The sequence below is a fragment of the Photorhabdus australis DSM 17609 genome (genome assembly GCF_000711895.1).
Lineage (GTDB): Bacteria > Pseudomonadota > Gammaproteobacteria > Enterobacterales > Enterobacteriaceae > Photorhabdus > Photorhabdus australis.
Genome location: NZ_JONO01000011.1, coordinates 1 through 57671, shown reverse-complemented (window position 1 = coordinate 57671; position 57671 = coordinate 1). Strand labels below are relative to the sequence as shown.

General features: G+C 41.0%; 57 protein-coding genes, 6 pseudogenes and 1 riboswitch (1 of these 64 running past the window's edge). Of the genes and pseudogenes, 38 read left to right on the top strand and 25 right to left on the bottom strand.

Translation table 11 applies throughout. The annotated features are described in order from the left end of the window. The 3 genes from copD to ftnA all read right to left on the bottom strand — a co-directional run. Nucleotides 1-177 carry the 5' portion of a copper homeostasis membrane protein CopD gene (copD, locus tag BO26_RS05740; RefSeq protein WP_036769778.1) on the bottom strand. 717 nt of this gene lie to the left of the window's left edge, so 177 of the gene's 894 nt are visible here — the first part of the coding sequence; the start codon lies at nt 175-177; the stop codon falls past the left edge of the window. A 2-nt stretch (nt 178-179) separates the two neighbouring features. Then, nucleotides 180-566 carry a CopC domain-containing protein YobA gene (gene yobA, locus BO26_RS05735; protein ID WP_036769776.1) on the bottom strand — a complete coding sequence of 129 codons (387 nt, stop codon included), beginning with the start codon at nt 564-566 and terminating at the stop codon, nt 180-182. 192 nt (nt 567-758) lie between these two features. After that, on the bottom strand, nt 759-1262 hold the full coding sequence (gene ftnA / locus BO26_RS05730) for a non-heme ferritin (RefSeq protein WP_036769775.1): 504 nt from the start codon (nt 1260-1262) through the stop codon (nt 759-761). A 329-nt stretch (nt 1263-1591) separates the two neighbouring features. Here ftnA and BO26_RS05725 point away from each other — a divergent pair, with 329 nt between their 5' ends. Continuing rightward, entirely contained in the window at nt 1592-1822 is a 231-nt protein-coding gene (locus BO26_RS05725; RefSeq protein ID WP_036769773.1) for a DNA polymerase III subunit theta, read from the top strand. A 49-nt stretch (nt 1823-1871) separates the two neighbouring features. Here the strand turns inward: BO26_RS05725 and pip are convergent, their stop codons facing one another. From pip to BO26_RS21945, 3 genes are all read right to left on the bottom strand, one after another. Continuing rightward, nucleotides 1872-2825: a prolyl aminopeptidase gene (gene pip / locus BO26_RS05720; protein ID WP_036769772.1), complete on the bottom strand. Its 954-nt coding sequence runs from the start codon at nt 2823-2825 to the stop codon at nt 1872-1874. A 70-nt stretch (nt 2826-2895) separates the two neighbouring features. Beyond that, nucleotides 2896-3270 carry a protein YebF gene (yebF, locus tag BO26_RS05715; protein WP_036769769.1) on the bottom strand — a complete coding sequence of 125 codons (375 nt, stop codon included), beginning with the start codon at nt 3268-3270 and terminating at the stop codon, nt 2896-2898. 113 nt (nt 3271-3383) lie between these two features. After that, a complete protein-coding gene (locus BO26_RS21945) occupies nt 3384-3557 on the bottom strand; it encodes a YoaH family protein (RefSeq protein ID WP_071823700.1) in 174 nt (57 codons plus the stop codon). 140 nt (nt 3558-3697) lie between these two features. Here BO26_RS21945 and pabB point away from each other — a divergent pair, with 140 nt between their 5' ends. The 8 genes from pabB (at nt 3698) to mntP (ending at nt 12114) form a co-directional block, all read left to right on the top strand. Further along, a complete protein-coding gene (pabB, locus tag BO26_RS05710) occupies nt 3698-5068 on the top strand; it encodes an aminodeoxychorismate synthase component 1 (protein WP_036769767.1) in 1371 nt (456 codons plus the stop codon). Continuing rightward, nucleotides 5065-5628, top strand: coding sequence for a CoA pyrophosphatase (locus BO26_RS05705; RefSeq protein ID WP_036769766.1), 564 nt, complete (start codon nt 5065-5067; stop codon nt 5626-5628). Before pabB ends, BO26_RS05705 begins: the two co-directional genes overlap by 4 nt. Nucleotides 5629-5798: 170 nt before the next feature. Next, nucleotides 5799-7163, top strand: coding sequence for an L-serine ammonia-lyase (locus BO26_RS05700; protein WP_036769764.1), 1365 nt, complete (start codon nt 5799-5801; stop codon nt 7161-7163). 498 nt (nt 7164-7661) lie between these two features. Further along, nucleotides 7662-8630 carry a PTS mannose transporter subunit IIAB gene (gene manX / locus BO26_RS05695; protein WP_036769761.1) on the top strand — a complete coding sequence of 323 codons (969 nt, stop codon included), beginning with the start codon at nt 7662-7664 and terminating at the stop codon, nt 8628-8630. A gap of 73 nt (nt 8631-8703) precedes the next feature. After that, nucleotides 8704-9507, top strand: coding sequence for a PTS mannose/fructose/sorbose transporter subunit IIC (locus BO26_RS05690; protein ID WP_036769760.1), 804 nt, complete (start codon nt 8704-8706; stop codon nt 9505-9507). Nucleotides 9508-9521: 14 nt separating this feature from the next. Beyond that, nucleotides 9522-10388 (top strand): PTS mannose transporter subunit IID, encoded by an 867-nt coding sequence (locus tag BO26_RS05685; protein WP_036769757.1) that lies wholly within the window; start codon nt 9522-9524, stop codon nt 10386-10388. A 330-nt stretch (nt 10389-10718) separates the two neighbouring features. Next, entirely contained in the window at nt 10719-11177 is a 459-nt protein-coding gene (locus BO26_RS05680; protein ID WP_036769755.1) for a DUF986 family protein, read from the top strand. A gap of 157 nt (nt 11178-11334) precedes the next feature. Continuing rightward, nucleotides 11335-11526: riboswitch (yybP-ykoY riboswitch) on the top strand. A gap of 6 nt (nt 11527-11532) precedes the next feature. Continuing rightward, nucleotides 11533-12114 carry a manganese efflux pump MntP gene (gene mntP, locus BO26_RS05675; RefSeq protein WP_051690885.1) on the top strand — a complete coding sequence of 194 codons (582 nt, stop codon included), beginning with the start codon at nt 11533-11535 and terminating at the stop codon, nt 12112-12114. A gap of 57 nt (nt 12115-12171) precedes the next feature. On the opposite strand, the gene rlmA is transcribed toward mntP, so the two are convergent. After that, nucleotides 12172-12990: a 23S rRNA (guanine(745)-N(1))-methyltransferase gene (gene rlmA, locus BO26_RS05670; protein WP_036769882.1), complete on the bottom strand. Its 819-nt coding sequence runs from the start codon at nt 12988-12990 to the stop codon at nt 12172-12174. 339 nt (nt 12991-13329) lie between these two features. On the opposite strand from rlmA, the gene BO26_RS23670 reads away from it, so the two are divergent. From BO26_RS23670 to BO26_RS21940, 10 genes and pseudogenes are all read left to right on the top strand, one after another. Further along, nucleotides 13330-13521: a hypothetical protein gene (locus tag BO26_RS23670; RefSeq protein WP_036769880.1), complete on the top strand. Its 192-nt coding sequence runs from the start codon at nt 13330-13332 to the stop codon at nt 13519-13521. Next, nucleotides 13481-13864, top strand: a complete 384-nt coding sequence (locus BO26_RS05660; RefSeq protein WP_036769752.1) for a DUF2335 domain-containing protein — start codon at nt 13481-13483, stop codon at nt 13862-13864. The genes BO26_RS23670 and BO26_RS05660 overlap by 41 nt, the downstream gene beginning before the upstream one ends. Nucleotides 13865-14157: 293 nt before the next feature. Beyond that, nucleotides 14158-14477 (top strand): annotated as a pseudogene (locus BO26_RS22670) (helix-turn-helix domain-containing protein); the annotation flags it as partial. A gap of 90 nt (nt 14478-14567) precedes the next feature. Next, nucleotides 14568-14693, top strand: a complete 126-nt coding sequence (tnpA, locus tag BO26_RS24435) for an IS66 family insertion sequence element accessory protein TnpA (protein WP_268870606.1) — start codon at nt 14568-14570, stop codon at nt 14691-14693. A 170-nt stretch (nt 14694-14863) separates the two neighbouring features. Continuing rightward, on the top strand, nt 14864-15199 hold the full coding sequence (gene tnpB / locus BO26_RS05645; RefSeq protein ID WP_036769750.1) for an IS66 family insertion sequence element accessory protein TnpB: 336 nt from the start codon (nt 14864-14866) through the stop codon (nt 15197-15199). A 194-nt stretch (nt 15200-15393) separates the two neighbouring features. Beyond that, nucleotides 15394-15645 (top strand): YoeB-YefM toxin-antitoxin system antitoxin YefM, encoded by a 252-nt coding sequence (yefM, locus tag BO26_RS05640; RefSeq protein ID WP_036769748.1) that lies wholly within the window; start codon nt 15394-15396, stop codon nt 15643-15645. Then, the gene (locus BO26_RS05635; RefSeq protein WP_036769747.1) at nt 15642-15896 is read left to right on the top strand and encodes a Txe/YoeB family addiction module toxin; all 255 of its coding nucleotides are present in this window, start codon (nt 15642-15644) and stop codon (nt 15894-15896) included. Before yefM ends, BO26_RS05635 begins: the two co-directional genes overlap by 4 nt. A 94-nt stretch (nt 15897-15990) precedes the next feature. Next, nucleotides 15991-16869, top strand: coding sequence for an IS982 family transposase (locus BO26_RS05630; protein WP_036769746.1), 879 nt, complete (start codon nt 15991-15993; stop codon nt 16867-16869). Nucleotides 16870-16938: 69 nt separating this feature from the next. After that, nucleotides 16939-17784, top strand: coding sequence for a DUF2971 domain-containing protein (locus BO26_RS05625; RefSeq protein ID WP_051690884.1), 846 nt, complete (start codon nt 16939-16941; stop codon nt 17782-17784). A gap of 236 nt (nt 17785-18020) precedes the next feature. Continuing rightward, nucleotides 18021-18349 (top strand): annotated as a pseudogene (locus BO26_RS21940) (transposase domain-containing protein); the annotation flags it as partial. A 124-nt stretch (nt 18350-18473) separates the two neighbouring features. Here the strand turns inward: BO26_RS21940 and guaA are convergent. Beyond that, nucleotides 18474-20051, bottom strand: coding sequence for a glutamine-hydrolyzing GMP synthase (gene guaA, locus BO26_RS05615; protein ID WP_036769741.1), 1578 nt, complete (start codon nt 20049-20051; stop codon nt 18474-18476). A gap of 77 nt (nt 20052-20128) precedes the next feature. After that, nucleotides 20129-21595, bottom strand: a complete 1467-nt coding sequence (gene guaB / locus BO26_RS05610) for an IMP dehydrogenase (protein ID WP_036769874.1) — start codon at nt 21593-21595, stop codon at nt 20129-20131. Nucleotides 21596-21767: 172 nt separating this feature from the next. Between guaB and xseA the strand changes: the two genes are divergently transcribed. After that, a complete protein-coding gene (xseA, locus tag BO26_RS05605; RefSeq protein ID WP_036769740.1) occupies nt 21768-23141 on the top strand; it encodes an exodeoxyribonuclease VII large subunit in 1374 nt (457 codons plus the stop codon). 30 nt (nt 23142-23171) lie between these two features. On the opposite strand, the gene BO26_RS05600 is transcribed toward xseA, so the two are convergent. The 5 genes from BO26_RS05600 to maeB all read right to left on the bottom strand — a co-directional run bounded on the left by BO26_RS05600 (nt 23172) and on the right by maeB (nt 32123). Continuing rightward, nucleotides 23172-25451: a TonB-dependent receptor domain-containing protein gene (locus BO26_RS05600; protein ID WP_036769739.1), complete on the bottom strand. Its 2280-nt coding sequence runs from the start codon at nt 25449-25451 to the stop codon at nt 23172-23174. A gap of 127 nt (nt 25452-25578) precedes the next feature. Next, the gene (locus BO26_RS05595) at nt 25579-27636 is read right to left on the bottom strand and encodes a S9 family peptidase (RefSeq protein WP_036769873.1); all 2058 of its coding nucleotides are present in this window, start codon (nt 27634-27636) and stop codon (nt 25579-25581) included. Nucleotides 27637-27766: 130 nt separating this feature from the next. After that, nucleotides 27767-28567 (bottom strand): energy transducer TonB, encoded by an 801-nt coding sequence (locus BO26_RS05590; protein ID WP_036769737.1) that lies wholly within the window; start codon nt 28565-28567, stop codon nt 27767-27769. A gap of 152 nt (nt 28568-28719) precedes the next feature. Beyond that, a complete protein-coding gene (locus tag BO26_RS05585; RefSeq protein WP_036769736.1) occupies nt 28720-29595 on the bottom strand; it encodes a ChaN family lipoprotein in 876 nt (291 codons plus the stop codon). 248 nt (nt 29596-29843) lie between these two features. After that, entirely contained in the window at nt 29844-32123 is a 2280-nt protein-coding gene (gene maeB / locus BO26_RS05580) for an NADP-dependent oxaloacetate-decarboxylating malate dehydrogenase (RefSeq protein WP_036769735.1), read from the bottom strand. A 588-nt stretch (nt 32124-32711) separates the two neighbouring features. Here maeB and BO26_RS05575 point away from each other — a divergent pair. The 5 genes from BO26_RS05575 (at nt 32712) to BO26_RS05555 (ending at nt 35931) form a co-directional block, all read left to right on the top strand. Then, nucleotides 32712-33347: a response regulator gene (locus BO26_RS05575; RefSeq protein WP_015833959.1), complete on the top strand. Its 636-nt coding sequence runs from the start codon at nt 32712-32714 to the stop codon at nt 33345-33347. A 209-nt stretch (nt 33348-33556) separates the two neighbouring features. Continuing rightward, nucleotides 33557-33940 (top strand): ArsC family reductase, encoded by a 384-nt coding sequence (locus BO26_RS05570; RefSeq protein WP_036769870.1) that lies wholly within the window; start codon nt 33557-33559, stop codon nt 33938-33940. Nucleotide 33941: 1 nt separating this feature from the next. Continuing rightward, nucleotides 33942-35069, top strand: coding sequence for a succinyl-diaminopimelate desuccinylase (gene dapE, locus BO26_RS05565; RefSeq protein WP_036769733.1), 1128 nt, complete (start codon nt 33942-33944; stop codon nt 35067-35069). Further along, nucleotides 35066-35728, top strand: a complete 663-nt coding sequence (locus tag BO26_RS05560; RefSeq protein ID WP_036769731.1) for a M15 family metallopeptidase — start codon at nt 35066-35068, stop codon at nt 35726-35728. The genes dapE and BO26_RS05560 overlap by 4 nt, the downstream gene beginning before the upstream one ends. Nucleotides 35729-35742: 14 nt before the next feature. Continuing rightward, nucleotides 35743-35931 (top strand): YpfN family protein, encoded by a 189-nt coding sequence (locus tag BO26_RS05555; RefSeq protein WP_036769728.1) that lies wholly within the window; start codon nt 35743-35745, stop codon nt 35929-35931. Here the strand turns inward: BO26_RS05555 and BO26_RS05550 are convergent. Together BO26_RS05550 and BO26_RS05545 are read right to left on the bottom strand one after the other, a co-directional pair. Next, on the bottom strand, nt 35882-37930 hold the full coding sequence (locus BO26_RS05550) for a tRNA(Met) cytidine acetyltransferase TmcA (protein WP_036769726.1): 2049 nt from the start codon (nt 37928-37930) through the stop codon (nt 35882-35884). The genes BO26_RS05555 and BO26_RS05550 overlap by 50 nt on opposite strands. Before the next feature lie 5 nt (nt 37931-37935). Beyond that, the gene (locus BO26_RS05545) at nt 37936-38388 is read right to left on the bottom strand and encodes a DUF441 domain-containing protein (RefSeq protein WP_036769869.1); all 453 of its coding nucleotides are present in this window, start codon (nt 38386-38388) and stop codon (nt 37936-37938) included. Nucleotides 38389-38965: 577 nt separating this feature from the next. Between BO26_RS05545 and BO26_RS05540 the strand changes: the two genes are divergently transcribed. The 5 genes and pseudogenes from BO26_RS05540 to BO26_RS24805 form a co-directional block, all read left to right on the top strand. Further along, entirely contained in the window at nt 38966-40039 is a 1074-nt protein-coding gene (locus tag BO26_RS05540; RefSeq protein WP_036769723.1) for a radical SAM protein, read from the top strand. Further along, nucleotides 40039-41034 carry a hypothetical protein gene (locus BO26_RS05535; RefSeq protein WP_036769721.1) on the top strand — a complete coding sequence of 332 codons (996 nt, stop codon included), beginning with the start codon at nt 40039-40041 and terminating at the stop codon, nt 41032-41034. The genes BO26_RS05540 and BO26_RS05535 overlap by 1 nt, the downstream gene beginning before the upstream one ends. A 272-nt stretch (nt 41035-41306) precedes the next feature. Next, nucleotides 41307-41714 (top strand): hypothetical protein, encoded by a 408-nt coding sequence (locus BO26_RS05530; protein WP_236637345.1) that lies wholly within the window; start codon nt 41307-41309, stop codon nt 41712-41714. Beyond that, nucleotides 41711-42205, top strand: coding sequence for a hypothetical protein (locus tag BO26_RS05525; RefSeq protein ID WP_036769716.1), 495 nt, complete (start codon nt 41711-41713; stop codon nt 42203-42205). Before BO26_RS05530 ends, BO26_RS05525 begins: the two co-directional genes overlap by 4 nt. 145 nt (nt 42206-42350) lie before the next feature. Continuing rightward, nucleotides 42351-42683 (top strand): annotated as a pseudogene (locus BO26_RS24805) (FtsX-like permease family protein); the annotation flags it as partial. 49 nt (nt 42684-42732) lie between these two features. On the opposite strand, the pseudogene BO26_RS23405 reads toward BO26_RS24805, so the two are convergent. Then, nucleotides 42733-42819 (bottom strand): annotated as a pseudogene (locus BO26_RS23405) (IS200/IS605 family transposase); the annotation flags it as partial. Here BO26_RS23405 and BO26_RS21930 point away from each other — a divergent pair. Beyond that, nucleotides 42815-42943: pseudogene (locus tag BO26_RS21930) on the top strand (RNA-guided endonuclease TnpB family protein); the annotation flags it as partial. The pseudogenes BO26_RS23405 and BO26_RS21930 sit on opposite strands and share 5 nt — an antisense overlap. Nucleotides 42944-43090: 147 nt before the next feature. Here the strand turns inward: BO26_RS21930 and BO26_RS05515 are convergent. From BO26_RS05515 to dapA, 5 genes are all read right to left on the bottom strand, one after another. Then, nucleotides 43091-44734 (bottom strand): ATP-binding cassette domain-containing protein, encoded by a 1644-nt coding sequence (locus BO26_RS05515; protein ID WP_036769711.1) that lies wholly within the window; start codon nt 44732-44734, stop codon nt 43091-43093. Next, complete coding sequence (locus BO26_RS05510; protein WP_236637344.1) at nt 44731-46446, bottom strand: ABC transporter ATP-binding protein; 1716 nt, start codon at nt 46444-46446, stop codon at nt 44731-44733. The genes BO26_RS05515 and BO26_RS05510 overlap by 4 nt, the downstream gene beginning before the upstream one ends. Nucleotides 46447-47117: 671 nt before the next feature. Next, on the bottom strand, nt 47118-47831 hold the full coding sequence (gene purC / locus BO26_RS05505; protein WP_036769706.1) for a phosphoribosylaminoimidazolesuccinocarboxamide synthase: 714 nt from the start codon (nt 47829-47831) through the stop codon (nt 47118-47120). Between the two features lie 92 nt (nt 47832-47923). After that, nucleotides 47924-48973, bottom strand: a complete 1050-nt coding sequence (gene bamC, locus BO26_RS05500) for an outer membrane protein assembly factor BamC (protein ID WP_036769704.1) — start codon at nt 48971-48973, stop codon at nt 47924-47926. Between the two features lie 16 nt (nt 48974-48989). Next, the gene (gene dapA / locus BO26_RS05495; RefSeq protein WP_036769701.1) at nt 48990-49889 is read right to left on the bottom strand and encodes a 4-hydroxy-tetrahydrodipicolinate synthase; all 900 of its coding nucleotides are present in this window, start codon (nt 49887-49889) and stop codon (nt 48990-48992) included. Between the two features lie 255 nt (nt 49890-50144). Here dapA and BO26_RS05490 point away from each other — a divergent pair, with 255 nt between their 5' ends. Then, nucleotides 50145-50690, top strand: a complete 546-nt coding sequence (locus BO26_RS05490; protein WP_036769699.1) for a glycine cleavage system transcriptional repressor — start codon at nt 50145-50147, stop codon at nt 50688-50690. A gap of 26 nt (nt 50691-50716) precedes the next feature. Continuing rightward, a complete protein-coding gene (bcp, locus tag BO26_RS05485) occupies nt 50717-51187 on the top strand; it encodes a thioredoxin-dependent thiol peroxidase (RefSeq protein WP_036769697.1) in 471 nt (156 codons plus the stop codon). 158 nt (nt 51188-51345) lie between these two features. Here the strand turns inward: bcp and BO26_RS05480 are convergent, their stop codons facing one another. Beyond that, on the bottom strand, nt 51346-52425 hold the full coding sequence (locus BO26_RS05480; RefSeq protein WP_036769695.1) for an AI-2E family transporter: 1080 nt from the start codon (nt 52423-52425) through the stop codon (nt 51346-51348). Between the two features lie 138 nt (nt 52426-52563). Between BO26_RS05480 and bepA the strand changes: the two genes are divergently transcribed. Both bepA and arsC read left to right on the top strand, forming a co-directional pair. Beyond that, a complete protein-coding gene (bepA, locus tag BO26_RS05475) occupies nt 52564-54027 on the top strand; it encodes a beta-barrel assembly-enhancing protease (RefSeq protein WP_036769693.1) in 1464 nt (487 codons plus the stop codon). A 9-nt stretch (nt 54028-54036) separates the two neighbouring features. Next, nucleotides 54037-54393 carry an arsenate reductase (glutaredoxin) gene (gene arsC / locus BO26_RS05470; RefSeq protein ID WP_036769691.1) on the top strand — a complete coding sequence of 119 codons (357 nt, stop codon included), beginning with the start codon at nt 54037-54039 and terminating at the stop codon, nt 54391-54393. A 39-nt stretch (nt 54394-54432) separates the two neighbouring features. Here the strand turns inward: arsC and hda are convergent, their stop codons facing one another. After that, nucleotides 54433-55140 (bottom strand): DnaA inactivator Hda, encoded by a 708-nt coding sequence (gene hda / locus BO26_RS05465; RefSeq protein WP_036769868.1) that lies wholly within the window; start codon nt 55138-55140, stop codon nt 54433-54435. A gap of 437 nt (nt 55141-55577) precedes the next feature. On the opposite strand from hda, the gene BO26_RS05460 reads away from it, so the two are divergent. From BO26_RS05460 to BO26_RS05450, 3 genes and pseudogenes are all read left to right on the top strand, one after another. Continuing rightward, entirely contained in the window at nt 55578-55883 is a 306-nt protein-coding gene (locus BO26_RS05460) for a PTS sugar transporter subunit IIB (protein ID WP_036769689.1), read from the top strand. Nucleotides 55884-55913: 30 nt separating this feature from the next. Beyond that, a pseudogene (locus BO26_RS05455) lies at nt 55914-56381 on the top strand (PTS transporter subunit EIIC); the annotation flags it as partial. A 300-nt stretch (nt 56382-56681) separates the two neighbouring features. Continuing rightward, nucleotides 56682-57257 carry a recombinase family protein gene (locus BO26_RS05450; protein ID WP_036769688.1) on the top strand — a complete coding sequence of 192 codons (576 nt, stop codon included), beginning with the start codon at nt 56682-56684 and terminating at the stop codon, nt 57255-57257. Nucleotides 57258-57349: 92 nt separating this feature from the next. Here BO26_RS05450 and BO26_RS05445 read toward each other — a convergent pair. Next, on the bottom strand, nt 57350-57671 hold a 322-nt coding region (locus BO26_RS05445; RefSeq protein ID WP_036769686.1), incomplete at its 5' end, for a baseplate complex protein.

Below are 57671 nucleotides of genomic sequence, written 5' to 3'. Positions count from 1 at the left end.
CGTAGTTATGAATGCCACAATTGTACTGATAATTATCCCCAAACGAAGACGAACATCAATTAGGACAGAGAGGCGAGCAGGAACTAACATGACAGTAAACATGCTGAGACCAAACATCAACATAACTGCCACAAAATGAGCGAAGCGACAGAAGATATAAAGAGCCGCCAGAGACATAATTATTTAACTGTAAAACTGTAAACGCCTTTAGTTTTATGCCCATCAACCGAGACTACACTCCAGTCAACATGATATTTACCTGCCACCAGTTTATCTTCTACGGGAAGAATAAGTTTTGTATTAGTCGCAGGATCGAGCTTCAATTGACCAGTTTTGATAGGTTTATTTTCCGGACCCGTCACTTTTACTTTACTGAAATTCAGTTCAATGCCCTCTGAAAAGCTCAGGGTAATGACCTGTGGTGCATTTTCCACCGTGGTATCTTCTGCTGGAATTTGTTCTGTTAAATGCGCATGAGCTAAAACTTGCTGGCAAGACATACCGACAAACAGAACAACTAAAGCAGATAATTTCCGGCAAAAAGAACGAATTTTACTAATGGTCATAAATAACCTCTTAATTTTCAGATATATTTCTACAAATTAAGACTATCTTATATCAAAGAAGTTATTTTATCCGCGATAACTTACAATAGGAACTTCGTCTTGTGAACTATCGCGCAAAAAAAGGAAAACCGCGGTGCTAGCTTTAAATATCTAACGTCATTGCCAGCTACTGCGGTTGATTAATTCCATTCATTAGATAGGGTCTGAACCGGCCAAACCTTTCAAATCCTTATCCAATAGGAAGAGTGCCTTACCATCCTCGCCAACCATACTTAATTTATCAAGAATAGACTTGAACAACTTCTCTTCTTCGTGCTGTTCTGCTACATACCATTGCAGGAAGTTAAAAGTGGAATAATCCTGCGTCGTTATCGCCAAATGGGCGAGTTTATTAATTTCAGCGGTAATAGCTTTCTCGTGATCGTAGGTTTGCTGAAGTACATCAGATATGGATTTATAGTCTGCTGAAGGTGCATTAATCTGCCCTAAACGTGGCATCGCACCAGTATCGCTCAGATAATCAAATAAGCGATGCATGTGTTGCATCTCTTCCTGAGAGTGCGATTTAAAAAATGCAGCAGCACCCGCCAATCCTTTATCACTGCACCATGCACTCATTTGTAGATATAAATTTGCAGAATAGAATTCCAAATTCATCTGTTCATTTAATTTATTAACCATTTCTTGATTTAACATAATAGATCCTCCCATCATTAATTTACTTGTATTATGCCAATTAAATAAAAATAAAAAAACCCAACAAACAAAAATAATTAAAAAATATATATCACATTGAAATATAATATAATTTCCAACAAAATTAGATGGAAATGAATCTCATTTAATATATTTAAATGAAAATGAATTTTATTCGCAAAATAATATTGTCAAATAGTTCTCTATATTTAATGATAATGAATATTATTTATATTTATAAAATATTTAATTGAGTTCTTGCCAGAAAAATCAGTCTGGATTAACTTTGTCATTTTATGAATTTATAGTTTCAATTGAGCGAGACACTTATGGGACATAACCTAGCCGAACTTTCTGCAGAAGATATGGATAAAGTCAATGTTGATTTGGCAGCATCTAGTGTAGCTTTTAAGGAACGTTACAATATGCCAGTACTTCCTGATACAGTTGAGCAGGAACAACCCGCACCTCTTCGGCAGTATTTTCAACAACGTTTAGTACATTATCGCCAATTATCTAAGCAATTTTCCCGTTTACCTTACGAGCCAAAAAGCCGCTAATTATCCAGCAAGGATTGATAACCACCGGATAACCGGTGGCTATATCAGATTACTGCTCAGCAAACTTATCCGTTGCACCAATAAGCTGATGTAAAATACCTGGCTCATCAAATGAATGCCCCGCTCCTTCAATAATATGTAATTCTGCTTCTGGCCATGCCTGCGCCAGATCCCAAGCATTTTGCACCCGACAAGCCATATCATATCGACCATGAATAATAACTGCCGGAATATTCCTTATAGCGTCAATATTATTCAATAGTTGCTGATCCTCATTCATAAAACCTCCATTCATGAAATAGTGATTCTCAATTCGGGCAAATGCCAAGGCAAATTCATCTTCTGTAAAAGACTCCACACTATCCGAAGGAAGCAATGTTACCGTCTCTCCTTCCCACAAGCTCCAGAGACGAGCTGCTTCTAATTGAATTTGTCGATTATCACTAGTCAACCGCTTGTTATATGCGCTAATAACATCCTTTCGTTCCTCTTCCGATAAAATAGAGATCGTTCGTTGCCATTTATCCGGAAAGAAATTAGAAGCGCCATCCTGATAATACCAATACAGCTCTTGCTGCCTAAGCAGGAAAATTCCCCGAAGAATCAGTTCAGAAACTCGTTGAGGGTAAGTTTGTGCGTAAACCAAAGATAAAGTGGAACCCCACGAGCCACCAAATACCAGCCACTTTTCCACTCCCATTAATTGACGTAAACACTCAATGTCTTCAACTAAATGCCAAGTAGTATTATTTTCCAGGCTGGCATGAGGTTTTGAACGCCCACAACCACGCTGATCAAATAGCATGACATGATATTTTTTGGGGTCGAATAGCCGACGATGATAAGAGGCAATACCACCACCGGGTCCACCATGAATAAATACAGCGGGTTTACCTTCAGGATTGCCACATAATTCCCAATAAACTTGATGACCATCGCCTGTGTCCAAATAACCAGAGCGGTAAGCTTCACAAGCCGGATATAATTTTCTCAATTTAGACATAACATTTCCTTACTCCTCACACTAAATCTAGTATCCATCTGATGACGGGAGAGATAACCATCAGAAAATGTTATTTCAATTCGTTATAGCTAATCGTATTTTGCTGACAATCCACTACAACACGGTAATCTTTATCACGCTTAGAGCCACGAACAGTCAGTGGAACTCCCAACACATCTTTATCTGCGGTGATATTTTCTACATTTATCCACGCGACTGGTGTAGAAGTTCCCAACTGTTTTCTATCTTCTAACCAACGATTAATACGGTTTTGCAGAAAATCTCGCTTTACCTGAGCAGCAATCTGCGATTTGGTTAAATTATCGCAGGAAATAAATTTATCAACACGTTTGCTCTCTGGAACAGCGAATACGGTGAATGAAATCGTAAATAAAAGTGCAGCACTTGATAGGCCAACTCTGTTAATGATATGACATGCTTTCATACTACCTCCTGTTAATATCTCAAAAAAAGAGATTAAATATGGAGCTAACCTAACATGTCAGGTAAAAAAAATGTGTGATTATTGTTAAATAAATAATTTAATTATGTTCATTTTTAATCATCAAACACGACATTAACCTGCTCTTGTCCCCTATGCTTCTCACGAAGCTCCTGTGCGACCAACGCAATAGCCTCTCCACTGCTCATTCCTTCAGCCATCAATTGCTGAATTTTCTCCACTGCCAGTTGTTGTTCCTGATGAGATAATGTTGGCATACCTGAAAACACGAGAATAACCTCAATAAATTGATCAATGACCAAGAGTATAGCGATTTTTAACTCAGTGAGGAGTGAATTTCTATGCTAATCTCTGACGATTAATAATTAATGCCAACTCTTACGTTGCTATTGTTAAAACTGACACCATGATGAATACTTCATTGCAAAAACGACAATTACCTTATCAATCAGATATCGCTATCAACTATTTCGCGCCGATTTCAAACCAGCCTTGGGCAATGCTGCTCCATTCCGGCTCTGCAAACCATGCCCATAACCGGTTTGATATTCTGGTTGCAGATCCACTGATCACGCTTCTCTGTCACGGTAAATCAACCGAAATAAATGAACATGGTACTAACTATATTACTGAAGAAGATCCCTTTTACCTGTTAAAAACACAGCTAGAAAATTTAAATCTCACAGCAAAATTTAATCCTAATTTACCATTTCAGGGTGGTGCATTGGGCCAATGGGGATATGACCTTGGACGTCGTATTGAGAAATTACCGTCACAAGCTAAAAATGAGTTGTCATTTCCAGATATGGCAATAGGTATTTATGACTGGGCTTTGATTGTCGATCATCACAAAAAAAAGGTGACTTTATTAAGTCACAGTGATGTTAATGCACGTCTAAACTGGCTTATGTCTCATAAAAATTCGTCAGAAACAACTTTTACTCTAACCAGCGATTGGCAGTCAAATATGAGTGTGGAGCAATACAATGAAAAAATCCGCCGCATTCACAACTATCTATTAGAAGGTGATTGTTATCAAGTTAATCTGTCACAACGGTTTTGCGCTGATTATCAAGGCAATGAATGGCTGGCATTCACGAAACTTAATGAGAAAAATCGTGCCCCTTTTTCTGCCTTTATCCGTTTACCAGAAAACAGCATGATCAGTGTCTCTCCTGAGCGTTTCTTATTCCTGGAAAATAATCAAATTCAAACTCGTCCTATCAAAGGAACATTACCGCGTTTAAATGATGCTGAAAAAGATGCATTACAGGCTGAAAAACTAGCAACATCGAAAAAAGATCGAGCCGAAAACCTGATGATCGTCGATTTGTTACGTAACGATATTGGCCGGGTAGCCACACCGGGGTCAGTTAAAGTACCTGAACTATTTATTGTTGAACAATTCCCTGCCGTTCATCATCTGGTCAGCACAATTACCGCAACACTACCAAATGAACAGCATGCTACAGATTTATTAAGAGCCTGCTTTCCCGGAGGTTCTATCACTGGTGCTCCGAAAATCCGGGCAATGGAAATAATAGAAGAATTAGAGCCTCACCGCAGACATGGATATTGTGGTTCAATTGGCTATATCAGTTTCTGTGGCACAATGGATAGCAATATCACTATTCGTACCCTATTGACCGAGAAAGGAAAAATATATTGTTGGGCTGGTGGTGGAATTGTTGCGGACAGTATTGCTGAAAAAGAATATCAAGAGACATTTGATAAATTGAACTGTATTTTGCCACCATTAGGGAAAATAAAACCAATATGATACTACTCTCTGATTTCATTAACAGATTTCAGTTACAACGCCCATCTCATCCTAAACGGCCTGCAAATAACCGCCGCCATGCAGCGGTATTATTACCGATCATCCGCAAACCGAAACCAACGCTATTACTGACGCAGCGCTCTACCACTTTACGATCACATTCCGGTCAAGTGGCCTTTCCCGGTGGTGCTGCTGATCCTGAAGATAAATCAATAATTGCTACAGCACTGCGAGAGGCAGAGGAAGAAGTCAACATACCCCATCACAAAGTCCAAGTTTTGGGACAACTCATGCCCTTAGACAGCATTGGCGGTTATCTGGTGACACCCATTATCGGGTTATTACCCCCAGAATTGTCTTTTCACCGCAACCCAACAGAAGTTTCCAGTATATTCGAAGTCCCTTTATCCGAGGCACTTTCACTTTCGAGCTATCATTACCTTGATGTTAACCGCCGTGGTCAGCAACATCGCATCTATTTTTACTGGTATCAAGGGCGACTTATCTGGGGCCTGACAGCAGCTATCATTCATCAATTGGCTCAACAGGTTCAGACTTGATCTGTATCATCAGAAATAATCAATTTGTGTTTTTTTCGTCCATTTTTATCACCATTGCTATCATAATTCAAAAAAAACTGTAAACTCCCTTATCAACACTACTAAATCACAGTAAAGTAGCGTACCTCAATATATATAACTATATCTCTATCTTTTTTAAGGAGTCTGGCGTGATTAGCGTTTTCGACATGTTTAAGGTCGGTATCGGCCCATCTAGCTCTCATACGGTTGGCCCGATGAAAGCCGGCAAACAGTTTGTCGACGATCTGGTAAACCAGGGACTAATGCCTTCTATCACGCGTGTAGCCGTCGATGTTTACGGCTCACTCTCATTAACCGGTAAGGGCCACCATACGGATATAGCCATTATCATGGGACTGGCAGGCAACTTGCCAGCAACTGTTGATATTGATTCGATCCCCGGTTTTATTCGTGATGTAGAGCAAACTCAGCGTATCAAGCTGGCCAATGGCTTACATGAAGTCGATTTTCCACGCGACAGTGGCATGGTTTTCCGTAGTGATAACCTATCACTGCATGAAAATGGTATGCAAATTCATGCATTCGCGGGTGACAAAAAAGTTTATAGCAAGACCTACTACTCAATTGGTGGTGGTTTTATTGTTGATGAAGAACATTTTGGTAAACCATCTCAGGATACCAAACCCGTTTCATATCCATACAGTTCAGCAAAAGAATTGCTGATGAATTGTAATAAAACCGGACTATCGATCTCTGGTTTAATGATGAAAAACGAATTGGATCTCCACAGCCAAGAGGAAATTAATGCCTATTTCGCTGATGTTTGGGATACCATGCAGGCTTGTATTGAACGTGGCCTGAACACAGAGGGCGTTCTGCCCGGCCCACTGCGCGTACCACGCCGTGCAGCGGCACTACACCGTATGTTAACTGCATCAAACAATCTCTCTAACGATCCAATGAATGTCGTGGATTTAGTAAACATGTTTGCATTAGCAGTCAATGAAGAAAATGCTGCTGGTGGACGTGTTGTTACAGCCCCCACTAATGGCGCTTGTGGCATTGTTCCCGCCGTACTTGCTTACTACAACCATTGCATTGAACCTGTAACACCAGAGCTTTATATCCGCTATTTTCTAGCTTCGGGTGCTATTGGCATTCTGTATAAAATGAATGCCTCTATTTCTGGGGCGGAAGTGGGTTGTCAGGGAGAAGTTGGGGTTGCCTGTTCAATGGCAGCTGCTGGTCTCACTGAACTGCTTGGCGGTAGCGCAGAACAGGTCTGCATTGCAGCTGAAATCGGCATGGAACATAACCTCGGCCTCACTTGTGACCCAGTTGCTGGCCAAGTACAAGTGCCCTGTATTGAAAGAAATGCCATTGCTTCAGTAAAAGCAATCAACGCCGCGCGTATGGCTTTACGTCGTACTAGTGAACCACGCGTTTCTCTCGATAAAGTTATTGAAACCATGTACGAAACAGGTAAAGACATGAACGCTAAATATCGTGAAACATCCCGCGGTGGTTTAGCAATTAAAGTTCAGTGTGATTAACCAAATAAATAATCTGCTTTTTAAGTAGCACATTCTTCTTGATGAATATATCCCTACCTCATGGTTGGGATATTTTTTATCCAAAACTTAATGAAGTCCGTTTTTCAACCAAAAAAGATGAATATATTTTTAATTTTAAATTAATAAGATGTTACCAGGAACAAAATTAATATCCAACTTAAATTAAATTTAAGATAATTATAAATAAATTCGACAATATTTAGTTTATTAAATTATTTTCTTGCTAATATGTTCACCTATTTCATTTTTTCTGACTGATAGCAATTTTTCTATAGTAGTTCTGATGCTAATCTAACGGGGTGTTTTCTCAGTCAGTAAGAGATAAAAGTCTAAATCAAGCCAAATATTCAGGCACCCAACCAACAAAAGACTATTATTTATACAAATAAATTTTTTATTGGAGGAATGATTCATCAAAATTATTGGAGTAAATTGTAATTATTCTGCGTTTACATACAAAACAGAGGGGAAAATGAGGTGAGTATAGCCATTATGATTGGCACACACGGGGCTGCGGCTAAGCAACTGCTTCATACTGCAGAGATGTTAATTGGAGAACAAGAAAATGTTTCTTATATTGACTTTGTTCCTGGTGAAAATGCCGATACTTTATTTGAAAAATACAACAGTAAACTGGCAAAGCTTGACACAGAAAAAGGTGTACTATTTTTCGTTGATACATGGGGAGGAAGTCCATTCAATGCAGCTAATCGTATCGCTGTAGATAACGAGAATTATGAGATTATCACTGGGGTTAACGTCCCGATGCTGGTTGAAGCCTTTATGTGCCGCGATGATAACCCATCTCTAGAAGAATTGGTCTCAGTCGCCCTGGAAACAGGGAAAGAAGGTATCCGGGCTTTAAAAACAGAAGAACCGCAAAAAGTTGAACCTGCCAAACCTGTAACCCCCGTTGCTGCATTTACATCTGCACCATCAACCGGTGGTCATATGAAAATTGCACTGGCCCGCATTGATGACCGTCTTATTCATGGTCAGGTTGCTACCCGTTGGACAAAAGAAACTAACGTCAAACGGATTATTGTCGTCAGCGACGAAGTTGCTACCGATACTGTCCGCTCTACCTTATTAAAACAGGTTGCACCACCGGGGATCAGTGCTCACGTTGTTGATGTCGCAAAATGTATCCGAGTTTATAACAACCCAAAATATGCTAATGAACGTGTCATGTTGTTGTTTACAAATCCAACAGATGTTCTACGTCTAGTCGAAAATGGGGTCAATATCACTTCTGTAAACATTGGTGGAATGGCATACCGACAGGGAAAAACACAAGTTAACAACGCAATATCTGTTGACGAAACCGATATTGAAGCCTTCAAAAAATTGGATGAACGCGGCATTGAGCTTGAAGCCCGTAAAGTTGCCAGTGACACCCGTCTGCAAATGATGGATCTGATCCAGAAGGTCAAAAACGAAAATTAAACTAGAGCAATTTAACTATTACTCAATGACAAAAATTTCTCACCAAATTTAATTTGGTTACAGGAGACAAACAATGGAAATTACCGTTGTTCAAATTTCATTGATATTCATCGTGGCCTGTATCGCAGGTATGGATTCCATTCTTGATGAATTTCAATTCCATCGCCCACTTGTGGCCTGTACTTTAATCGGAATCATTCTCGGTGACATGACAACAGGTGTCATTATCGGCGGTACGCTGGAAATGATCGCACTTGGCTGGATGAATATCGGTGCCGCAATTGCTCCGGATGCAGCTTTAGCATCAATCATCTCAACTATTTTGGTCATCGCCGGCGGCCGAGATATCGGTGAAGGTATCGCTCTGGCAATTCCTTTGGCAGCCGCAGGACAAGTGCTGACTATCATTGTACGTACCATCACAGTTGCATTCCAGCATGCCGCTGACAATGCAGCAGAACATGGCAACCTTCGGGCTATCAGCTTTATCCATTTATCCGCATTACTGCTTCAGGCCATGCGTATCGCCATCCCTGCTTTGATTGTTGCCCTATCCGTTGGAACCAACGAAGTTCAGCAATTGCTCGCCTCTATCCCTGAGGTTGTAACAAACGGCCTGAATATTGCGGGTGGTATGATCGTGGTTGTGGGTTATGCAATGGTCATCAATATGATGCGTGCTGGCTACTTAATGCCATTCTTCTATCTCGGTTTTGTTACTGCGGCATTTACTGAGTTCAACCTGGTAGCATTAGGTATCATTGGTATTGTGATGGCAGTGCTATACATTCAACTCAGCCCTAAATACAACAAATCTCAGGTGGTTACTGCTGCCCCTGGACACACCAATAACGACCTTGATAACGAATTAGACTAAAGAGGATGAGCAACATGTTAGATACAACAAAAACGACTGCTCAGACAGCAGACCAGAAAAAACTGACACCAAGCGATATCCGTGGTGTATTCCTCCGTTCTAATGTATTCCAAGGTTCATGGAACTTTGAACGCATGCAAGCACTGGGTTTCTGTTTTTCTATGGTTCCAGCCCTTCGCCGTCTGTACCCAGAAAATACCGATGAGCGTAAACAAGCGATTAAACGCCATCTTGAATTCTTTAACACTCATCCTTACGTCGTCGCACCGGTATTGGGTGTCACTATGGCAATGGAAGAGCAGCGGGCTAATGGAGCGACAATTGATGATGGTGCTATCAACGGCATCAAAGTCGGTTTGATGGGGCCACTGGCGGGTGTTGGTGACCCAATTTTCTGGGGCACAGTCCGCCCGGTGTTTGCTGCTCTGGGTGCAGGTCTCGCGATGAGTGGTAGCTGGCTTGGGCCTGTACTATTCTTCTTTTTATTCAACTTAGTACGCCTGTTAGTTCTCTACTCAGGCATTTCCTACGGCTATAAGAAAGGGATTAATATCGTTCAGGATATGGGCGGTGGCTTCCTGCAAAAAATGACAGAGGGGGCATCGATCCTTGGTCTATTTGTCATGGGAGCATTGGTCAATAAATGGACGAAAGTGAATATTCCACTGGTTGTATCAGAAATTCCTAACCAACAAACAGGTGAAAAAACAATCACAACGGTTCAGAATATCCTTGATCAACTGATGCCGGGCCTTGTACCACTTTTACTGACATTTGCCTGTATGTGGCTATTGCGGCATAAAGTCAATGCCCTCTGGATTATTATCGGCTTCTTCATTCTGGGGATTATTGGCGCCAGGTTTGGTTTCCTCGGCCTATAAAACTATACCCAAATAGATTTCAAGATGCATCGCGACGGCAAGGGAGCGAATCCTCGGGAGCATATACCCAATAGATTTCAAGTTGCAGGGCGGTGGCAAGAGAACGCATCCCCAGGAGCATAGATAACTATGTGACTGGGGTAAGTGAACGCAGCCAACAAAACCGCAGCTTGAAAGATGAAGGGTATAGATAACTAGGTGACCGGGGTGAGTGAGTACAGCCAACTAAAGAAGCAACTTGAAAAATAACGGGTATATCATCCCATTAATCATACGGGGAGGAATTCCTCCCCACATTATTCTTTTTTACAACAAAACAGGGATTAAAGAATGAGCCTCAATGATATGGTATTAGTTGGATTAATCGTACTAATGCTGATTTTCGCTATCTATGATGAATTTGTGGTTAATTTGCTGAAAGGAAAAACTTATTTACAAATAAAGTTAAAAAGAAAACATAGAATTGACGCTTTCATCTTTATTATCCTGATACTTATTGTTGTTTATAATAACATCACTTCTCATGGTAGTCGTTTAACCACATACTTATTGTTATTTACTATCCTGGTGACTATTTATATTGCCTACATACGCTCACCTAAATTGTTATTTAAAAGCAATGGCTTTTTCTATGTAAATACGTTTATTTCTTACGACCAGATAAAAACCATAAATTTATCTGAAGATGGTATTCTGGTTATTGGTCTGGAAAATAAAAAATTATATATCTCTGTCTATCAACTTGATGATTTAGAAAGGATTTATAAATTCCTCATTGAAAACAGATAGATAAGAATTAATAATAGATAGAGAGATAATAAACAGTCAGCTCTATGCTGGCTTTTATTTCCCCCCATATGACAGATAATGATAATTATTATCGATATCATATTTTAACCCCAAAAAATAATATTATTTACTCTTTTTAAGTTATTATGCTATCTTTAAGAAAGTCATGGGGAGTAGCCTGTTTCAGAAAAATGATTGAGTTAATTTCTCTGAAAAACCCGTATCAACATACTCGTTTAAAAATTAAAACGTGGTACGGGTAGCCTTTAAGGTTGGCAAGACCATAGGCATATAACACATCATTGGTTGGGGATGGGTTATATGTATATGGAAACACCCAGCCGAGGCTATTTTGATGAACCTATACGCAACCCTTATCTTAGCTTTAGCACTCTCAATGGATGCTTTTGTTGTAGCAATCAGTAAAGGGGCCGCACTGCATAGACCACATTTTCGTGAAGCAATTCGTACTGGTCTGATATTTGGTGTAGTGGAAGCTTGTACTCCACTAATTGGCTGGTTTATAGGGCTTTATACCAGCCAATATATTATGGAGTGGGATCATTGGATCGCTTTCACTCTATTGTTCATTCTAGGCGGTAGAATGATTACAGATAGTTTTAAAGCAAGTCAGGAAGGAAAATGTGAACCACCTTGTCGCCACAATTCAATGGTCTTGATAACAACCGCTATTGCTACCAGTCTGGATGCAATGGCAATTGGTTTCGGACTCGCTTTTCTTCAGGTCAATATCGTACATACGGCAATGGCTATTGGTATGATGACAATGATTATGGCAACATTGGGGATGCTAATTGGCCGCTATATTGGCCCACTATTAGGCAAACGTGCTGAACTTATTGGCGGACTTACTTTGATCGCAATTGGCTTCAATATTTTATTTGAGCATCTCGAATTATTTATGTACGCGAAATAACACCACTAGCCCAAAATATTTATCTGTCAAACACTATATTTTGGGCAACAATCCTGATCATTTAAAACGTTGATAAATCCGCAATATAAAATCAGTTTCGCATTCAAACAGCGCTTTATCTGCTAATCCTTTTTTTACATCTTCTGTTGCTCGCCAGGCAAATGGTGTCATCTGTAATAAATGATATGCTTGTACTCCATCTAATTTCATTAGATAAGACAATGACTCATCAGTTATCAATTCAAACCCGGCTAATTGCTCTGTCTTCAATGGATGAAGATGAATATCTTGATAAATTAACTCCTTTAGTTGATAAAGATGGCGAGGACCTGGAGTAACTGTCAGCACAATTCCCTGTGACTTAACTACCCTTGCCAACTCTTCCGCCTTGCAAGGTGCATAGATCCTTAACACCCCGGAAAGCGATTTATCAGCAAATGGCAAACGATGGCTCGACGCAACACAAAAACTGACAGCAGGATAGCGCTTAGCACCATAACGAACCGCGATTTTAGCAACATCTAACCCATAGATTTTAAGATTACGATTCTTACTTAACTGTGCTTCAACTGAAGCAGTGTAATAACCTTCTCCGCATCCTATGTCTAATAAACTCTCTGCATCCTCTGGCAGATATTTTTCCAACAATTCCGAAACTCGTTGCTGTAATGGCTGATAATATCCAGCATCCAAAAACGCTCTTCTTGATTGCATCATTTCCGGACTATCCCCCGGCTCTTTAGACCTTTTATACTGAACGGGCATCAGATTGACATACCCTTCTTTAGCACAATCAAACTGATGATTATTCTCACAACGCCATTGCTGTCGAGTGAGCAGTAAAGATTGGTGACATAAGGGGCATTGATAAGACATAAGATTCCCAAAATATAAGCGAAAACCAGCCGGCACTATAGCATATTCTGATACTTTCCGTCTTAAATCATACTCATTAATAGTTCTATATGAACGATTAATCATTACCTTGCATGAAATTATACTCCATTATTTTCAGCCCTATTTTTGAACCAGCTCGCAATATTTTTATGAAATAAATCTATTTATCAGGTATCATTCTCCAATCAAAAATCAATAAAATATAATTGTAAATAAGTCATTTAACTAATAGAACCAACTAATAATACAGGTAATATGATGAACATTTTCATACAATATTTTAATAAATTAAGATCAATTTCACCAAAATTTGATATTATGCCAAACATAAACTATTTTGACCTTATTCCATCAAAGAGTGATGTTGATACTTTAGCAGATGATCTGGATAAAGTCCGTGCAGACTTTGCTGTTGTATTAAAGCAATTCAATGATGAAATCATATTATCTACAAGGAAAGAGACGATATATGATCAAAAGAATAAACAGAAAACATCCGAAAATAATTAATCAAGGTGATACCAACCCATTATATTATCAACTTCCTGATTCAGAGATATTAAAGCTTTATGAACAACATACAAAAGGAGCTGCTGATCGATTTCTAACCCTGATCGAACAACAACAAAAACACAGACAAGAGATGGAAAAAGTTGCCTTAGAACAAATGGTAAGAAAAAGTATCAGAGGACAAAGTTATGGATTATTACTTACTTTTATCTCTTTGTTTATCTCTTTAATCTTAGGATTAAATGGGAATAATTGGTTAGCCGGGATGATCGGAAGTGGTACTGTAACAACTATTCTAATTATTTATGTTTTAAATAGAAATCCACAACGATTTATAAAATAAATCAATATATACCCGTACTCATTGAAGATGCTTGATTTTATCCGAAATGGAGATCATTATCCTTGCTATGAAAATATTTATTACATCAGAACAAAAAATCAAACTTGAACGTCTTCACGACACAGGGCGGGATTCTACTTTGTATAAAAATCAATCGTCACACTGATATTGATAATTTCGCATATTCAATATGATTTTATTGATAGGTTTTGATATCTCTTTTGTGTGTTTGTTGAGCATGTGAAGAGTTATTTTTACTCATAATAACCATATTAAAAATATGAGATCCGGCCCTGCTTCACGACACCACTCACGATGGTCAGGTACGAGACAGAATAAAAGCTATCCTTCTGGCTTCTGAAGGGGGGAGTTCTGTGATGATAGCCCAGGCATTGCGACTCCATCAGACCACCGTTGACCGCCATATCAGTGATTACCTTAATCACGGTAAACTTAAATCTGATAATGGCGGGTCTATAGTTTACTTTCCCGAGAACAAACTGATTTTTTAATCAACCAATTATCTCAACATCTTTTCCATCACACCCATGAAATCGTGGCCTATGTTGCTCAGCTCTGGAAGATTACCTTTAGCATTCCCGGCATGAATAAATAGCGGTAAACGTCCGGTCATCTCACCTTGTTCTTCCCCTCTGGCCCCTGCACGCTACCGCTTCCTTATCTTCATTTGGAGACTGACACCATGAGCCGTAGCCAATATACCCCGGAGCAAAAACAACACCATGTGACCCAATGGCGCCACAGTGGCCTGACCCGAAAACAACATTGTGAACAGCATCAGCTGAGTTTTTCCTCTTTCCGCGACTGAATTGCCGACAGTAACAACATCCCCCAACCTCTCAGCCAGACACTGCCCGCCATCTTGCCAGTTTCACTCCAGCCTGACGACGCGCACACCGTCACCCTGCATACCCCAAACGGGTATGCCGTTGCCTGTCCCTTGACGCTGTTGCCTGACGTGATGCGGGTCCTGGCCCAATGCTGAAACCGCAACAGCTCTTTCTGGTGCGAGAGCCCGTCGATATGCGTCGGGGCATCGATGCCCTGACCCAACACCTTGAGGGACTGAATTTACGCTGGCAGGACGAAGCCGCTTTTGTTTTCTGCAACAAGGCCCGCTCCCGCCTCAAGGTGTTGCGCTGGAACCGACACGGCGTCTGGCTGTGTACCCGCCGTCTGCACCGGGCCCATTTTGTCTGGCCGAAGCAGGGCGAGCGCAGCTGGGTGATGACGCCCGCCCAGTTTGACTGGCTCATCCGCGGCATCCACTGGCAACAGGTCGAGGGAGATGACCTGTCCGGCTGGCGAAGCTAATTCCGTTACCCCGGTCACACTTTTACCGGATAACGGCGGGGAATTATCCGGTACCCTATCGGCATGACGCTCAATGACTTAATGGCGCTGGATGACCCCGGGCAACCATCTACTGACTATTGGTTCATGAGTTTTAGCACTGGTGAAATCGCCCCAATCATTGTACAATAACAAGTACATTGAAGGAGGTTTTTATGCGCACAATTAGTTATAGCGAAGCCCGACAGAATTTATCAGCAACCATGGTGAAAACTGTAGAGGATCATGCACCGATTTTGATCACCCGGCAGAATGGTGAATCATGCGTTCTTATATCGCTTGAAGAATATAACTCTCTGGAAGAGACGGCATATCTGCTACGTTCCCCGGTCAACGCCAGAAGACTCTCAGATTCAATCGAAAGTCTGAAAGCCGGGAGAGGTATTGAAAAGGATATCATTGAGTGAAGCTAACCTGGTCTGAAGAAGCCTGGGATGATTATCTTTATTGGCAGGAAACAGATAAACGCCTTGTCAAAAAAATCAATGATTTGATTAAAGATATCCGCAGAACCCCTTTTGAAGGCAAAGGAAAACCTGAACCATTAAAACACAACCTGTCCGGGTTCTGGTCAAGACGCATAACGGAAGAACATCGGCTGGTATATGCGATTACCGCCGACACTATTCAGATAGCAGCCTGCCGCTATCATTATTAAGTTAACCCGAATTCTGGATAAGAAATTGACGTGAAGACTGTTCCAGGAGCAATGTTTTGGTGCTCGCCGAAACAGCTCCGGGGAGGAACAGGCTATGAACAAGTTAGTTGAAATTTTCTGCGATGTCGATGATTTTTGCCGCTTCTTCATTCCTCAATGGGAATTATTTTGTTTCGAAAAAGGGTACCGCCATCGGCAAGGCCGTATGTATCCCAGTGAAATCATGACTATTTTGATCCTTTTTCATATGGCGCATTACCGTGATTTTAAACATTTTTATCTGGAACATATTTGGAAATATCACCACAAAGATTTCCCCACCTTACTCAGTTATACCCGTTTTGTTAGTGTTGCCCCTTCCGTTTTGGTCCCACTATGTAGTTATCAGACTCAATTAAAAGGAAAACCGACCAAGATTGCTTTTATTGATTCCACGAGTTTGTGCGTCTGTCATAACATCCGTATCCCGCGTCATAAGGTTTTTAAGGGAATAGCCCAGCGCGGAAAAACATCAATGGGCTGGTTTTACGGCTTCAAATTACACTTGGTTGTTAACCATCAGGGCGAAATTCTCGCGCTAAAAGTAACTCCCGGTAATGTGAATGCTCAAGAGCCTGTACGCGAATTATCAAAATCGTTAACGGGTTATCTTTACGGTGATAAAGGTTATCTCAGTCAGGAACTGGCCGATAATTTAGCCAAAATCGGGGTGACTTTCATCACGAAGAAACGCCGTAATATGAAAGCACAAGCGCTGTCTGAGTGGAATAACTTAATGTTAAAAAAGAGATTTATCATAGAAACAATTAATGGACAATTAAAGACCATTTCTCAAATTGAGCACTCGCGCCACCGAAGTATAAAAGGCTTTCTGTTGTGTGTTTTAGGTGGATTGATTGCTTACAGCCTTAAATTGAAAAAACCATCACTGAAAATTTTCTACTCAGAGAAAGATATTTCAATGACGGCTTAAGCAGAATTCGGGTTAATTATTACCTAGTAAATCATAAGTAATATTTCTTACATAGGGATTTTAATTAAGATGAGCATAATTTATCATTATTGTAGTCCTGATTCCTTTTTTAGCATTATTCAGAATCAGCGTTTATGGTTAAGCTCTATGGATCACATGAACGACTACATGGAAAAGAAGTGGTTTTATGCTGCCTTGAATAATTATTTATCTAGAAATCTCGATCCTAACTGCTTTAACCAGTTAATAACACATCTAGAGAGTAATATGTCCATCGGGACACCATTTGCTTGTTGTCTATCAAAATCAGGGGATATTTTGAGTCAATGGAGAGCTTATGCAAAAGATGGATTCGGTGTATCTATTGGATTCAATAGAGCAAAACTTAATATCCATAATGGAATTATAGGTAATAGTATTGACCCGAAGTGTCGACTAACTCTAAACGATGTTGATTATATGGATATTCCAGAAATTAATTGTTTAGTTGAACCAATATTGTCAAAATATTCCTTTATAAAAAAATACTACATGAATGAAATCGTAACATCATCGGGATTTAGTCGATATGATAAATGCATTTATAAATTAATTAGCAATATCATTCACTTAAATACAATCACTAAAAACCCAGCATTTAAGGAAGAGAAAGAGATGAGATTGGTTTATCAAACTCTAGGTATTGAAAGATATGAATATCCAGAGTCATCATCAATTAAAGATTTAAAGTACAGAATATCCAATGATCAATTAACATCTTACTATGAATTTACCTTCCCCAAACATGCCATTTCAGAAATAACATTGGGTCCAAAGAGTAAATTCAAAAAGAATGACATCATTAATTTCTTGCAGTATAATGGATTTAATCACCGCATAAAAATATTAAAATCTAAAGCTAGCTATGGGTCTTAAATGGAATCTTTACCCTCTTTATTGATCGCGGTTGTTTTCACTTGACATGGCAATTGCGTATTTATTATGTAATAGAGTATTGAGATTGGATTAATACACATAATAAAAAAGGCTTAACAGGTGGGATGGCTCACTACGTGAACCACCCACCAATGCAAAGGATATTTATTTTTGAGTATCATCAAGAACAATAGCGGAACCCTTGAAAGGGAACCCTAGCCATTCTTATTGACGAGTTACCGAAAAGTGCCATCGGCACCGCGATCACATATACCCTGAACCAATGGCCGAAGCTGATTGTCTATCTGGAAGACGGTCATATCAGTATTGATAGCGGGATATCCGCCCGTTTACGACCAGACACAAGAACTGGATGTTTTTAACTTCAGCTGAAGGCGCTTTTGAGAGCACCAACTTATACCGTCTGGTGATGACCTGCCGTGCCAATGATATCAACCCTTATTTTTACTTTCGACATATCTTTACGGAATTACCCAAACGCCATGCCAATGACTCACTGCACGATTTGCTGCCATGGAATGTCAATATCGACGACATTATGTGAAGCTCTCACTGCTTAACTGGGCGTTTACGTTTGATTTGGTGAAAATCGGAGACAAAAAGGCCCTAAAATTAGGGCCTTAATTAATGAAACATGACGATTTGGAGTGATATGGGAAGGATCTAAATCATTCCCACTCAATAGTCGCAGGTGGTTTACCGCTAACGTCATAAACCACTCTTGATATTCCGTTGACTTCATTAATAATCCGGTTAGAAACCCGGCCAAGAAAATCATATGGCAAATGTGCCCAATGTGCAGTCATAAAATCAATAGTTTCTACTGCCCTTAACGAGACAACCCAATCATATTTACGGCCATCCCCCATAACGCCCACCGAACGAACCGGTAAGAACACAGTGAATGCCTGACTGACTTTGTTGTACAAATCAGCCTTATGCAGCTCTTCAATAAAGATAGCATCCGCCCGACGCAATAAATCGCAATACTCTTTCTTCACTTCACCCAGTACACGAACACCTAAGCCGGGGCCTGGGAATGGATGGCGGTTTAGCATGTCAGAAGGCAATCCCAACTCCAGACCAATCTTACGCACTTCATCTTTGAACAATTCTTTCAACGGTTCCACCAATCCCAGTTTCATCTCTTCTGGCAAACCACCTACGTTATGATGAGATTTGATAACATGCGCCTTACCTGTCGCAGATGCCGCTGATTCGATAACATCTGGATAAATAGTACCTTGTGCCAACCATTTAACCTGAGTCTGTTTACTTGCCTCTTCATCAAAGACTTCAACAAACACACGACCAATCGTTTTACGCTTCTCTTCTGGATCGTTGATGCCTGCTAGAGCAGCAAGAAAGCGATCTTCGGCGGGAACATGAACAATATTTAGCCCAAATTTACCAGCAAACATTTCCATCACCTGATCAGCTTCATTCAAACGCAGCAAACCATTATCAACAAATACACAAGTCAGACGTTTACCAATTGCGCGATGCAGTAATAAAGCGGTGACAGAAGAATCAACACCACCGGACAGCCCTAAAATAACGTGATCCTCACCAACCTGTTCACGCAGGCGTACAACGGTATCTTCGATAATAGAAGCTGGGGTCCACAGTGCTTCACATTGGCATATATCCAAGACAAAACGTTCCAGTATATGCTGCCCCTGATGGGTATGGGTGACTTCCGGATGGAATTGTACGCCATAAAAACGCTTTTCTTCATTCGCTATAATGGCAAATGGACAGGTATCAGTGCTGGCAATAGTGATAAAGTCCGCAGGAATTGAGGTGACTTTATCACCATGACTCATCCATACATCCAGTAATGGTTGACCCTGTTCATTTAATGAATCCTGAATCCCACGGAATAATGCACTTTCAGCTTTAATTTCAACCTGCGCATAACCGAATTCACGCTCAGTAGAATCTTCTACTTTACCACCAAACTGCACCGACATAGTTTGCATGCCATAGCAAACACCCAGAACAGGAACACCCGCGTTAAAAACATATTCAGGTGCACGTGGACTTCCTTGCGCTGTGGTACTTTCCGGACCACCGGAAAGAATGATACCGCTTGGATTAAATTCGCGGATTTGCTCTTCAGTGACATCCCATGCCCAAAGTTCACAGTAAACCCCGATTTCACGGATACGACGAGCAATCAACTGAGTATATTGCGAACCAAAATCAAGGATAAGAATGCGGTGCTGATGGATATTAGTTGTCATGTGCGGGGAATTCCAAAAACAAATAGTAAAAATAAAAAAAGATTAAGTGGCCTGTTTCAGGCCACAATAAATATGAATTACAGACCTAAACGGTAGTTTGGAGACTCTTTAGTAATGGTCACATCGTGAACGTGACTTTCCTGAATACCTGCACCACTGATACGAACAAATTCTGCTTTAGTTCTCAATTCCTCAATGGTTCCACAACCTGTCAACCCCATACAGGAGCGCACCCCCCCCATTTGCTGATGGATAATGTTTTTCAACAAGCCCTTATAGGCAACACGGCCTTCAATACCTTCCGGTACCAGCTTATCTGCGGCATTATCAGTTTGGAAGTATCGATCAGAAGAGCCTTTAGACATCGCCCCCAACGAGCCCATACCACGATAAGATTTAAATGAACGCCCCTGGTACAACTCAATTTCTCCAGGTGACTCTTCTGTCCCGGCCAACATAGAACCCACCATAACACAGGACGCTCCCGCAGCAATGGCTTTGGCAATATCGCCAGAGAAACGAATACCACCATCAGCAATAACTGGAATACCGGTGCCTTCCAACGCTGCAACCGCATCAGAGATAGCGGTAATTTGTGGCACCCCTACCCCGGTAACAATACGGGTAGTACAGATAGAACCAGGACCGATACCAACTTTAACTGCATTGACACCCGCCTCTACCAGCGCTTTTGCACCTTCCCCAGTCGCTACGTTACCACCAATAATTTGCAGATTTGGGTACTTAGCGCGAGTTTCACGAATACGTTGTAATACACCTTCAGAATGGCCATGTGATGAATCAATCAGCAAAACATCAATACCAGCAGCAACCAACGCATCAACCCGCTCCTCATTGCCAGCACCAGCGCCAACCGCTGCACCAACACGTAAACGGCCACGTTCATCTTTACAGGCGTTTGGCTTACGTTCTGCTTTCTGAAAATCTTTCACCGTGATCATGCCAAGCAGATGAAAGTTTTCATCAACTACCAGCGCTTTTTCGACACGTTTTTCGTGCATTTTCTGCAACACAACTTCACGGGCTTCACCTTCTTTTACTGTTACTAAACGCTCTTTAGGCGTCATTACCGCAGTAACAGGCTGATCCAGATCAGTAACGAAACGTACATCACGACCAGTAATAATACCAACCAACTCATTTCCTTCAGTGACAACAGGGTAACCAGCAAAACCATTACGTTCTGTTAGTCCTTTAACTTCACGCAGCGTTGTTTTAGGTGTCACAGTGACAGGATCTGTTACAACACCACTCTCATGTTTTTTTACTCGGCTAACTTCTTCTGCTTGACGTTCAATCGACATATTTTTATGGATGAAACCCATTCCACCTTCCTGAGCCAGTGCAATAGCCAAGGCAGATTCAGTCACGGTATCCATAGCCGCGGATAACATAGGAACATTCAGACGAATAGTGGAAGTCAATTGAGTAGACAAGTCAGCAGTGTTAGGCAAAACAGTTGAGTGGGCAGGAACTAACAGAACATCGTCAAAGGTTAAAGCTTCTTTTTTAATTCGTAACATAAGCAATATCTCACCAAGCTGCTGAAAATTTAAGGGATAAAATATTGCCGCGGCATTATACAGAACGTAATCGGTTGCCTCCAGCATTTTATTAAAAAATTTCTTGCTTACTTCATCATGAAGGTTAGTATCAGCATATTAAGTTCTTGTTTTGAAATTTGATCTTTCTCACATGTCACTACCTCTTAATACTGGAATTTTTTCTGTCAGTCGCCTCAATCAGACAGTTCGGCAACTGCTCGAAATGGAAATGGGAAGAATTTGGCTGAGCGCTGAAATATCCAACTTTTCTCAACCTTCTTCTGGTCACTGGTACTTCACACTAAAAGATGAACGTGCCCAGGTGCGAGCGGCGATGTTTCGCAATAGCAATCAACGTGTGACATTCAGACCACAAAATGGTCAGCAAGTCTTAGTTCGCGCTGCGATTACACTTTATGAACCAAGAGGAGACTATCAACTTATTGTTGAAAGCATGCAACCCGCCGGTGATGGCCTATTGCAGCAACAGTTTGAATTATTGAAACAAAAACTCAATGATGAAGGATTATTTGACCAACGCTATAAAAAAAACCTGCCCTCTCCGGCTCAACAGCTTGGTGTGATTACTTCAGCCAGTGGCGCTGCTCTGCATGATATTTTGAATATTTTAAAGCGTCGCGATCCATCATTACCCATCATCATTTATCCAACGGCTGTTCAGGGTACAGAAGCACCCTTACAGATTATCCAAGCTATTGAATTAGCTAACAAAAGGCAAGAATGCGATGTATTAATCGTTGGGCGCGGTGGCGGCTCGCTAGAAGATTTATGGAGTTTTAACGATGAGCATGTTGCCAGAGCAATTTTTCACAGTGATATTCCGATAGTCAGTGCGGTAGGTCATGAAACAGATGTCACCATTGCTGATTTTGTGGCAGATTTACGCGCACCCACACCATCAGCAGCAGCTGAGTTAGTCAGCCGTAATCAGCTTGAATTGTTACGTCAAATTCAATCACAACAGCAGCGACTGGAAATGGCAATGGATTACTTCTTTGCCCAGAAACAACGTATATTTAGTTTGTTATCTCATCGTTTACAGCAACAACACCCTCATTTACGACTGGCTCGTCAGCAAAACTTGCTGGTCAGTTTACGCCAACGACTCACTGACAGCTTGCGACGACATCTACGACAAAGCGATCTGGCATATGAGAAATTGCAGCAACGCCTCTGGCATTCAGAACCTGGTCAGCAGATCCGCCAGTATAGCCAACAAATTCAACAACAGGATTTCCGGCTAAAACAAGCAATTGAACGACAACTCAGCCGCTCCAGAGAAAAATTTGCCGTTTCTTGTTCACGCATGGAAGCGGTTAGCCCACTGGCAACATTAGCTCGTGGTTACAGCATCAGTGAAACATCTGATGGAAAATTACTAAAACAAACCAAACAAGTACATGTTGGTGATGTTCTGAGAACCCGTTTACAAGATGGTTGGGTTGAAAGTGAAATTATTAAAGTAAAGAAAGAACGCCAGAAACGGCGAGCAAATCAGGAATAGTGGCAATTCCCTTGCCATTATTTTCTTACATCAGAAACGAATTTCTGCACTTGCAATATAGGTACGCCCTCTGGCTGTTTGCATAGCTGAAGTTTGTTCGGTCATTACCGGAGAAGAATTTACACGGTTAAGTGCTTCAGAATAGTTCTTGTTTGCCAGGTTTTGTACTGAAAATTTCAACAACACGTTTTCGTTTATCTGATAATCACTATAAAGATCAACTATCGTTGGAATTTTAGGCTCTTTTTGCATCACAACCCGCCCATCACTATCAACATTATATTGATCTGGATCTAGCTTATGAGAATCGCCGGTATATTTAACAATCGCACCAATACGGAATTTCTCATCAAATAAACGAACACCTGTATCCAGAGTCATAAAACTATCAGGTAATTGTGACACAGGATCGGCACCAAAATACGCTGTAGCGGCTGAAGTTGGCTGGCGCGTTTTTTGCCAGCTATAAGCCAATTTGCTATAAAACACACCCGCATCATAATCAGCAGCAACTTCATATCCACGTATTGTCACCGGCGTTAAGCTATTGTGATAGATATACATTTTGATGTTAGGATCGACTGTATCGTAATTGTCCAGTGAACTATCGTTTTTACATGTTTTCCTATTACCACAAATAATCCAGATATCACTGAGAATATAATTTTTTACTTTAGAGTGATACCAGGCAGCTTTCAGGCGGAAAATATCTCCCTTAACAATCAAGTCTGGACGAAAACTATTAAAACCAATTTCATAAGTATCTGCTGTTTCTCCCTTCAAAAATGGATTCATGGAACCACCACCTTCATTATTATAGAAAGTTTCCTGAATGTTTGGCGCTCTCATTGAACGAGCATAACTGACGAATGGCTGGAATTCAGGAATAATTTCTGCTGATAGTAAAATACCTGGATTAAATCCATGTTCTTTCAAATTCAGGTTGGTTGCCCCCTGAGGGAAACAAAGAATCCGCAGATCACAAGCCGGTTTATGACCTTTAACACTGTAGTCCATATAATTAAAGGTAATATTAGCCTGATAAATCCCACGATTCATTTTCAACCCACCATAAATACTGGCAATATCCTGTTTACCACTTGGTGCAAAGACATTATTTTCTTTTGCTTCCCTATCCGTTTTTTCATATTTTTTCTTTTCTTCCTCATTTCGACCTTTACCAGAGTAAATACTATCTGTTGTTTTGCTATATTCGGTTTTCATCAATTTACTGCCGAATGTTAGCTCAAAATCTGTATTACCATAGTCGAATCGACTAATGTTACTGATATCTATTGCATCTGACTTGTTTTTGGCTCTGCTATTTATCAACTCAAAAAGTGAATCACCTTCGTAGCGTTGACTACTCTCACTGGTGCTGGCCAATAATTTTATATCAACCCATTCACTGAATGGTGTGTAATTATATTTTAAATAAACATCCCGACTATCAATATGTCGGCGGGTAAATTTATTATGATAATTCCGCCCACTGAGCTCCATATCATGAAATTCGCTCGGTTTAATATTTATTTTCATTAATTGCGAATTGGGTTTTTGTTTAAATGATTTATTGGTAGCAAACTCATCACTTAATACTCCGTCGCCATTCTTATAATGCGCATCAATTGAATGCCCGCTGACAGCTAACATAGCACCAAGTGAACCCTCAGAACTAAAAGCCGGTATTTTACCTGCAACCGCTATCATGCCATTATGACCAATGCCATTATTGCCATAAGTTGCTTTTGTGCGTACTCCCAGCGAATTCCCAGAGAATATCACATCATCTACGCCAATTGTGCGGAAATTAGCACTACCTACCAAGGCATTAACGCTATTTGAACCATCAGATTGACCACGGTTAACATCAACCCCCACAATAAAATTAGGATCAATTATTGTACCGAATTGGTTGTAAGTCGTACCGTGAATTGGGCTCGTCGGAGATGTACCATAAAAACTCTGGCTAACGCCATCAACCATCATATTAACCCGACCAAAACCACTTAATCCACGGATATTTACACTCACTGTTCCTTGGCCCGGATCTATTTGCGTATAGGTTCCGGGCATACTGCGTAATATGCTATCGATTGACTGAAGTTTAGTATCTTCACCTTTAGAACTATAAGAACCGGGCTTTTCCATTGCCCGCACTTCAGCATTATCTTGCGAACCTGAAACCTTAAGGCTGCTGAATTTCAGTACCTTCTCTGATTTCCTCTCTTGCTTTTCTTCACCATAAGCAAGCCCTTGAAGCCCAATCAACACGACACTGGCCCCTGCTATTTTTGTCATTATTTTCATTTCAATCATCCCAAATTCATAAAGATAAATATTTGCTCACATGTCAGTCTTAAAAAAAATAAAAAGATTCAGCACTGATAAATAATTATCAGTGCTTTAAATAACAAACTTATATTTATAGTTTCTTTCAGTTATCTTTTAATTGCGGGAAATACTTTTTAGCATCATCCAACATTAAGATAAAACTGTAATCTAATGCAGTGTCTTTCAAACGATTAAAACGGCCTGATTTACCACCATGTCCCGCATTCATATTAGTTTCCAGTAATAAAACAGAGTCACCTTTCTTGATATCGCGTAATTTTGCTACCCATTTAGCTGGCTCCCAATATTGAACCTGTGAATCATGAAATCCACTCGTGACCAATAAATTGGGATAGCGTTGAGGTTTTATATTATCATATGGGCTATATGATTTAATTCGGAAATAATCTTCTTTATTTTCAGGATTACCCCACTCTTCATATTCTCCTATTGTCAGTGGAATAGAAGGATCGAGCATGGTTGTAACAGCATCAACAAATGGAACCTGAGCAACAACACCGCGATACAATTCCGGTGCCTGATTAATCACGGCTCCCATCAGCAAACCACCAGCACTGCCCCCCATAGCATAAACACGCTTACTGTCACCATATTTCTGGGCAATCAGCTCCCTGGTCACATCGATAAAGTCATTAAAACTATTCATTTTATTCTCGACTTTACCTTGCAGATACCATTGTTTACCTAATTCACCACCACCACGCACATGCACCAACGCGTAAACAAAACCTCTATCCAATAAACTCAATCGTGGTGAGCTGAATGCCGGATCCATACTCGCACCATAAGCCCCATATCCATATATCAATATTGGGTTATGGCCTTTTTCGAACAGTGACTTACGATAAACCAGAGAAACCGGAACTTCCACACCGTCACGAGTGTTCACCCAAATACGCTGACTTTCATAATTATGTTTATCGAACCCTTTTACTTCCTGCTGCTTAAGTAATTCCCGCTCGCCTGTTCTCATATTCCACTGGAATGTTGAACTTGGTGTAGTCATAGACGAATAACCATAACGTACAAAATCAGTATCAGGTTCAGGGTTGTAATCAATCCATGCCATATAACTTGGATCATCAAATTTAATTTGTTTTTCTTGCTGTGTTTCCCAATTAATCTGACGAATTGTCGGCAATCCTTTTGTTCGCTCCTGTACAACTAACCAATTATTGAACAATACGAAATCTTCAAGATCACTATCCTGCTGTGGAGCAATAACTGTTTTCCACGGGGTATTTATTGCATCTGTCTGATAAAATCCATAGGTTTCATTTTCATGATTTGAACGAATGTAGAAATGATTACGGAAATGGTCTACATAATACTCCCGACCTTCTTGACGGGGGAAAAATACTTGAAGTTCAGCTTGTGGTTTATTTGCATCAATCAGTAAATATTCCGAAGTCGAAGTGCTGGTTATCGACAACATAATATAATCACGGGAGGAACTTTTAGATAAACCTAAGTAAAAACGCTCATCTTCTTCCTGATATACTTTCTGATCTTCAGTAGTATTTGTACCATATTGATGACGAAATACCTGATATGGCAACAGAGTTTGAGCATGTCTGCGCACATAAAACAGTGTGCTATTATCATTTGCCCAGACAATATTGCCGGAAGTATTGTTTATTGCGCCATTATTCCACTGTTTATCACCGATCTCTTTAAAAGAGATCTGATAATTACGGCGCCCCTGAGTATCTTCAGCTATTGCAATACGTTTATTATCTGGAGTAATAGCAAAATTACTCAGCTGATAATATTCATGTCCTTTAGCCCTTTCATTACCATCAACCAAAATCTGCCAATCTAATGAATTATCAACTGGTTTACGCTGATAAATCGGAAAATCTTTTCCAGCTTCGTAAACTGTACGATAAATATACCCGTTATAAGCATATGGCACAGATTGATCATCCTGTTTCATCCGACCAATCATTTCTTCGTATAACGTATCCCGCAATTGCTCACCGGGTTTCAGCATCTGCTCAGTATATTTATTTTCAGCTATCAAATGATCAATAATTTTTTGATCCTGGCGATTATCATCCCTCATCCAGTAATAATCATCTGTACGAGTATCACCATGAATAGTCATCTGATGTGGTTGTTTCATTGCCTTTGGTGGCATAATTTCTTCCTCTGCCGCAGCTGAACTCAACCAGCCACTTAATAAAAACGTTACCAACAACCCTTTAGTCTTCAGGGCAAACTGTGATTGCTGCCTTAGCATATATGCTGTCCTTAAATCATTAAAGATATTAATTGATTAAACTAAAATCAATTGGAAGTTCTATCGTAATTTCACCGCCGTTTAAAATAATATCGGGAGGAGCTGGCAATGGCTGCGCTCTTGCCAAAACTTGTTTCGCTTCCCTGTCCAAAGAATGGGTACCTGAGCGATGAACCAAAACGCTGTTAGTAACACATCCTTGTTTATCAATAGTGAACCTGACCGTAGGCCGGCCAGTACGGTTTCTTCTCTGCGCATCCTCCGGATAGCGTTTATAACGGTTTAAATGCCCGATAACTTCAGCTCGCCATGCAGCATCCGCATCAACAACAGCATCTGAATCGCTATCATAAGAAGCAGCAACTCGCGAAGTCAAATTCGCCGAAGTGGCAGTACTACTCACTGAAGCGGCACTATTTTGAGATTTTTCACTCTCTTGTTCTTCTACCTGTTGGCGTTTTACTGGCGGTGTTTTTTTAGGCTCTTCATGGTTCTTTTTTTGTTTTTTAGGTTCATGCACCAAAATCTGCGCTTGTTCATCTTTAATAAGCTCAGGCGCCTTAACTTCATTAATCGCACTTTCTTGCTGTAGGCTGGCAACAGAGAGTTGCTGTTCAATACCAATAGGTTGCTTTTGTATCTGATGTATCGCTTCTGTCAGCAATGAAAGCTCCATCATCACCGCTGGCGGTGGCATCAATTCATTAACCAAAATTTCTTTTGGCTGGTAGATAATCCATCCAGCCCAAATGAGATGAGCAGCAATAGCGAAAACCAGCCCTTTTTTAAAATGACTGGTTTGAAAGACAGGGTGTGTCAACGTCAACATGAGTTAGAGCGCATAATTTTAATTACCATTCGATAATGATAATTAATTTCATATGTTAATGAAAATTATTTTTACACATATCGTTAACTTGCGCACATCCATATGCCAAGATCCTTAGAATATAGGTAAAAACAATTAATTATGTAAAATATCTATAGTTTTTTCACTGGTGTATACCAGACATAATCAGCATGCTGACTATCCAGTACATTTGTTTTCTCCGAGATAATCAGCACAACAAAATCCTCTGGTGGCGACAAATCTTTAATGTGCAGAGGAACACCCATCACTTTCGTTGCATGGTATCCACCCACAATCAATGTGGCAGGAACAGGTGCTTTAAGTAATTGCTCTGCCATTCTGCGATCCCGCATTTGCTGAATAGTTGTCATAGCAGATAACTGTTGCTCAGTTATTTCACCACCATGGGCATCTTTAATCGTCGCTGCGATCTTTGATTTCACATTTTCAGCAACAGAAATATTTCCCTGCAAAACAGGAGGATTGCTGTAAGCAGCCTTAATTTCACTACGAGCCAGATTTGCCGCCAAGAGCGGATAAGGCTGATACATAAGTTCCATTACCAACCCACCATATAATTCCCATGGCCATCCAACATGCCACGCCAGTAAATCTTTTATACGACTTTCACGTACAGTAGGCTTAGTTTGCAACCAACTTTTGACTTTATTCACTGTTTCCTGCTGGTCAGGGGTAATCATTTCCAACAACACCGAACCATGTTCTCTCTTGAGAAGAAGTTGCTGAACCAGCCAAAGCTCAATTTGATGATGGTATGTATTATCATGTTTTTCACCCACAACTATTCGCTGATGTGATGCCAATCGATTGATCAATTCATCAGGAGTAAGCACGTTGCCGGTTTTAAGATCAATAACAGCCCCTTGTTGGATCAATTCCGGCGAAAGTATTTGCAGCGTTGGCTTTTGTTGTACAGATACACATCCAGATAAGAGCAGTAAGCCACAGGTAATCAGAAAGGATTTTACAGCTGTGAATAATTTCATAATGTTCGTTATCCATAGAATATTTTGCGCATCATATATACCTGTTATCTTTCAAGTTGCCTCTTTGTTGGCTGCACTCACTCACCCCGGTCACATTGTTCTCTATGCTCCCGGGGATTCGCTCCCTTGCCGCCGCGATCCATCTTGAAATCTATTGGGTATAGATAATAAGAATTATTTATAATAAACAGCCCAGCTTCCCATCGGATGCCGCGGCTGTTTTAACCCATATTAATTAAGATCTGTAATTACAATGGATGAGTCTGCGCTTCAACCGCAGCTAAAGCGACCATATTGATAATACGGCGTACAGAGGCAATTGGCGTCAAAATGTGTACTGGTTTTGAAACTCCCATCAGAACCGGCCCCACGGTAACGCCTTCAGAACTGGTGACACGCAGCAGGTTATAACTAATACGTGCAGATTCCATATTCGGCATAATTAACAGATTCGCCGCACCTTTCAATGGGCTATCTGGCATGATGTCACGGCGAATACTTTCCACCAACGCAGCATCACCATGCATTTCACCATCAATTTCAAGCGAAGGTGACATCTGATTGACCAATGCCAGCGTCTGACGCATTTTCTGTGCGGAAGGGCAATCCGTAGAACCAAAACTTGAATGAGAAAGCAGTGCAACTTTTGGCTCAAGACCAAAACGGCGAATAGTCTCTGCCGCCATGAGCGTAATCTCTGCCAGTTGTTCAGGCGTTGGATCATGATTGACATAGGTATCAGCGAGAAAAGTATTACCACTTGGCAACATTAATGCGTTCATTGCTCCCGCAGTATGAACCCCCTCACGGAAGCCAAATACATCTCTCACCACATCATAATGTTCGCTATAACTGCCAACGGTACCACAAATCAAGCCATCAGCCTCACCGCGCAGCACCATAATTGCCCCAATCAGGGTTGGATTACCAATAACAGCTCGGCGTGCTTGTTCAGGAGAAATACCACGACGTTTCATAATATTATGATATTCCTGCCAATACTCTTTGAAGCGTGGGTCGTTCTCATTATTGACAACTTCAAAATCTTTACCTGCTTCGATATGCAACCCTAGTTTCTGGATACGCTTTTCGATAACACTTGGACGGCCAATCAGGATCGGATAAGCCAATCCAAGAGAAACTAGCTCCTGAGTCGCATGCAATACCCGTACTTCCTCCCCTTCGGCCAGAACAATACGTTTTTTCGCTTTCTTCGCCTGAGAGAAAATAGGTTTCATAAACAAGTTCGTTTTATAGACAAACTCATTCAGCTTTTCTATGTATGCACTAAAATCTTTAATCGGACGCGTTGCTACACCGGAATCCATGGCCGCTTTAGCCACTGCCGGGGCAATCTTAACAATCAGACGCGGATCAAATGGTTTAGGAATAATATATTCTGGACCAAAAAACAGATCCTGATCATTATACGCAGAAGCCACTTCTTCACTTTGTTCTGCCAGCGCCAAATCCGCGATAGCGTGAACACAAGCAAGTTTCATCTCTTCGTTGATAGTTGTTGCCCCAACGTCTAACGCACCACGGAAAATGAACGGGAAACAGAGAACGTTATTAACCTGATTCGGATAATCAGAACGACCAGTACAAATAATGGCATCAGGGCGAACTTGTTTAGCTAATGGAGGCAGGATTTCTGGTTCAGGGTTCGCCAGCGCCATGATAAGCGGATCTTTTGCCATGGTTTTCACCATATCTTGAGTCAGCACGCCCGGACCGGAACATCCCAGAAAAATATCTGCACCTGGGATAACATCACCGAGTGTACGGCTGCCATTGTCTTCAATGGCATAAGTGGCTTTAGTTCCTTCCATATTTTCATCGCGGCCACGATAAATAACGCCCTTAGAGTCACATACCACGATATTTTCGCGTTTCAGTCCAAGTGCAACCAATAAATTCATACAGGCAATCGATGCAGCACCAGCGCCAGAAACAACCAGACGAACTTCTGAAATCTCTTTTTTCATAATCCGTAAACCATTGAGAACAGCAGCAGTACAAATAATTGCTGTGCCATGCTGGTCATCATGGAATACCGGAATATTCATTTTTTCCCGGAGTTTTTGTTCAATATAAAAACATTCCGGTGCTTTGATATCTTCGAGGTTAATTCCCCCAAAAGTCGGCTCTAATGCTGCAATAATATCAATCAATTTATCAGGATCAGATTCATCGACTTCGATATCAAATACATCAATCCCTGAGAACTTTTTAAACAGTACACCTTTTCCTTCCATTACTGGCTTACCTGCCAGTGCACCAATATTCCCTAATCCTAAGACCGCACTACCGTTAGAAATCACCGCAACAAGATTGCCGCGCGCAGTATATTTGTAAGCCGCTAATGGATCTTCTGCAATCTCCAGACACGGCGCAGCAACACCTGGTGAATAAGCTAAGGCCAAATCGCGCTGAGTTGTCAGAGGCTTAGTTGGAGTAACCATGATTTTCCCCGGTTGTGGAAACTGGTGAAAATCCAATGCACTCTGCTTTAATTTTTCGTCCATTGTCGGATCCTTTTATATACATTATCTGGAGTAAGAGCATAACCAGTATAATTGGTACAGGGTGTAAAAGCATAACTTTGACAGTATTTAACCAATAAACTCGCACTTTTTTGCTCAAAAAAAACACTGATGAATTTATCCATCAACGTCATATACTAAGTATGGATAATATAAATACAGAAATATTATTCATGGAATAATATCATTACAATTATAATAACCATGACAATTATAACCGATAAAAACTCTCAATATAAATTCAATTAAAATAAATTTTATAAAAGAAAACAAATCTAATAATTAGATTTATAACGAATTGATTTACAATATTATTTTTCTCATCAAAGTTATGTGTTTTTTGTGAAAATTACTCACATTCTTTTTTTACTTATCAAACTAATTTGCGCTATTTATCTTTTTATATCAGGATGTGTTTTCTGGACTTACAGAGCTATCAACTTTGTAACTCAATCGGTTTTTATAAAATTTTTTTATAGCAATTTAATTTAGGGCAGACTCATTCATTACTGCCTATTAATCGAATTAAAAGTCTGAATTTCGTGGCTTTACCTATAAGGGAGAAGGACAATGTATAACCATTCAGTGATGATAGTTGATGACCACCCTCTCATTCGCCATGGCCTGAAACAGATTGTAGAGCTAGACCGTGCGCTTACCGTCACTGCGGAAGCTGACAACGGTGAAGAAGCAATAAACATTGCATGCAAGCTCAAACCTGATGTCATTATGATAGACCTCAATATGAATGGTCTTTCAGGCGTGGATACAATTAAATCTATCCGCAGAAAAGGGATCAACTCTTATGTGCTGGTATTATCCGTTTCAGATGACCGAAATGATGTTTATGCAGCCATTGACGCTGGCGCCAATGGCTATTTACTCAAAGATAGCGATTTAGATTCGCTATTAAGCAGCATCCGCCACGCAGCTCGTGGACAAACTGTATTTAGTGAAAAAATATATCAACATCTGGCTAACCGCCATAAACATGTTGATCCTTTATCTGAATTGACTAAACGTGAGTTAGATGTATTAAAAGAGGTTTCCAGTGGCATGACCAATAAAGAAGTTGCTGATGTACTCTTTATTTCTGAAGAAACAGTAAAAGTACACATTAGAAACTTGTTAAAAAAACTAAATGTACGTTCCCGTCTGGCAGCAACAATTATGTATCTGCAACATAGAAAGAATGGGATAGCCTAATATTTTTACTAAGCCGCTCCCTTAGGTTTATAATCGGGGGACCGGCTTCTATGATTTTTGTTGAGCACAATAACCTGCGTGAGACGAACCAGCTCACCAAACCCTCTCTTAATATCTCTGGTAATAAAAATCAAGATACCGTCTGGATAAAACTGGCATTTTCCAGCATTATGTTTAGGTATTTAACTTTTTTTAGGGATCTCTTATTTATGTCGGATAAACCTTCTCACTCTGCCTTTACTCTCTACGGGATCAAAAACTGCGACACTATAAAAAAAGCCCGTCATTGGCTGGAAGAACAGAAAATCGCTTACCTTTTTCATGATTATCGTGTAGATGGATTAAATGAAGCTCTCTTGCAATCATTTATTGACAAACTTGGCTGGGAATCACTTATTAACACCCGCGGCACAACCTGGCGTAAACTTACTGACCAACAGAGAGCCGCAATTAATAACGCTGATGTCGCAAAAGCGCTAATGTTGGAACAGCCCGCAATTATTAAGCGTCCATTATTAATTTCTGCAAAAGGTAACTGCTTGTTGGGTTATAACGCAGATAAATATCAGCAATTTTTTGCTGGGGCGCTTTAAGATGACTTGTCCTGTAATTGAGCTCGCACAACAACTCATCAGGCAACCATCGGTCAGTCCAGACGATAAAGGTTGTCAGGATATTATGATCTCCCGCTTGCAAGCACTCGGCTTCACCATTGAACGGATGCCTTTCGGCGATACAAACAATTTCTGGGCTTATCGTGGTACCGGTTCGACACTGGCCTTTGCAGGACATACCGATGTTGTTCCTGCGGGTGACGAATCTCAATGGGAATATCCACCTTTTGAACCGACTATTCGTAATGGCCTGTTATATGGCCGGGGTGCAGCGGATATGAAAGGTTCGCTGGCCGCCATGGTTGTTGCAGCCGAACGCTTTGTCACCAGCTATCCTAACCACAATGGGCGCCTGGCTTTTCTTATCACCTCAGATGAAGAAGCGAAGGCCACCGATGGTACAGTCAAAGTAGTTCAAGCATTGATGTCCCGCAATGAGCAACTGGATTATTGTCTGATTGGTGAACCCTCCAGCCAATATCGCCTCGGTGATATGGTGAAAAATGGCCGTCGTGGTTCCCTGACAGCCAATTTGACAGTCCATGGCATTCAAGGCCATGTTGCCTATCCACATCTAGCTGACAACCCGATTCACCGGGCTATCCCAGCCTTACAAGAACTAGTCAGTACACGCTGGGATGAAGGGAATGAGTTTTTCCCAGCGACCAGTATGCAAATTGCCAATATTCATGCCGGAACAGGCAGCCACAACGTTATCCCTGGAAATTTACAGGTTCAATTCAATTTCCGTTTCAGTACAGAACTAACCGATAGCCAAATCCGTGAACGGGTTGAAACTATCCTGAAAAACCACAACCTGGATTACACTATTGAGTGGATATTACCAGGAGAGCCTTTCCTGACAGCCAAAGGCAAATTGGTCGATGCAGTCGTACAAGCAATAGACCATTACTGTGGCTATAAACCTGAATTATCCACCAGTGGCGGTACATCTGACGGACGATTTATTGCCCGGATGGGTGCTCAAGTTGTCGAACTAGGGCCAATCAACTCAACAATTCATAAAGTTAATGAGTCTGTCAGTGCCGCAGATCTGCAACAACTTAGCCGAATTTATCAGCGTGTTATGGAGCAGCTAATCCAATGACGACCGCAAGTATATTAACCGGCCTGACTACCGAGCATTTGGTTCCTCTTTCTGGCAACCATCAGTTACAACCGGAAGCAGCCAGGGCTTTTCTATCCATGCAGCAGGCAGCCGCAAGCGCGGGATTTAATTTGCAACCTGCCAGTACTTTCCGCGATTTCCAGCGCCAACAGACTATCTGGAATGGCAAATTCCGGGGCAAACGCCCTGTATTGGATGAAAATAGCCAACCAATGGATATTACCCAGTTAACCGAAGGTGAGCTCTGTAAAGCTATTCTTCGCTGGTCTGCCCTGCCCGGTGCCAGCCGTCATCATTGGGGAACCGAACTGGATATTTATGATCCAACAATGCTATCGGAAAACCAGAAATTACAATTGGAACCCTGGGAATATGAAAAAGGCGGTTATTTTGAACCATTAACTCACTGGTTGACTGAAAATATGCCGATTTTCAACTTTTACCGTCCCTTTATGAATCACAATGGTAGTATCGCTGCTGAACCATGGCATATCAGCTACTGGCCACTATCTGAACAATTGGAAAAATTGCTAACTGAACAGATTTTACTGGATGTATGGCAACAGCATGATATCGCAGGTATCGGCTGGTTATCAGCTAACCTGCCTTATCTACTTGAAAACTACCTCCGTACTTAGCAGGAGACAACCCGATGCAATGGTTAGCTGATTACTGGTGGATTATTTTGGTTTTACTGGTTGGTGTTTTGCTCAATGCCATTAAAGAATTACGCCGCCTGGACGTCAAAAAATTTTTGGATAATAAACCAGAACTCCCCCCTCACCGGGATCTTAATGACAAATGGGATGAAGACGACGATTGGCCTCAGAAAAAACAGTAGTCCATTCCTGCCAGTATATAGCAAGTTTTTTGTCGAGACTGACCAGAGCCTGCGAGGTTTCTTGCCGCCAGAGTAACGTTAACGCCTTGTGCCCATTCAACTTTAACTCAGCGACACACTGTTCAATACTCATTTCCCGCTGAAGGTGATTTCTTAGTGCTGTCAGCGGCAAATCACAATTCAGTAACAATCGCTGTAAAGCGGGCAATGAAGCAGACAATGGCCGGTGAGCAAATGCAAAACCTGCAAGCTCCTGCCAGTCATTTTGGTTGAGACGTTGGTCAGCCTGATGATCGACAGGCAAACTGAATCCAATCTGTGACTCCAACCAATGTGCATCACGGGCAAGCTGCTGTTGTGCCTGAGCACAAAGTGCAATCCCTTGTTGACTCAGTGGAAAAATTGCCATTGCGGTATAACAGCCGCTGCTGGCTTCCAGATGAGTCCCCATCCGTACCAGTTGGAAACCACACTTTTGCCATAACGCCCAAAGTTCATCGGTATAACCAAAGCTGACAGAAATAAAATCCATTCCTTCTCCTTCTGCTCTTTCTCGTTGAAACGCAATCATTCCCTGAGCAATTCCCTGTCTGCGACTATTAACCTGTACCGCAACCCTGCTAATTCTCTGAGATTTCAAAATAGCCGCCTGGGGTAAACCACTGTGGGCCGCTAACGATTGAGCAACCAAATTTCCTCTTGGACGACGTCTTCCCGCCCATATTTCGTGTGCCAATTCAGACGATAATCCCCCCTCTTCAACCAGCCATAAAGCACCAATCAACGAGTTATTTCCAAGAGCTGCAACAAATTGCATTCCTTTAGCATCCAGTAAACGCCGTAAATCTAAAGGTGAGGTTTTATAATGAGCACTGGTTAATATTCCATAAAACTGTTTTAGTAACTCAGGTTGCTGCACCCATTGCGGCTGTTGATATACGTGATAACTGATCACTCTAGCAGAATGATTTGCAGGAACGGCATCTTCAAACAATAAAGCTTCTTCCAGCCAGTTTTCCAGCGGATCACTTTCCGCCCAACGCACAGGTGCCATCAGATTCAATATACGACAGCCAGGAATTTCAGCACAAAATTTAAGTAAAAATCCTCGCCCGGTACCTTCATATCCCTGTACTGTTGTTGTTAATAATATTCGGGGAAAATAATTAATAAGTTCAAATAGCTGAGGCGTTGGAATAGCAGCGGCTTCGTCTATAAGCAACCAATCAATCTCTGACACACTATTTTGTCTGCAATACTTCAACAAATTATCTACTGCCCAGAATTGTCCTTTTTCACTCGAATAGCATCGGATAACTTCAGTTGTTGCTTTTGCGGGCGCCGTTAGCCAGCAATTTCCCTGCCATTGTTGTATCAACATACCAGCAAGCGTTGATTTGCCTCGCCCTCTTGGGGCAGTAATCACCCATACACCCTGATTTGCCCGCAAAAGTTGCGCCAAAATAGCATGCTGACTGTCTGTTGGCTGACCATCAGGTAGTTGCCACTCTCTATACTGTGGCAATTCAGGGATATAAAAGGGATCATTTTGCCGCCATAGCAAAACCTGACAATCATTAGCAATTTGCCGTTGAATATGCTGAATAAAATTTGGTGTTGGCATAGCACCTGATTGTTCATTCCAGCGAATACTGTCACGGTCTGGTTGATAATCCCATTGGTGCCATGGTGGAACCATCATCACTAACCAGCTTCCTGCTTTCAACGTACCCGCCAGTATCGCCAGTGCTTCCGCATTAAAACCTTCGGTAGCATCAAATACTCCATGCAGATACTCCCGCCCCAATAATCCAGCTGCTTTTTCAGGTAGCACAGCCTTATCTTTGCGATAAGAAATCCATAACCAATCACCCGTAACCTTTTGCTGTAACTCATGAACCTGTCGGTAGCACCAATTATGATCTCCACTTAGCACCAGCAAACGACGTAATCCTTGCTGCTGCATTTCTGTCTGGATCGCCTTTAATTCTGGAAACATAACTATTACGACTTACCAATTAGCAATGACAAAATGCCCGCAGCAATCAGCGGCCCGACCGGAACACCTTTAAACATGGCCACACCCAGTACTGTTCCCACGAGCAAACCAGCGACTGTCGACGGTTGATTAGACATCAGGGAAACACCCCGGCTGCCCAACCATGAGACTAAAACACCGATCACTATTGCCAATAACGATTTCCAATTCATAAATGAGTTGAGAACCGCTTGTACAGTGATCTTTCCACTGGCGATAGGTGCCATCACTCCCACAGTCAAAATAAGCACACCAATAGTCAGCCCATATTTTTCTACCCACGGGAAGAATTGGTTTAATGGCGTTATGCGAATAACTAGCAGGAACAACATTGCAAGAGTGACAGTCATGTTGTGGCTGATGATACCTAGCGTTGCCAGCACCAACAGCACGAGTAGAGTAGGATCGATATGACTCATAGACGTTAATACCCTAATATACCCTTCATCTTTCAAATTGCTGCTTTGTTGGCTGCGTTCACTTGCCACCACGCTGCAATTTGAAATCTATTGGGTATGCTACCTAAACTCAATTAAGCCAGGGCGATTTTTCCTTATATTACAAAACTAATTTACATCGCTCAGGATACCCGGAAATCGTATTTTTTTCATCAATATCGATTTATACATTTATGAGGCAAAATTCCCTGATTAAATACTGGATAAAAACCAATTACATTGACCTTAAGCACAGCAAAGTTACGTACAATCCTGCCACCATACACCATTAAACATTACTTCCAGTTGTATCTGGCATTGTTTATAAATTATTTCAGTTAAAGACTTATCGAGCCAATTATTCTCACTTACTTTATCCTCCATAAGGAATATTTCTGCCCCCTATTTTGTGAGCAGCCTCTAAATAAGCATATTTTTAACAAGTCATACTTAGCCTAAACACTCAAAATACGAATCTAATTAACTAATATATTGCAAAATTAATCCATACTGTTAATAGTGAATATCGTCTGACCATTAATCTAACTGGGGGTAAATTATGTCATGTTTTCCTAGCGGATATTGGGAAAAATATCCGAATACAGCCACGGTAATCACAACATATACTTGCAATGCCGCTTGCAAAGAGTGTTGTTTTGAATGTAATCCTTCTGTGAAAGCACGCCTCAGCCTGGATGAAATTAAACAATTTATTACACATTCAAAAGCTAATTTTCCTGGGTTAAAGTTAGTCGTTTTTAGCGGAGGAGAATGTTTCCTACTAGGCAAAGATCTCATAGAAGCAATCCATTTTGCCTCTGAACATGGCTTATTGACCCGTTGCGTGACTAATGGTTATTGGGGAAAAAATCGGGAAAAAGCACAAAAAATCGCCCAAGATTTAACAGATGCCGGTATTACAGAAATAAATATCAGTACCGGGAAAGATCACAGTGAATGGGTACCAATCGACAGCGTGGTTGCAGCAACGGAAGCCTTGGCCGGGCAAAACATTACGACACTGATTACAGTGGAACAGGACACCGCAGATTCCGCCATTGCAACACAAATTACCCAAAATCCGATCATTAAACGTCTCAAAGAACAAAACAAAATTAGCTTACAGCGAAACACCTGGATGCCATTCTATGATACCAGTGAAGAACGAAAAAACGTGCCAAACCGGGATCAACAACTGACAAAAGGGTGTGATCAAGTCTTTGAAAATATCGTATTGACACCACATGGTGAAATTTCTGCCTGTTGTGGGCTGACATTAGAGCATATCCCAGAAATGAAACTTGGCCGGTTGCAGAGTGGCGATTTAGCTCAACTTTTCAAAGGTCAAGAGGAAGACTTTATGAAAGTCTGGTTACGGACAGAGGGGCCGTACAAAATTCTGGAAAAATATCGCCCGCAAGACAGCAACATTAATCTGGAAAAAATCGTTCATCCCTGCCAAGCCTGTGCCTACCTACATAAGGACAAACGAACACGCCAGAATTTATTAGATAATTATCACGAGGAAATTATTCCAGTAATCAAAAAATTTAATGCTAAGGAAAGATTGAATCTTCTGATATATCAATCAGCAGCAGAAAATACCGTTGACTCAAATATAAGAGGTAAATAATGAAACGACGTACATTTATTGGCGTAGCTGCAGGAGCAGCTATTGGTAGTGTCATACCAACCGTTAACGCAAAGGCTAACAGCAATCGTCTATTTGGCGTACCACGTTCATTACTTTCCCAAGGAGAGGTTGAAGAAAATAAGCTCAGACTGTCAATGTCAAACGCCAAACTTCCAGTTGAAGTTTGGGAAGAAATTATTACCTATAACCGATTTTGGGAAACCATAAAACAACAGCCTGAATTAGCATTAGAGTATCGAGCATCACCTGAAAAAGTCCTAAATGAATTCGGCATAGATAAAGATATTGTTAGCCCCGGCTCCGCTGAGGAATTATTGTTGTTCATCACCTATGATAAGGATTTAATGAATGCGGTAAAAACCAATGACTATGAGGAGTTATTTTCCCGACTAAAGACTTACGGCCTAAATAAAAGGAAATCAAGCCTGAGAAACCGGATTAATTATTACCTGAGTCAGGATGCTAATCTGGTTGCACATTTTAAAGATTACATCCCATTAGAGCAGCCGGATAGTCCTCCACTTATCAGGTTGAAAGAAATCCTGGAACCTGTGAATAACAAAGATGATACCAGCCTTACCGCAGGGGCAGATCTGGTTGCCGCCATTAATATGGCCGTCGTAGTTACCGTGCAAACCTCTACCACAGTAAATGTATCAACGACAACGAGTGTCTCCGCATTTGTCTTAGTCACTACCCTGACAAAAATAGCTGGAAAACACATGGTAAATTATCGTCCTCAAATTAATCATGAAGATATTTCGGTCAACGCTGCCTCTCTTCACCTCGCCAGGATCTATAACAATCGAGCAATGGTAGATACGCTGGTCAGAGAAGCAATCAGGAAAGAAGTCATGGCTTGCCTATTTGCCGCGCAAAAATGTGGTTATATTAACCTTCCAACGACCCGGGCAGAACGCAAAGAAGTGATTCACCTTTTTACCAAATTATCTTTAGATATGATGATAACATAAACAATATCATGGAATTGAAGCTGGATTTTAGATCAGAATCTGAATTACAAACATCACTATGATCCATATTTGTAAGCCAGAAATTTTTATCGAATAAGGTGGTATACCCAATAGATTTCAAATTGCAGCGCGGCGACAAGTGAATGCATCCCTAGGATACATAGATAACGATGTAATTGGGTAAATGAAAATAACTAACAAAACAGCAAATTGAAAGATGAAAGGTATAACACTCAGTAAAAAAAGAATTCCGTTAACTTATAAAGGAACGAATGATGAAAAGACGCACATTTATTGGTATAGCTGCTGGAGCAGCCATTGACAGTGTCATACCTACCTTTAATGCCGGTACTGATAGCACTCGCCTATTTGGCGTGCCACGTTCATTACTTTCCCCAGGAGAGGTCGAAGAAAATAAGCTGAGACTGTCAATGTCAAATACCAAATTCCCGGTTGAAGTTTGGGAAGAAATTATTACCTGTAACCGATTTTGGGAAACTATCAAACAACAACCTGAAGCAACGGTTAACGTAGCAGCCTATTTAAGGCTGGCAGTACAAACAGCCGTTACTGTATGCATGGCAAATTATCTACCCCAAATTAACCATAGCGACCTTTCAACCAGCACGGCTTCTTTTCATCTTTTTACCAAATTATCTTTAGGAATGGCAGTGGAATGAGCAATATTGTGGGATTAAATCCGGACCTCAAAGTCATATTAATGAACGTCGCCATGTTCGTCCTTATTGCCTTGGTTTTTCTGCCTGTACCATACTGGCTCAATAGCAGTAATCCCAATAAATTGGTGGCCGGCATTACAACCACACTCCTTGTCATCATCACCTTATTTGTGAGCTATCAACTATTATCAAATAAGGCGGTGGTCAAAGAAGGAAAATTACTGATGAAATCTGGAGTATATTCGCACGAATGGACGATTTCCTCATTGCGCCGGGAAGAAGGCGTTTCCCTGAACGACTTTCATCGCAGCAATGGTATACATATTATCCATTATTCATCCGGATACTATCAAAAGAAACGAAACAAATATTTTATTCTACGTACTAGCAAACGTCCTCTGGTGTGCTTTAGCGCAGAAGGTAATATTGGATTATGCATAGATGAATCTGTTTTCGAAAAGATAAAGATCGAGTTGCAAAATAAAATATAGAGTGGAGTAGCAGGATAATGGTTCTCATGTTGAACCCGTTAAGCGCGCTGTTGAGGAACGGTTATCACAATTTAAATGTCAACAAAGCTATGAGATACGTAATACTACGGAATTATTAAAAACGTTGAATGAAACTTAGTCAGAAATTAACCTTTTCCTGCTGTCAATATCATCGGTAACGCTCTTTGTTGCGGGAATTAGTGTTATGAATACCATTTTAATCAGTGTCAGAGAACGTAGAAGAGAGCTTGGTGTACGACTTGCCGTATAAGCAGGTTATTCCGATATTTTCTATCAATTTCTTACCGAGGCATTTTTAATTTCATTATTAATATCGCCATTAGGATTATTATTATCATTTATTGGTTTCGAGATTTTATCACTATTTGATAGTTCCATTGGCTTCTCATTTTATTCGTTTTTATTGGCTTCCTTCTCGGCATGTTTCATTACAATGGTGTTTGGCGTATATCCATCACAGCGCGGACGGGGATATAAGGCGAAAAACCCAAAGGACTTTGGGCTGGCTACTCCGGAGTATTCTGGCCGGCAACGCACTCTTGAAGCGTTTCTATCATTGCACCTCCGGCGCTACAGGCAAAGTACGCACATGATCGTGATATAAACGCAGCGCTCAGCATCCAGCGCAAAAGCATACAGAAATTACAGGCGGCGGGACTCGTCGTTTCTGCCCACGGAGGCCAGCGTAAATCCGTTGCATCGACGGTTGCGGCCTGAGAAGTGGGAAGTCTCACCGTTTGCGGCGGGGAGCCGTCACTCTTATATTGCCTCTGACAAGCATTTAACGTATCGGTATTCCCTTCCGCCACAAACACATTATTAACCTAAAAATATCCCTTATGCAGTACAACTATTTTCCAAGGATCATGCAAACTCCCTCCGCCGTTGAACAGTAACAATATGGTCAGCTTTAGCGAGAAGATCCGCATTGCATGAAACAACAATCCACAAACCGGGCCAACGTTCAGGTAAGGTGGACCATAAGTGGCGAGCCGTAGCTGCATCTAATGATGAATCACAATTATCAACAATATAAACATCAGCAGGACGGCATAACATTCGAGCTAAAGCCAAACGCTGACGCTGACCACCAGACAGTTGCCGGGCGCTACCAGAATTAATGACAGTATCAAGTCCTTCTGGCAGCTCATATGAGCCGGGAGTCATACCTACCGCCTCCAAAACCTGCACCATGATATCATCATCAATATCCGTATCGCCCAATGCGAGATTTTGTCTTACTGTTCCACCAAAAAAACCCGCTTTTTGTCTGGCATATCCAATACGAGGATTCCGCCACCAGTTTTCATTCCCCAAAACTTCCCTATTATTCCAAAGCACACTGCCAGAACTGGACTTCTCCAAACCGATCAAATAACGCAAAAAGGTGGTTTTACCCGCCCCCATCTCACCAACAATTCCAACGACCTGATTAGTTGTCGCTTCAAATGAAACAGGGTGCTGAATATTTGAATACGCAAGATGATTAACACTAAGCTTATGGAGAACCTCACCTTGTTCATATTCTTTTGTGTCTTTTTTATCTGCCAATAGCTGTTTAATACGCTCATAACACACATCAGCATTTTTATAATTAGCAATAGACCGACCAAAGAAAAATATCTGTTCACTAATCCAGCCGATATAAGTCAAAAATAACGCCAGATTACCCACAGTAAAACTGCCATCAACGATTCGTTTACTCACTATCAATAAAACAGCTGACGTTCCGACTATAACAATATTTTTAAACAGGCCAGAAAGAAGGTCAGTAAATACCTGATGTTTAGCTTGAATAGCCCGTCGACTAACAAATTTCTGCGACAACCTCTCAATCTGGCCTTCAATTTTATTGCTAAGGCGCAGATCGCGTATACCCGTTAATACATCAGTAATCTGACCAGCGATATCTCCCTGCGATTGACGTTTACTCTCTTGTAAATTACCTACTTTGCGTTTAAGTATCGCGCCAACCCAGAGACCCACAATCATAGGCATAAGAGCCAACGTGGTTATTGGATCAGTGTTGATAAGCACGACTAATGCGATAATTAAAAGTAATGCTCGGTAGATAAAATCAGAGGTCCAACTCAAAAATTCCGCAATTTCATCACTATCATCACGAATGCGATTCAAAATATCGCCTTGTGAAAAAGCATGCCTCTGATTATGAGAACAATGGCTTACTCCACGTAAAACTCTCTCTTTCAAATAAGCACTTACTTTAAATATCAACGTAAAGTCCAGGCTTAAGCCCATGAAAAGAACTAGTGATCGCAAAACCATTACCGCAATCGCAGAGGAAAGTAACCACCAGACTGTAGGGTTAGTCGGTTCATTTATTGCACTATCCAGTAGTTTACTGATTAAATAACCAATCAATAAAGGAAAACCGTGCATAAGTGTCCATACAAACATTGTGATGAAATAGAGAGGTGCAAATTTTTTCACCAAATCAGTCAATGCCGATAACATCTTAGGTTTAGTTGATACAGTGGATATAGTCATACAATGAGTCCATGATTGCTGGTTAACATTGCGATTTCTGTTTCTGGAACTCGCTGCTTAATCCGCCCATCATCAATAATGATGATTTCATCAACGGCTGAAAGTGTATGAAGACGGTGTGCGACCATCACTACAGTGCGATTGCGGTTTAATTTTCCAAGTAATTTCAGCCAACTTTCTTCAGTCTGAGGATCGAGTTGAGATGTTCCTTCATCAATAATCACCAACGAGCAATGCTGTAACATCACTCTGGCGCCCGCTATCATCTGAATTTCCCCTTCCGACATTATCTGTCCGTTAGTTCCGACTAATGTATCAAGACCATCCGGCAATGCTTTGGCCCATTCAAGCGCATCTAATTCTTGCAGAACATCCCAAATCTGATCGTCAGATATTTCATTGCTGAATAGCGTTAAATTGTCCCGCAACGTTGCAGAGAACAAGTGAGAACGCTGACTCAGGACAGCAATCTTTTTTGCAAATTCGTCAGGTCTAATTGTTGAGACATCAATATTTCCAATTGTCACTCTTCCCGAATCCGGCTGAGCAAATCCACACATCAAATTAAGAATGGTACTTTTCCCTGCTCCCGTTCTCCCGATGATGCCAATTTTGCTCCCCGGAGCAACGTAAAAATTAACGCTATGCAAAACCTGTGTTTCTTCTCCACCATAACTGAAATCCACATTATCGAAATGGATAGAAAGGGGGCCATCAGGCAACAGATTATCTGATGATTTACTTGCAGTACCTTCACTCAGTGTTTTGGCCGCCAGTGATAAAGCAGCAAATAACTTCTGTAGCAACTCTATTTCTTGTGACATGTCTTCCACAGGCTCTCGAAGCTTGTCAACATAGAGATAGACCATTGTTAATGTACCGATACTTATACTATCTTGACCAAGTAATTGAAGCCCAAAGCCAAAACCTATACCGAAGCACAATGCAAAAAAGAGCTGAGTAATTGGCCAGAAAGCCCTGCCGCCAATATAAGCCTTGCGTTCAATTTTGAGTAATACTGACAACATCTTACGAAATGCAACGGAAGGCCAATGGGCCTGAGATAATGGTTGCAAATCATCCATTGCATGGAGTGAATCACCGATAAAACCAAAAATCCTTGCTTTCTCAGTTCGCGCAATTAGCCAACGACGAACAGCAAGTCTGGTTAATTGAATAAGTACATATGCCACCAATATAATAACAATCGCCATAGCAATACCCGCCTGGGGCATAACATTGAATATAATGATTAATGTACCGAGTGCCAGTGCTGAATTACCAATGGCCTTGAAACCAGCTTTAGAAATCGTTTTTCCTATAATATCAGCGTTTCCTTCGACACTTTCCAACAACTCTCCCTGCGATCTTTTTTCTATTTCCAATACGGGTAAAACTGTCATCACATGATGAAAAAGTTTGTATCTAATGGTATCTGCAATACCCCAACCCGCCTTGGTACTCATGTAGCTAGTCACCAAACTACCCATGACACCAATCGAGGCGATGAAAAGATAAATTATTGCCAACATAATAAGCTGATCAGCAGTGGTTCCTGACGTCGCCCTATCGACGTAATTCCTTATAATATAGGGGCCACCTAGATCGCATAATAATGTGACGGTTAAGGCCAAAAAAGCACACATAACCGTTCCCTTAAACGGTATGGCACTACGTAACAGTATCTGCCATGCGGTTAAATTCTTTGACATAATGTTTTCCATCTTTGGGTTATATCACCTCAGTAAAATTAGGGATGTTATTCGTTAACATCAATATATGGATATGCAGCTAATGCCGCCCTCATCAATAACAAATTAATAACAAATCTCTCACAATAACAACATCTTGTTTGCATTTAGAAAAATGCAATTATCGCAAAATATTCACGTTTATCACTACATGATTGAGATCTTTATAAACGCTATCACAAGAAAATAGCCAGAAAATAAAATTTATGTTTTATTCTATATTGTCAATACCTTTTACGGGTTACCCTATATCCAGGTTGGCAAGTATATTGCCAATGGATAACTTATTCCAGACAATCAGTTACAAGTGAAGAAAAAATCGACAAAAAAAACTGATGAATCATCACAATATTCACAAATATATAACAATCACATAAATGTATTTCGGGTTAATTTTGGTTGTTTTCTGTATTTTCTAAACTTTAACCATTCATTGCTAATAAAATGAAAAATTATCCTTATTGAATTAATATCAATTATTTCAAATAAGCTGAATCAATATAAGTTAATTTATATCAACTATTAATCCCATCCGATAATATTAATTACCAAAAACAAAGTGGAAAATTATCACCGGCATCACTTTATACTAGTAAAAAAGGGCCTTTCGGCCCAGGTAATCGTTTGCGTAATTAATCTAAAACAACACCAATACGGTGTGCTACCTCTTCATACGCTTCAATCAAACCACCAAGACTTTGGCGGAAACGGTCTTTATCCATTTTATCCAAAGTCTCTTTATCCCATAAACGACAACCATCGGGAGAAAATTCATCACCCAGAATGACTTGCCCTTTAAATAAACCAAACTCAAGCTTGAAATCAACCAAAATTAAACCAGCATCATCAAACAATTTACTCAATATTTCATTGGCCTTATAGCTCAAACTTTTCATTTCAGCCAGCTGTTCTTTACTCACCCAGCTAAAAGTTTCACAATAGGATTCATTCACCATGGGATCGTGCAGAGCATCATTTTTAAGAAACAGATCAAACAAAGGTGGACTCAATACCAAACCTTCTTCAACCCCAAGGCGTCTGACCAATGAACCCGCTGCCCGGTTACGGATAACACACTCAACGGGCACCATATCCAGCTTTTTCACCAGTACTTCAGTGTCTGATAACAGACGTTCCATTTGCGTTGGAACACCCGCTTCCTCCAGCTTATTCATAATGAAATGATTGAATTTATTATTCACCATCCCTTTGCGGTCAAACTGTTCAATACGTTCCCCATCCAACGCTGATGTATCATTACGGAATTCCAAAATTAGCCGATCTGGATCATCGGTGGTGTATACCGTCTTTGCCTTGCCACGATACAACTCAGCTCTTTTTTGCATCTTACATACTCCCAAATATCAATACGAAAAATAATCATTAGAAATAGCTATAAATAGCAAAGGGGCTTTCGCCCCTTTACTTATATTTATATCTACAATCCTGCTGTCTGGCTGAAAGCGGCTTTTAATACTGCAACCAGTTCATCATTTTGTACCTGAGTCAACGGCTTACCCTTATCGCTAATAAACTGTAAGCTGCTTCGGTTATTCAAATCGCCAACTTGTAATTTATAATCACCTTCGCTGATGGAAGGCTCATTAACACTCATTGATTTCCAATCAGATGCACTAAGATTTTTATAGGTTACAGTGATAGACCCCGTCGAACGGCTACGGCTACCTACTTTCATACCCACTTTTTCCAGCGCTGCCGGCAGCCTGTCCCAAACGACATTATATGGCGCCCGAACAATCATCTGAGGTAATCCAGAAATATCTCCACCACTCTGTACATCTAATGGCCCTGAATTGTGTGCCGCAGTGTTGTCACTCATGCGTTCACGTTGCTGGTTCACACCTTCAATCAGTTCATTAAGCATCAGTGCGTTATAACGCTGAATTTCAACAGGATCAGTTACCTGTTGACCACCTTGTCTCAACCCTTCGTTAGCAACTGATAATTCAATTTGATAGTTCTGGTGTGCAATACTGATCTGATGACGAGTCTGATATGGCACATCTTCATCTGTACGCTGCCATTCAATCCAATCCGTTATCAATGTTTGATTAGCATCATCACGCTGGCTGACTTTGTAACCTTTTTTCAGCAGAACATTATTAATCTGTGACCACAGATTACTGTTCTCAGGGGTGTTTTCAAGTAGCAATTTACTGCTTTTTGCACTGCTTTCAGTACGGGAGCCACTCAACAAAGCCAACGCCTGAGATGGTGGACGAATATCAAGCTCTTTCCCAATCAGTCCCTTAGATATCGTTGGTGGAATATCATATTCACCATTCTGTAATGGCAATATCATACCCGCAGGAACATTCAGTGTTTTCAGAGAAGGTGTTTCAAGATACGCATAATCACCATTGACCTGGCGCTTATAACTTTGGTCGCTGGAACACGCTGCCAGTAACATTGCCAATGACATACCAGCAATCTTCATGACCTTTGATTTTTGCAACAATATTGCCATTAAAATTCCCTAAATTTTACAGTAATCCAGCCGTTCTCAAGGCTTTTTCGACTAAGGCTTTTCCTGCATCTGTCAATGGCGTCATAGGCAGACGCACAGTGTCATCAGCAATCAGACCTAATTTGTGACATCCCCACTTAACTGGAATTGGGTTAGGTTCAACAAATAGCTGATAGTGTAAATCCATCAGACAGTTATTCAGCTTACGCGCTTCTGTAAACTGACCGTTCAATGCCAATTCACAAAGCTTAGCAATTTCAGGTGCTGCAACGTTTGCAGTAACAGAAATTACTCCTTTGCCTCCAAGCTGGATAAAATCCAATCCACTTGCATCATCACCGCTCAATAAGATGAAACTATCATCATTAACCAACTCTTGGATTTGACTAACGCGATTTAAGTTCCCTGTCGCTTCTTTAATTGCAACAATATTTTTAATCTTCGCCAAACGAGCTACAGTTGACGGCAGCAAATCACATCCGGTACGAGAAGGCACATTATACAGAATTTGTGGCAAATCAGTATTTTCAGCGATAGTTTTAAAATGCTGATATAACCCCTCCTGTGAGGGCTTATTATAATAAGGTGTTACCGTCAAGCAACCAACAACACCACTATTTTCAAAACGCTTCGTCAGGGATATCGCTTCAGCAGTCGCATTTGCACCTGTTCCAGCAATTACTGGAATACGTCCGTCGGCCAGTTCAACAGTTGTCAAGACAACATCACCGTGTTCATCGTGACTTAATGTAGCCGATTCTCCCGTTGTTCCTACCGAAACGATAGCCGATGTACCACTGACAACATGGTAATCGACTAATTTTTTCAAACTGGCCTTATCAACATGACCATTTGCATCCATTGGTGTTACCAGCGCAACAATACTGCCTGTGAATTCAAAGCTCCCGCTAGACATTACATACCCCCTATACAAACAAGAACTCCATGGTACTTTCTAGCCATACAGAAGGAAACTATTTAACACCGAATTTCAATGAATTTTGTTAATACCAGAGAACCTTTGTTAAAGAGAAGTGATAATCAAAGTAATTTATTGAAATCTAAAGGTAGGGAATCAGAGTAATAGAACAACTTTGATGCAATTGACCTTGGCAGTATAGCCTTTTTATGTTTACCTTAAATAAACCACAGCAGAGAAGGAAAAGTGACTTTGCCACAATCAGAACAACATTTTTTAGTTATAACCGCCTTAGGTGCTGACCGCCCTGGCATCGTCAATACAATCACTCGTCTGGTGAGTGAATGTGGTTGTAACATTGAAGACAGCCGCCTGGCTATGTTTGGTGAGGAATTCACCTTCATTATGCTGCTTTCTGGTAGCTGGAATGCTATCACCATGATTGAATCAACGCTGCCACAGAAAGGAGCCGAGCTAGATCTTCTTATCGTAATGAAGCGTACAAAGTGTGATTCTCATATAACATTTCCTTCTACGGTTTCTGTCAAAGTTGATGTTGATGATTCCCCCGGTATTGTTGAGCAGTTTACCAATCTGTTTACCACCCAGGATTTTAATATTGCTGAACTGGTATCAAAAACGCAGCCACGAGAAGGTAATATCCCTGCCCGATTACAAATCCAAATTACTGCTCACAGTCTATTAGATGACGATGGCATAATTATTAAGCAAGCGTTTAATAAGCTATGTACAGATCTAAATGCACAAGGCAGTATTAGTATTCTTGAACCACTTTAGTAGAAAGATTAAACGGAGAATACGTGATGAACCCATTGAAAGCCGGTGATAAGGCCCCCCGGTTTAGCCTTCCTGACCAAGATGGAGAAACAATCAATTTATCTGATTTTGAAGGTCAGCGTGTTTTAGTTTATTTTTATCCTAAGGCAATGACTCCAGGCTGTACTGTACAAGCCTGTGGTCTACGCGATGAAATGGATACATTAAAGAAATCAGGTGTTGAAGTTCTGGGTATTAGCACCGATAACCCAAGTAAACTATCGCGCTTTGTAGAGAAAGAAATGTTGAACTTCACACTGTTGTCTGACGAAGATCATCAAGTCGCTGAACAATTTGGTGTCTGGGGCAAAAAACAATTTATGGGGAAAACCTATGATGGTATTCACCGTATTAGTTTCCTAATTGATGCCACAGGTAATATTGAACACGTCTTTGATAAATTTAAGACCAGTGATCACCATCAAATCGTGGTGAATTATCTGAATCAACACTCTTAAGAAAATGGCAAGAACTTAATCGTATTTATCTAACAGCTAAAGATAGTCGGGGCAAGTACGGGAGGGATATTCCCACTCCGTACTTCCCCTAATAGCAGGCAACTGGCATCAATCAATAAGAATAAGTACCAAGATAACTTTCAACATTAAAAGAGGATTCACTCTTTCATCTCACCGTCTTTTGTTATAACCATCTCTTCCGGCCATGCATGAATAACCGCTTTAATCAGCGTCGCCAATGGAATAGCAAAGAATATGCCCCAAAATCCCCATAAGCCACCAAAAGTAATTACAGAAAGAATAATCACCAGAGGATGAAGATTAACTGCTTCAGAAAACAAAATCGGTACCAATAAATTACCATCCAATCCCTGAACAATTAGATAGGCAATAATCAACGTCCAGAAATCTGTTCCTACCCCCCACTGAAACAAAGCAACCAATACGACCGGGATCGTGACAATCAGCGCTCCAACATAGGGAATTAATACTGACAACCCGACCAGGACAGAAAGTAATAATGAATACTCCAATCCAAGAAATGCAAATACAGCATAGGTACAGATACCGACAATAACCATCTCCGTGACTTTACCACGGATATAGTTAGTAATTTGCTGATTCATCTCGCGCCATACCTGCCCGGCTAAAATGCGGTTACGCGGTAAAACCTGTTGTAACGCTTGTAACATTTGGTTTTTATCTTTCAGTAGAAAGAATGCCATCAACGGCACAAGTATCAGATAGATAGCCAGCGTCAGCAAACCAATCAATGAAGCTACTGAGAACTTCACGACAGACTCTCCCGCTGTTGAAATCTTACTACGCAAATTCTCCGCCATCATATCAATGATACCGGCATCAACCAAGGCCGGGTAACGTGTCGGTAATGTCTGGGCATATTCATTAAACCGGTTAAGCATATTAGGTATATCCGACAATAGATTAAGCCCCTGTTGCCATGCAGTGGGTGCCACAATCAAAATGACTAAAGCACTGATCCCAGAAAAAATAATCAGCACAATACAAACAGCAACTGTCCGTGAACACCCCAGTTTCTCAAGCATAGAAGTTGGCCATTCCAGCAAATAGGCAAGGACAATTGCTACCAATAGTGGTGCTAAAATGCCATGTAAGAAATAAATAATACAAAACCCAACTACAAGGATGACAAATAGCGCAATAACTTGCGGATCAGTAAATCGACGACGATACCACTGTATAATCATGTCCAGCATTGACCAGGCTCCTTAATAGCAGTATTCATAATTTCTATTTTTCTTAAAAATTGTACTAATTGGTTAATTTTAAGGTACCCTTGTTCATCATACACGCATTATCTAAAAACAATGGCCAAATGAGATCACTTTTGTTTTATGAAAATAATGTCTAATAAATTTCTGTCAGCAATATTCGTCAGTACACTATTGCTCGCACATCCCCCTGTTCTCAGCGCCTCTATTGAAGATTCGTTACCGGACATAGGTACCACGGCAGGTTCAACCTTGAGTATTAACCAGGAACTAGCAATGGGAGATTTTTACGCCCGCCAGATGCGGGCTAACGCCCCTCTAATTTATGACCCATTATTGATTCAATACATCAATACGCTTGGGCAAAAATTGGTAGCCCATGCGGACTCTGTTAAAACGCCTTTTCATTTCTATCTGGTTAATAACCCAAATATCAACGCCTATGCTTTCTTCGGTGGAAACGTCGTCCTCCATGCGGCACTTTTTCGTTATAGTCGTAATGAAAGTGAACTTGCATCCGTTATAGCTCACGAAATTTCTCACGTTACTCAACGCCATCTGGCTCGAATGATGGAAGATCAGCAGCGTACAGCGCCTCTGGCTTGGGCAGGTACATTAGGCGCCATTCTCTTGCTCATGGCTAACCCACAAGCGGGAATGGCCGCGCTCAGCGGTACTATCGCCGGTGTACAGCAAGGAATGATCAGCTTTACCCAATCCAATGAACAAGAAGCTGACCGCATTGGTATGCAGACGCTCCGCAAGGCTGGTTTTGATCCTCAAGGTATGCCAGATTTTATGCAGATCTTGGCAGATCAAACCCGTTATAGCTCTAAACCACCAGAGATATTACTAACTCACCCGTTACCTGACAGCCGTCTTGCTGATGCCCGTAACCGGGCTAATCAGTATCCCGCAAAGCGTGTTCCACAATCTCAAGATTTTTTATTCGCCAAAGTTCGTATTATCGGAATGTATACCACAGAGCAACGTAGCTATTTGGAGCAAATTTTAGAAAACTATCGTAAAGGTACTGCTAAAGAACAACTTGCCTCAGCTTATGGCAAAGCAATCTTGTTTTCTCAGGATAAAAAATACGCTGAAGCTCGAGCTATTCTGGAACCATTATTGGCGAAACAACCAGATAATATCTGGTTTATTGATATGATGACCGACATCGATATCGAGCAAAATCGGACAGTTCAAGCCATCACTCGATTGCAAAATGCCTTAGAGAAACAAAAAGATAATTTGGTATTGCAGATTAATTTGGCAAATGCACTTATTCGCGCCAGGCAATATCAACAAGCTGAAAAACTGCTTTACCGTTATACGTTCAATAATCCTGATGATCCAAACGGTTGGCACCTGATGGCTGAAGCCGCTGCCCAGCAAGGCAAACGCCATGAAGAATTATCAGCTTACGCGGAAGAAATGGCACTTCGTGGCCAATTTGACAACGCGATTAAATACCTTAGTAGCGCCAGCTCACTGGTAAAATTAGGTAGTTACGATCAAGAACGTTATGATGCCCGTATCGATCAGTTACGTCAGCTACAACAGCGTTACAGTCAATACAAACGTTAAGGAACTCTCATGCAACAGGTAACTATTTATCACAACCCACGCTGCTCCAAAAGCCGTGAAACGTTAGCGCTTATTGAAGAACGGGGTATTAAGCCGCAGGTTATTTTCTATCTAGAGACACCCCCAACTGTAGCGCAATTATCTGCTTTATTAGAACAGCTTGGTTTTAATGATGCGCGCCAGTTGATGCGGACTAAAGAAGATTTATACAAAGAGTTAAATCTGGACGATGAACAACTCGCTCAGAGTGATTTGCTGAAAATAATGGCGGCAAATCCTAAACTGATTGAACGCCCTATTGTTGTTTGTGGTAATAAAGCCAGACTTGGACGCCCGCCGGAACAAGTAAAAGAAATTCTTGACTGAATCAAGTGAATGTGATGATGGTGAAATCACCATCATCATTTACAGGTGCAAGATATCCTTCACAAATGGAATCGTCAGTTTGCGCTGAGCAACTATCGAAGCGTGATCTAACTGGTTCAATGTCATAAACAGTGTTCGCATTTCTCTATCCAATCTCTTCAGTAAGAAACGCCCCACATCTTCCGGCAATTCAAAACCACGTAACTTTGCACGCAATTGCAAAGCCTGTAACTTCTCATCATCGGAAAGTGGTTGTAATTTATAAATTTGTCCCCAATCCAGACGGGAAGCCAAATCAGGCAACATAAGATCAATCTGGCGAGGTGGGCGATCCCCACTGATCAGTAGACAAGTGCGACCAATCTCCAGGATACGATTATAAAGATTAAAAATCGCCATTTCCCACTCTTCATCACCCGCAATACATTCAATATTATCGATACAAACCAGTGATAAGTGTTCCATGCCGTCAAGTACTTCAGGGATAAAATAGGCACGTTTATCCAAAGGAACATAGCCCACGGCTTCATCTTTTAGAGATAATTCAGCGCATGCAGCATGCAATAAGTGGCTTCGCCCCCCACTCTCGCGGGACCAGAAATAAATATAGCTGCCATGCTGCTGATTAATTGCCAATTTGATTGCAGCTAACAGAGTAGCGTTTTCCCCCGGGAAAAAACTGGCAAAAGTTTCGTCATCGGGAAGATATAAAGGTAATGAAAGCTGCGATGGTGTGTTCAGAAGCACCTCAAACAGAGCGGGTAACAAGCACAAATAAGTTTATCATAGAAAATAGTTGTAAATGAACTGTATAGGTAAATAATAAAAAAACAATTTTTAGGATTCAACAAGTTAAATTCGTTTCAGATGCAGTATCTTCTAATGAGGCACAACATTTCACTACAAATAGCTCATATACAGAACAATCTGCAAGTGTCTGTGAAGCAATATGCTCCATAAATTCCAATTTCACAGCGTAGACCGTCTCAGGAATATCTACGTCACAACTTGACACTGTCATTCTATATGCATACAGATGAAGATCACATTTCACCCCTATTCCTAAACATATTATTATCAAGATGAGAACAAAATCCCATCAAATTTAACATAAATTGCTAGTCTTATAAAAAGTGAAGATGCTTCCATTAGCTACTTCATCCCATTAGAAATGAGGCTAAGTCATGAAAAAAATCCTATTGTGTTGTGCCGCCGGCATGTCCACCAGCATGTTGGTACAACGTATGCAAGCAGAAGTAACAAAAAGGGCATTGGACATTGAGATTAAGGCAGTCCCCACTGTTGAATTAAAACACCTGATAGCCGACGCTGACGTTGTTTTACTTGGCCCACAGGTAAAATACCAACTGACCCACTTTACTGCTATTGCCAAAACACTCGGTAAGCCAATAGACGTTATTGACATGATGGATTATGGTGCTCTTCGCGGTGATAAGGTTCTCGATAAGGCATTAAGCCTGTTGGAATAAGCAATTTCATCATCATGCGGAGTAACCCCCATGAATCTTTACGCATCTTTCATGCGTGCCTTAGAGCGCTACATTATCCCGCTTGCCGGGCAAATCGGTAATCAGCGACATATTATTGCAATGCGTGATGGCTTTATCTCAGCCATGCCATTTTTGATCATCGGCAGTATGATGCTAATTATGGCAAACCCACCATTCGATTCACAAACTTCATCCTCATTTGGCCAGGCTTGGTTATCCTTTGCTAAAACTCACTGGGATACCATCACTATGCCTTACTTTATGACGATGGGATTAATGAGTATTTTTGTTTCAGTTGGTACCGCTTATAGCTTAGCGAAATCCTACGGTCTGGACGGGTTAACTTCTGCTTTACTCTCTCTAATGGCATTTTTATTAGCCGCAGCTCCACAGATAGAAAACAAAATAGCCCTCGACTTCCTCGGTGGCACGGGTGTATTTACCTCATTGATCTGCGCTATCTGGTCAGTTGAGCTGTAGCGAGCCGCGTAAATTGAAAAAGCGCGTCATTTAAATTGATAAAATTTCTGCGCCGCGCTTTTTATCAAAACATGTGGTTTATTTAGCCCCTTTTATAGTCAATAATTGACTGCATTTCACTCGTTTCTTTCTACATTCCTACAAACACTCATTTTGAACGTTAATTGATCTAAAAAGCCGTCTGAGTGATCTATACAGATGGAAGCACTGTAAGTCAGCGTGAGGTTTTCCGCACACTCACACATAGAGCTAATTTTGATAAATACAATTTATTCTATGTGCGGCGACGGAATTTACATGTCAAAGATCGGTTATATCCGGGTGTCAACAAATGACCAAAACAGCGATTTACAAAAAAATGCTTTGATGAGTATAAATTGTGAACAAATCTTTGAGGATAAATTAAGTGGAAAAACAACTAACAGACCCGGTTTAAAGCGGGCTTTAAGACAACTTAAAAAAGGAGATACGTTAGTTGTTTGGAAGCTAGATAGACTGGGACGTAGTGTAAAACATCTGGTCGATTTGGTCTCTAATTTAAACGAGAGAGGTATTCACTTTCAGAGTCTGACTGATAGTATTGATACCAGTACAGCTATGGGGAGATTTTTCTTTCACGTCATGAGTGCACTGGCAGAAATGGAACGGGAATTGATAGTTGAAAGGACAATCGCTGGATTAATAGCTGCTCGTGCGCAAGGGAGGATTGGAGGCAGACCGGTAGCATTGTCAGTTGCTGAACAACAACAAGCGGCTAGATTGCTGGTAAAAGGTCACACACGTAAACAGCTATCGCTGATTTACGATGTTTCCCTATCTACTATTTATAAATATTTACCAATAGAGAAAACCAGACAAGAACAGCTAAAATAAATCACATATTTTGATAAAAAGCGCGGCGCAGAAATTTTATCAATTTAAATGACGCGCTTTTTCAATTTACGCGGCTCGCTACAGGGGTTTCATTAACTGCCCCCGATATGATCATTAATCGGTTTTAGAACCTCACGCTCAAACCAGCTTAATTTTTCCGGCTCTTCCCTGGCTGCGGTGCTGCCGCCTTTTCCGGTTTGTTTCCTGGCCGAAACAGTGCCGGCTGCACGGGCATCGCGTTTTTCAGACACCGATAAATGTTCCCGCAGGGTAAAAGTGACCTGCCATGCCTGCTTACCGTCCAGCTTGCTGGCATCAATGGTACTGGTGAAGGTGCCAATGCGAAAATTGATGGCCTGTGCGGTCAGGTTGGCGACCCTGTAGCGTTTCAGGTTGCCGCCATCTTTGGCTTCC

Bases quoted from the DNA above. Each gene is read 5' to 3' on its own strand.
- BO26_RS05590 (WP_036769737.1), bottom strand. From the start codon at position 28,567: ATGTTGACGTTGACACACCCTGTCTTTCAAACCAGTCATTTTAAAAAA.
- BO26_RS05575 (WP_015833959.1), top strand. From the start codon at position 32,712: ATGTATAACCATTCAGTGATGATAGTTGATGACCACCCTCTCATTCGC.
- BO26_RS05555 (WP_036769728.1), top strand. From the start codon at position 35,743: ATGCAATGGTTAGCTGATTACTGGTGGATTATTTTGGTTTTACTGGTT.
- dapA (WP_036769701.1), bottom strand. From the start codon at position 49,889: ATGTCTAGCGGGAGCTTTGAATTCACAGGCAGTATTGTTGCGCTGGTA.
- BO26_RS05535 (WP_036769721.1), top strand. From the start codon at position 40,039: ATGAAACGACGTACATTTATTGGCGTAGCTGCAGGAGCAGCTATTGGT.
- BO26_RS05595 (WP_036769873.1), bottom strand. From the start codon at position 27,636: ATGCCACCAAAGGCAATGAAACAACCACATCAGATGACTATTCATGGT.
- BO26_RS05685 (WP_036769757.1), top strand. From the start codon at position 9,522: ATGTTAGATACAACAAAAACGACTGCTCAGACAGCAGACCAGAAAAAA.
- BO26_RS05725 (WP_036769773.1), top strand. From the start codon at position 1,592: ATGGGACATAACCTAGCCGAACTTTCTGCAGAAGATATGGATAAAGTC.
- BO26_RS05705 (WP_036769766.1), top strand. From the start codon at position 5,065: ATGATACTACTCTCTGATTTCATTAACAGATTTCAGTTACAACGCCCA.
- pip (WP_036769772.1), bottom strand. From the start codon at position 2,825: ATGTCTAAATTGAGAAAATTATATCCGGCTTGTGAAGCTTACCGCTCT.
- xseA (WP_036769740.1), top strand. From the start codon at position 21,768: ATGTCACTACCTCTTAATACTGGAATTTTTTCTGTCAGTCGCCTCAAT.
- bamC (WP_036769704.1), bottom strand. From the start codon at position 48,973: ATGGCAATATTGTTGCAAAAATCAAAGGTCATGAAGATTGCTGGTATG.
- BO26_RS05550 (WP_036769726.1), bottom strand. From the start codon at position 37,930: ATGTTTCCAGAATTAAAGGCGATCCAGACAGAAATGCAGCAGCAAGGA.
- BO26_RS05450 (WP_036769688.1), top strand. From the start codon at position 56,682: ATGTCAAAGATCGGTTATATCCGGGTGTCAACAAATGACCAAAACAGC.
- BO26_RS05460 (WP_036769689.1), top strand. From the start codon at position 55,578: ATGAAAAAAATCCTATTGTGTTGTGCCGCCGGCATGTCCACCAGCATG.
- BO26_RS05625 (WP_051690884.1), top strand. From the start codon at position 16,939: ATGAGCATAATTTATCATTATTGTAGTCCTGATTCCTTTTTTAGCATT.
- pabB (WP_036769767.1), top strand. From the start codon at position 3,698: ATGAATACTTCATTGCAAAAACGACAATTACCTTATCAATCAGATATC.
- tnpA (WP_268870606.1), top strand. From the start codon at position 14,568: ATGAGCCGTAGCCAATATACCCCGGAGCAAAAACAACACCATGTGACC.
- BO26_RS05660 (WP_036769752.1), top strand. From the start codon at position 13,481: ATGATCAAAAGAATAAACAGAAAACATCCGAAAATAATTAATCAAGGT.
- purC (WP_036769706.1), bottom strand. From the start codon at position 47,831: ATGCAAAAAAGAGCTGAGTTGTATCGTGGCAAGGCAAAGACGGTATAC.
- mntP (WP_051690885.1), top strand. From the start codon at position 11,533: ATGAACCTATACGCAACCCTTATCTTAGCTTTAGCACTCTCAATGGAT.
- dapE (WP_036769733.1), top strand. From the start codon at position 33,942: ATGACTTGTCCTGTAATTGAGCTCGCACAACAACTCATCAGGCAACCA.
- BO26_RS05570 (WP_036769870.1), top strand. From the start codon at position 33,557: ATGTCGGATAAACCTTCTCACTCTGCCTTTACTCTCTACGGGATCAAA.
- BO26_RS05600 (WP_036769739.1), bottom strand. From the start codon at position 25,451: ATGAAAATAATGACAAAAATAGCAGGGGCCAGTGTCGTGTTGATTGGG.
- bcp (WP_036769697.1), top strand. From the start codon at position 50,717: ATGAACCCATTGAAAGCCGGTGATAAGGCCCCCCGGTTTAGCCTTCCT.
- BO26_RS05630 (WP_036769746.1), top strand. From the start codon at position 15,991: ATGAACAAGTTAGTTGAAATTTTCTGCGATGTCGATGATTTTTGCCGC.
- BO26_RS05510 (WP_236637344.1), bottom strand. From the start codon at position 46,446: ATGTCAAAGAATTTAACCGCATGGCAGATACTGTTACGTAGTGCCATA.
- yefM (WP_036769748.1), top strand. From the start codon at position 15,394: ATGCGCACAATTAGTTATAGCGAAGCCCGACAGAATTTATCAGCAACC.
- ftnA (WP_036769775.1), bottom strand. From the start codon at position 1,262: ATGTTAAATCAAGAAATGGTTAATAAATTAAATGAACAGATGAATTTG.
- BO26_RS05690 (WP_036769760.1), top strand. From the start codon at position 8,704: ATGGAAATTACCGTTGTTCAAATTTCATTGATATTCATCGTGGCCTGT.
- yobA (WP_036769776.1), bottom strand. From the start codon at position 566: ATGACCATTAGTAAAATTCGTTCTTTTTGCCGGAAATTATCTGCTTTA.
- BO26_RS05515 (WP_036769711.1), bottom strand. From the start codon at position 44,734: ATGACTATATCCACTGTATCAACTAAACCTAAGATGTTATCGGCATTG.
- bepA (WP_036769693.1), top strand. From the start codon at position 52,564: ATGAAAATAATGTCTAATAAATTTCTGTCAGCAATATTCGTCAGTACA.
- yebF (WP_036769769.1), bottom strand. From the start codon at position 3,270: ATGAAAGCATGTCATATCATTAACAGAGTTGGCCTATCAAGTGCTGCA.
- BO26_RS05540 (WP_036769723.1), top strand. From the start codon at position 38,966: ATGTCATGTTTTCCTAGCGGATATTGGGAAAAATATCCGAATACAGCC.
- BO26_RS05530 (WP_236637345.1), top strand. From the start codon at position 41,307: ATGATGAAAAGACGCACATTTATTGGTATAGCTGCTGGAGCAGCCATT.
- arsC (WP_036769691.1), top strand. From the start codon at position 54,037: ATGCAACAGGTAACTATTTATCACAACCCACGCTGCTCCAAAAGCCGT.
- BO26_RS05680 (WP_036769755.1), top strand. From the start codon at position 10,719: ATGAGCCTCAATGATATGGTATTAGTTGGATTAATCGTACTAATGCTG.
- rlmA (WP_036769882.1), bottom strand. From the start codon at position 12,990: ATGTCTTATCAATGCCCCTTATGTCACCAATCTTTACTGCTCACTCGA.
- BO26_RS05545 (WP_036769869.1), bottom strand. From the start codon at position 38,388: ATGAGTCATATCGATCCTACTCTACTCGTGCTGTTGGTGCTGGCAACG.
- maeB (WP_036769735.1), bottom strand. From the start codon at position 32,123: ATGGACGAAAAATTAAAGCAGAGTGCATTGGATTTTCACCAGTTTCCA.
- BO26_RS05480 (WP_036769695.1), bottom strand. From the start codon at position 52,425: ATGCTGGACATGATTATACAGTGGTATCGTCGTCGATTTACTGATCCG.
- guaA (WP_036769741.1), bottom strand. From the start codon at position 20,051: ATGACAACTAATATCCATCAGCACCGCATTCTTATCCTTGATTTTGGT.
- BO26_RS05560 (WP_036769731.1), top strand. From the start codon at position 35,066: ATGACGACCGCAAGTATATTAACCGGCCTGACTACCGAGCATTTGGTT.
- BO26_RS23670 (WP_036769880.1), top strand. From the start codon at position 13,330: ATGCCAAACATAAACTATTTTGACCTTATTCCATCAAAGAGTGATGTT.
- tnpB (WP_036769750.1), top strand. From the start codon at position 14,864: ATGCTGAAACCGCAACAGCTCTTTCTGGTGCGAGAGCCCGTCGATATG.
- BO26_RS05525 (WP_036769716.1), top strand. From the start codon at position 41,711: ATGAGCAATATTGTGGGATTAAATCCGGACCTCAAAGTCATATTAATG.
- BO26_RS05585 (WP_036769736.1), bottom strand. From the start codon at position 29,595: ATGAAATTATTCACAGCTGTAAAATCCTTTCTGATTACCTGTGGCTTA.
- guaB (WP_036769874.1), bottom strand. From the start codon at position 21,595: ATGTTACGAATTAAAAAAGAAGCTTTAACCTTTGACGATGTTCTGTTA.